This is a genomic window from Streptomyces sp. NPDC001070, from assembly GCF_053598835.1.
In genome coordinates this window covers 226,290-282,160 of sequence record NZ_JBSFLB010000005.1, presented here as the reverse complement: position 1 = coordinate 282,160, position 55,871 = coordinate 226,290, and the positions used below count along the sequence as shown (strand labels likewise).

The following is a 55,871-nucleotide window of genomic DNA, read 5'->3' as shown; positions in this document are numbered from 1 at the left end:
TCCGCCGATCTTGTTCTGGTCGTAGCCGGAGCCGACCAGCCAGCCGCCGGGGGGCAGTGAGCGGGCCCGCTCGGCGACCGCGTCGTACAGCTCCTCGAGCGTGCGCAGGGGCGGGCTGGACAGGTCCAGCTCGGAGCGGGACAGGCCGTACAGGGCCATGTGGTTGTGGGCGTCGTTGAAACCGGGGACGACGCAGGCGCCGCCGAGGTCCACGGTGCGGTGCGCCCGCACGCCCTCCAGCTCCTCGTCGAGGGCCACGATCCGCCCGTGGTGCAGGCCGATGCGCCCTGCGCGGGGGCGGTCCGGGTCGAGGGTGAGGGCGGTGAGATTGGTCAGGACGGTGTCGATGCGCATCCGGTCACCCCCAGGCCCGTTCGACGCGGTCGTACGTCCGCGCGCCCGCCGGGCCGGCGAGCAGCTCGCCCTTGGCCACCCGCTCGGAGGCGGTGAGCGGCAGGGCGTCGCGGAACTCCCAGAAACGCGGCACCTTGAAGGCGGCCAGTCGTTCCAGACAGTGCTCCGCCAGCTCCTCGGGGGCCTTGTCCTCGCCCCCCAGCAGGTCGTGGTCGGCCACCAGGTACGCCTTGACCTCCTCGCCCCGCAGCTCGTCGGGCACCGCCACCACCGCGGCGGTGTGCACCGCCGGGTGCAGCAGCAGCACCTCCTCCACCTCGGCGGCCGAGACGTTCTCGCCGCTGCGGCGGATCATGTCCTTGGTGCGGCCCAGGTGGTAGACCCGGCCCTCCTCGTCCATCCGGCCCAGGTCACCGGTGTGGAACCAGCCGTCGCGGAAGGCCTCGGCGGTGGCCTCGGGCCGGCCGAGGTAGCCGTCCATCAGGCCGATCCCGCGCAGCACGATCTCCCCGGTGCGGCCGCGCGGCACCGGGCGGTCCTGATCGTCCACGATCCGCACATCGCGCCGGGCGGTCGGTCTGCCGACGCATCCGCTGCCGACGGCGGCGTCGTGATCCGCCTCGCCCACCCTCAGGTCGGCGCCGGTCTCGGTCATCCCGAAGGCCTCGTACCAGGGCACCCCCCAGCGCTCCTCCAGGGCCCGGTGCAGCTGATGGGGGATGGCGGAGCACTGCACGGCGCGCACCCGGTGGTAGCGGTCCAGCGGGTTGGCCGGCATGCGCAGCAGCAGCGCGGGCATCAGGCCGAGGCAGTAGAAGTAGGTGACCTCGTATTCGCGGACCTTGGCCCAGAAGGTCGAGGGGTGGAAGCGGTCGAGCACCACCAGGCGGGCGCCGCTGAGCAGGGCGGCGGCGACGTTCCACTGCGGATCGATGTAGTGGAACGGCTGGGACGTGAGCATCACGTCGTCGTCCCGCAGCCGGGGGAACTCGTCCACCATGCTGCCGGCCAGCACCGTCCAGTAGCGGTGGGGGAGCAGGCAGCCCTTGGGCTTGCCGGTGGTGCCCGAGGTGTACTGGACGTTGGCGAGGTCCTCGGGGGCGGGTGAGTCGCTGTCCGGGAGCCCGGCCCCCGGCGTCCAGGGGCTGTCGATGTCCAGTACCCGGGCCAGCGTCGGCACGGAGTCCTTCAGCGCCGAGGCCAGGCCCAGGAACTCGTGGTCCGTCACGAGCAGCCGGGCCCCGGAGTCGGTGAGCAGGTGCCCGGCGTCATGCCAGCGGTAGCCGGTGTTGACCGGCACCATCGCCGCGCCCAGCCGGGCCAGCGCCAGCCAGGTCAGCGGGAACTCCGGGCGGTTGCGCAGCAGCAGGGCGACCCGGTCGCCGCGCCCGACCCCGAGGGCGGCCAGCCGCTCGGCGATCTGCGCCACCCGCTGTTCGATCTGGCGGAAGGTCAGCTCCTCGCCGGTGGCGTCGAAGGTCCAGGCGCGGCGGCCGCCCCACCGGGCGGCGGCCCTGCGTACCAGGGTGTCCAGGTCCTCGACCTGTTCGGGGAGCAGTCGGGACAGCGGCCGGGTGGTGGTCACAGTCTCCCCTCCCCGTGGCCGGACAGGACCGCGTCCGTGCCGTCGCTCTCGCCGCTGGCCAGGGTGAGCAGCGCGTCCGCGGTCTCCCGGTCGAAGGCGGCCTCGATCGTACCGTCCAGTCCCGCGTCCAGCGCGCGTTTGGCCAGCGCCAGGGCGAACGGCGGCTTGGCGGCCAGCGTGCGGGCCAGCTCCAGCGCCTCCTCCTCATGGGTGCCGGCCTTGACCAGCCGGGTCACCAGGCCCAGCCGGGCCGCCTCGGCGGCGTCGAAGCGCTCGCCGAGCAGTACCAGTTCCTTCGCCTTGAGCGGACCGACGGTGGCGGTGAGCAGCCGGGAGATGCCGCCGGTCACGCTGAGCCCCACGGAGGTCTCCGGGAAGCCGAACCAGGCGTCCTCGCCCGCCACCACCAGATCGCAGCCGAGCGCGAACTCGCAGCCCGCGCCGAGGGCGTAGCCGTGCACCGCGGCGATCACCGGGAAGGGGGAACGCCGGATCTGCCGGGTAATCTCCTGGATCCGGTCGATGCGCGCGCGGGCCGCCTCGATCCCGTCCGAGTGCGGCTCCTCGCGCAGATCGTGTCCGGAGCAGAACGCGCGCCCCCGGCCGGCCAGCACGGCGGCGCGGACCTCCTCCCGCCGGGCTCGCAGCAGCGCTTCCACCAGGGCGTCCACGAGTTCGGGGACGACGGCGTTGAGCCGGTGGCTGCGGTCCAGGCGGATGACGGCGATCTCCCCCGCGCGGTCGTAGCTGACGGGGGGCGGCGGACTGCTCACTGGGCTCCTCGTGCGGAACGGAACTGAGAGGCGGATCGTCTGTCGATCGATCGATCGAGTCTGTAACGTAGGGAACGTCGAAAACCGCCGTCAAGGGTCTCGGTACCGTGTCGGGCAGGGGGTTCACCCTGTCCGTCACCGCCTGAGAGGAGTTCCGCGGATGCCCAGGACACCAGCCGCGCGACCGGCCGCCGGAGACCGGGAGGCCACCCGGGGCCGGGTGTGGCGCGCCGCGGTCGAGCTGTTCGCGGCCAAGGGCTTCCACGGCACCGGCATCCGCGAACTCGCCGACGCGGCCGGGCTGTCCTCCGCCACGCTCTACCACTACATGGGTTCCAAGGACGAGTTGCTCTTCGCCATCATGCGGCAGAGCCTGGAACGGCTGTCCGTCGCCGCCGACCGGGTCGCCGAGGGAACCGCGGCCCCGGCGGAGCGGATCGCCGCGCTGGTGCACGTCCACGTCCTGGCGCACGCGCTGCACCCCAGCGAGACCGCCGTGGTCGACCACGAACTGCGCGCCCTCGGGCCCGAGCAGCGCGAGGCCGCCGTGCGACTGCGCGACCGCTACGAGGACCGCTGGCGCGAGACCATCACCGCCGGGTGCGCCGGCGGTGTCTTCGCCGTACCCGAGCCCTCGGTCGTACGGATCGCGCTGCTGCAGATGTGCTCGGCGGTGGCCGACTGGTACGCGCCCGACGGTCCGTTGGGCCTCGACGAGATCGCCGGGACCCACGCCCGGATCGCCCTGGCCGCACTCGGCGCCGCCGCCGGCGTCCAGTCGGCCGGCTTCGTCACCGACATCGGTCCCGGGCGGAAGCTGGTCGAGGAGATCTGGCAGCTGGACCTGCCGCCCACGCGTTCCTGAACCGCCGAACCCGAAAGGTCCTCCGTGTCCATCCGCGAAGCCGTCCCCGCCGACGTCAAGGAGATCCACGCCCTGATGGTCGAGCACGCCGCTCACGAGGGCGCCGCCGATCAGATCGCGCTGACCCCCCAGGGACTGGAAGAGCACATGTTCGGCCCCCAGCCGACCGTCAGGGCGCTGATCGCCGAGCCGCCCACGACGCCCGGGACGGTCGCCGGGGCAGCCCTGTGGTACCCGACCTTCTCCACCTGGGCGGGCCGCAGCGGCATCTGGCTGGAGGACCTCTACATCCGCCGCGAGCACCGCCGTCACGGCCTCGGCCGCGCCCTGCTCGCCGAACTGCGTGCCCGCACCGGCGGCCGGGTGGAATGGGACGTGATGCGCGGCAACGACGACGCGGCCGCCTTCTACCGCAGCATCGGCGCCTTTCCCGCCGACCAGTGGACCCGCTACCGCTGGCTGCCGTCGGCGGACTGAGGGCGCCCGCCCGGGATGCGGACCGGCGGTCGGGCGGCCGGACCCACGGCCTCCGGCCGCCGGTCCGCCCTGGAGAGGGAGATCAGCGGCGCCCGCTGCCCGGGGCGGGGCGGTCACGCCCGGCGAGGAAGCGGTCCAGCACGCGCACGCCGAACTCCAGCGCCGCCACCGGCACCCGCTCGTCGACGCCGTGGAAGAGGCCCCAGTAGTCCAGCTCCGGCGGCAGCAGCAGCGGGGCGAACCCGTAACTGCGGATGCCGAGCCCGGCGAAGGCCTTGGCGTCCGTGCCGCCGCTCATCACATAGGGCACCGGGCGGGCCGCGGGGTCCTCGGCGGCCAGCGCGGCGCACATCGCGGAGAAGGTCTCCCCGGTCGGCCCGGTGTCGGCGGCGTCCTCGAAGTTGAGGAACTCCCGGGTCACCCCGGGCCCCAGCAGCCGGTCGACGGTCTCCAGGAACTCGTCCCGGAAGCCGGGCAGGAACCTTCCGTCGACCTGCGCGGACGCCGTCCCCGGGATGACGTTGACCTTGTAGCCCGCGGACAGCACCGTCGGGTTGGCCGAGTTGCGCAGCGCGTGCGCGAACAGACCGCCGGCCTGGCCGAGTCGCGCCGCCTCGGCGTCCAGCCTGTCGTGGTCGAGCGTGGTGCCCAGTGCCTCGGCCAGCCCGTCCAGCAGCGCCCGTACGGCAGGGGTGAGCCGCACCGGCCAGGGGTGGGCGGCCAGCCGCGACAGGGCGTGGCACAGTTCGGCGACGGCGTTGTCGGCCGTCTGCCGGGAGCCGTGCCCGGCGGTGCCCTGCGCGGTCAGCCGCATCCAGGCGATGCCGCGCTCGCCGGTGGCCACCGGGTAGATCCGCACCGGTTCGCCGTCCGCGCCGGCGGCGGTGACGCTGAAGCCGCCGGACTCGCTGATCGCCTCGGTGCAGCCCTCGAACAACTCCCGGTGTTCGCGGGCGAGGAAGTACGCGCCGTACTCGCCGGTCGCCTCCTCGTCGGCGGTGAAGGCCAGCACGATGTCGCGCGCCGGCCGTACCCCGCGTTCGGCCCAGGCGCGGACCAGGGCCAGCGTCATCGCGCAGGTGCCCTTCATGTCCACCGCGCCCCGGCCGTGCACCTGGCCGTCCCGGATCTCACCGGAGAGCGGGTGGACCGCCCAGTCGGCGGGGTCGGCGGGCACCACGTCCAGGTGGCCGTGGACCAGCAGCGCCTCCCGGCCCGGATCCCGGCCGGGGATCCGGGCCACCACATTGGTCCGCCCCGGGGCCGCCTCCAGCAGCAGGGGCTCGACACCGGCCGCCTCCAGCAGCCCGGCGACGTATTCGGCAGCCTTGCGCTCGCCGGGTCCGCGGCCGTCGCCGTGGTTGGTGGTGTCGATCCGGATCAGCTCCGAGCAGATCCGGGCGACGTCGCTCATGACCCGCCCCCGGCGGCGGAGGGCAGGAAGCACGCGGTCCGGTGGGCCCCGTCGGCCGGCAGCACCGGGAGCTCGCCCCCGAGGCAGCGGTCCGCGACGCCCGCGCGTTCCGCCTCGCCCGAGGCGTAGGCGGGACAGCGCGGCCGGAAGCGGCAGCCGGCGGGAATCCGAGCGGGGTCGGGCGTCTCCCCGGTGAGCACGGTCGGCTCGGACCCGGACACCTCGGGCACCACCGAGAGCAGCGCCTTGGTGTACGGGTGCCGGGGGCGCAACAGCACCTCGGCGGCGGGTCCGCTCTCCACGATCCGGCCCAGGTACATCACCGCGACCCGGTCGGCGATGTTCCACGCCAGGCCCAGGTCATGGGTGACCACCAGCACCGACAGGCCCAGCTCCTGACGCAGCCGCAGGAGCAGGGCGAGGATCTCGCCGCGCACCGACGCGTCCAGCGAGGAGACCGGCTCGTCGGCGACCAGCACCGACGGCTGGAGCACCAACGCGCCGGCGATCACCACCCGCTGCCGCTGCCCGCCGGAGAGCTCGTGCGGATAGCGCAGGAAGAAGCGCTCGGCGGGGCGCAGCCCGGCCCGCGACAGCGCCTCCGCGACCAGTTCCTGCTCGTCCCCCTCGACGCCGTGGATCCGCAGTCCCTCCGCCACCGCGTCGTACACGGTGTGCCGGGGGTTGAGCGAGCCGCTGGGGTCCTGCAGCACCAGCTGCACCTCGCGGCGGAACGCCCGCAGCGCCCTGCGGCCGTAGCCGAGCGGCTCGCCGCCGACGCTGATCTGCCCGCCGGAGGGGCGCACCAGCCCCAGCAGCGTCCGGGCCAGGGAGGTCTTGCCGCAGCCGGACTCCCCGACCAGGGCCACGATCTCTCCGCGGCCGACGGCCAGGTCCACCCCGTCGACCGCGCGGGCCCTGCCGAAACTGACCCGCAGCCCCGAAGCGGCCAACGCGGCGGCCTGCTGCCCCGGGCCGGCGGACTCCGCGGCCGGCTCGGTCATGGTCTTCTCGCTCATCGCGCACCTCGCAGGTCAAGTCCCGGCTCGTCCGCGCGCAGACAGGCCGACAGGCGCCCGTCGCCGACCGGGGACAGGGCTGTCTCGGTGCCGGCGCACGCCGGAAGTGCCACCGGGCAGCGCGGATGGAAGGCACAGCCACCGGGGAGGTCCGCCGGGAAGGGCGGATCGCCCGGCAGCCCGCTCGGCGCGAAGCGGAACCGCTCGTCGCCGATGCGCGGGAAGGCGCCGGCGAGAGCCGCGCTGTAGGGGTGCCGCGCGGTGTCGAAGACCTCGGCGGCCGGACCGCTCTCCACCACCTGCCCGGCGTACATCACCGCCGCCCGGTCGCAGACACTGCCGAGCACCGACAGATCGTGACTGATCAGCACCAGTCCCAGTCCGAGGTCGCGGACCAGTTCCGACAGCAGCCGCAGCACCTGCGCCTGCACCATGACGTCCAGCGCCGTGGTCGGTTCGTCGGCGATCACCAGGCGGGGCCGGCAGGCCAGTGCCAGGGCGATCATCACCCGCTGGCGCTGGCCGCCGGAGAGCTGATGGGGGTGGGCTGCCGCGCGCCGCGCGGGCAGTCCCACCTGCTCCAGCAGTTCGCCGACCCGCCGTTCGGCGTCGCGCCGGGTGGCGGTGGGCTCGTGCAGCAGGATCGGTTCGGCGATCTGCCGACCGATGCTGTGCACCGCGTTCAGCGAGTGCAGCGCTCCCTGGAAGACGATGGACGTCTCCGCCCAGCGCACCGCCCTCAGCCGGCCGAAGGACATCCCCAGGACGTCCTCACCGTCCAGCAGCACCTGCCCGCCCACCCGGGCGTTCTTCGGCAGCAGCCGCAGCACCGCGTGACTGAGCGTGGATTTGCCGCAGCCGGACTCCCCGGCCACCCCGAGGACCTCGCCCGCGTCCACGGACAGGTCCACACCCCGCACCGCGGGTACCTCGCCCTCGGCCGCGTCATAGGTGACGCGGAGGTCTTTCAGTTCCAGCAGGGCCATGGCTACCGCGCCTCCCGCAGCCGGGGGTTGAGCACGCTCTCCAGGGTCCGCCCGATCAGCGTGAAGGACAGGACGACCAGGACCACGCAGATGCCGGGCGGCAGCACGAACCACCACTCGCCGCTGGACATCGCCCCGGTGCCGTCGGCGTGGTCGAGGATGGAGCCCCAGGAGACCTGGGTCGGGTCGCCGAGGCCCAGGAAGGACAGCGTGGTCTCGGACAGGATCGCGATGGACACCGTCAGCACCGTGTTGGCCAGCACGAGCGGCATGACGTTGGGCAGCACATGACGGGACATCTGGTGCCAGTCGCCGGCCCCCAGCGCCTTGGCCCGCTCCAGGTAGGGGCGGGAGCGTACCGACAGCGTCTGTGCGCACACCAGCCGCGCGGTGCCGGGCCAGGAGGTGATGCCGATCACCACGATGATGTTGAACAACGAGGCCCCGAGCACGGTGGCCAGCACGATCGCCAGCGGCAGGAAGGGGATGACCAGGAACCAGTCGGTGAGGCCCATCAGCAGTGACCGGACCGGGCCGCCGTAGAAGCCGGCGGTGATGCCCACCACGGTGCCCGTGGCCATGGAGATCCCGGTCGCTGCCAGGCCGACCAGCAGCGAGATCCGGGTGCCGTGGATCAGCAGGGTGAGGATCGAGCGGCCGTTCTCGTCGGTGCCCAGCGGATGGCTGAGCGACGGCGGCTGGTGGCCGGCCGCGGTCACCTGGGTGATGTCGAGTCCCGAGGGGTCCGCGAGCACCGGCGCGAGCAGCGCGACCAGGACGAACACGCCCAGGATCGCCAGTCCCACCAGGCCGGAGCGATGGCTCCGGTAGTCGCGCCAGAACCGGGCCAGGGCGGCCTTGCGTCGGGTCCGGGCGATCGAGGCGGCAGTGGTCATGACTCACTCACCCGGGGGTCGAGGACCGCGTAGAGGAGGTCGGCGAGCAGGGTGCACACGATCACCCCGATGGAGAACAGCAGGAACACCGCCTGCAGCAGCGGGATGTCCGGGCCGGTCAACGCCTGGTACGACAGCCAGCCGAGCCCCGGCCAGGAGAACACCTTCTCCACGGTGATCGCGCCGCCGATGACGAAGCCGAAGTTCAGGAAGATTAGCGTCATGGTCGGCAGCAGCGCGTTGGGCACCGCGTGGTTCCGGCGTACCAGTGCGTCGCGCAACCCCTTGGCGCGGGCCAGGGTCAGATACTCCTGTCCCAGCTCGTCCACGAGCGAGGCCCGCATGATGCTGGCGTACTCGGCGAGGTAGACCAGCGTCAGCGAGGTCACCGGGAGCGCCATGTGCCAGATCACGTCCAGCCAGCCGGCCGGGCTGGCGGTGTCGGTGCCGTCGGAGGCCATCCCATGGCTGGGGAAGAACGGCAGCGCGATCATCAGGACCATGCCGAGCCAGAACTCCGGCATGGCGTAGAGGGTGAGCGTGCTGCCGGTGGAGACCCGGTCGAACAGCGAACCGCGCTCCCAGCCGCTGCGTATCCCGATCCAGATGCCCGCCACCGAGGCGAGCAGGATGCTGGTGCCGACCAGCAGCACGGTCGGCCACACCCGCTCGCCGACCAGCTGCCACACCGGCTGGTTGAAACGCACCGAGTTGATGGCGGAGGAGAAGGGGTTGGACAGGTAGTCCAGGAATTGCTGCCCCACCGGCTGGTTGAGCTGCCTGCGCAGCGCGGCGATCTGCTCCCTGGGCATGTTCCGGCCCCGGGTGTACAGGCCGATCGGGTCGCCCGGCAGCAGCCGGAACAGGACGAAGTTGAAGCAGAGGACGAAGAACAGGGTCGCGCCGGCCCAGCCCACCTTGCGCAGGGCGTACCCCGGGTAGCCGCTGAGCAGGCGGCGCCCCGGGGCCCGTTCGGCCACGGTCGTGACGGCGGTCATCGCGGCGCTACTCCCGCTCGTCCGCGGTCTTCTTGTCCCGGCGCCGGGCGACGATCGTCCCGCCGGCGCCCAGCACCAGCACGGCGGCCAGGCCGACGCCGACCATGGTCCCGGCGTTGCCGCCTCCGGTCTCGGCCGCCTGCGCCGAGACCGGGTGGACGTTCCGGTAGGAGTAGGTGCCCATCTGGAAGAGGATGGGTCCGTTCGGCGCGGGCTGCGGCACGAAACCGGTCCAGCGGTCGCTGCGGTACGCGGCGAGGTCGTCGTAGTAGTACGTCATCGCGTAGGCGGCGTCGTCGTAGAGCAGCTTCTGCATCTGCTTGACGATCTTCGCGCGCTCGGCCCGGTCGGTCTCGACGGCCTGCCGCTGGTAGAGCGCGTCGTAGGCGGGGTTGCAGTAGAAGGAGTCGGAGAGGTCCGCGTAGATCTCGCCGCCGTCCTTGTAGCTGCGCTTGTCGCAGGTGAAGACGGACAGTTGGTAGTCGGGGTCGGGTTCGACGCCCCAGCCCCACTCGAACATGTCGAAGTCGCCCTGGCCGACGCGCTCGGTGAGGGCGTCCTCGGAGATCACCGAGACCTTGACCTCGATGCCGATCCGGGCGAGCCACTTCTTCACGAACTCGGCCGTGTTCTGGGACTCCTTGGACTCCTGGCGCGAGAACAGCCGCAGGCTCAGCCGCTTGCCGTCCTTGGCGCGGATACCGTCCGCGCCCTTCGTCCAGCCCGCCTCGTCCAGCAGCCTGCCCGCCGCACCGAGGTCGAAGTCCTGCCGCTCGCCGGCGGCCGGCACGTAGTGCAACTGCTGGTACACGGGCGGGACGACCGTGTCGGCCGGGCTGCCGTGGCCGCCCAGCACCCGCTCCACCAGCGTCTTGCGGTCGATCGCGTGCGAGATCGCCTGCCGGACCCGCTTGTCGCGCAGTGCCGGGTGGCCGTTGCCGATGGGGGTTCCGTCGGCGAGCGCGGCTCCGTTGTTGAAGGAGATCTCGTCGAAGTTGGAGTTGGCGGCCGAGCGTGTGGTGATCCCGGGCTGGCCCTGGAGCGACCGGAAGACGTTGTTCTCCAGGTCGTAGGCGTAGTCGATCTCGCCCCGCTTGAGCGCCTCGGCCATGGCGTCGGCGTTGGTGAAGACGGTGAACGTCAGCTTGCCGATCTTGGGAGGGCCGCCCCAGTAGGACGTGTTGGCCTCGAAGCGGATGTTCTGGCCCTTCTGCCGGCCGACCAGCCGGAACGGCCCGGAGCCGACGACCGGCGCGTCCTTCGGGTCGTTGGCGAAGGACTTGACCTTCTCTTCGCTGATCTTGGACCAGATGTGCTCGGGCAGGATCGGCACCCACAGCTGGTTCATGATCGGGCTGCTCTGCTTGACATGCAGCACCAGGGTGGTGTCGTCCGGCGCCTCGGCCTTGGTGATGTTGGCGACGTAGTTGCCGTAGTTGCTCTGCTCGTAGTCGCCGCCCAGGATCCGGTTGAAGGTGTACGCGGCGTCCTTGGCGGTCAGCGGTACGCCGTCGCTCCACTTGACGCCGGAGCGGATCTTGTACGTCCAGCTCTTGCCGTCCGGTGCCTCCTCCCAGGAGGTGGCGAGCCCCGGTACGGGGGAGAAGTCCTTGTCGCTCCAGCCCATGAGCAGGTCGTAGGTCACCCCCCACATCTCGTAGGACTCCTGGACGACCCCGGTGAACGGGTTGAGCGAGTCGACGTCGGAGAGGATGCCCACGGTGAAGGTCGTGGCATGCGCCGGCTTGGTGGCGGAGTGGGGCGCCGCCGCGACCGAAGCGACCGTCCCGGGGGAGAGGAGCAGTCCGGTGGTCAGTGCGGCGGCGGCGAGCCCTCGCAGGGCGCGGCGGGACAGCGGGGCTGCGGCAAGGGACAAGGGATCCTCCGGGCGGCGGGGATTCGGCGGACCACAGTCTCGGTCGATCGATCGATCGGGTCAAGGGGTAGATCCCTCTGTCCGGCGGACGATCACGGTGCTAGCGTCCGGCCATGTCCCATGCCGACCCGCACATCCACGCCCCCGCGACCGCTCCGGTCCCGCCGCGCGGCACCCTGGTGCGCACCCTGCACGGGGTGCGGCGCCCCGACGAGTACGACTGGATGCGGGACAGTGGCGAGGCCGGCCCCCACCTGGTCCGGGAGCGCGCCCATTACGAGGCGATGACCGCGCACACCGCACCTGTGCGGGACGCGCTCTTCAATGACATGGCGGCCCGGGTGGCGGAGGCCGACCGGTCGGTGGAGTGGCGACTCGGCGGGCATGTCTACCGCACCGAGACACCCCGCGGAAGCGACCACGAGCGTCTTGTGCGGTGGGACAACGGATGTGACACGCAGTCCGCGCCGGATGTACTGCTCGACCTAGAGGAGCTCGCCCAGGGCTCCTCGTACGTGGAGACCGGGCTCCGGGAGGTCAGCCCCTGCGGCAACTTCCTGGCGTACTCCGTGGACACCACCGGCGAGGAGGTCTACGAGCTGCGCTTCCGCGATCTGGCCAGCGGTCGGGACCTGCCCGACCGGATCAGGCGCAGCTACTACACCGGCGCCTGGTCCGCCGACTCCACCGCCTTCCTCTACACCGTCCCCGACGCGCGCTACCGCCCCCACGAGGTCCGGCTGCACCGCCTGGGCACCTCCGAGGCCGACGACCGGCCGGTGCTGCGCGAGGACGACGCCCGCTTCGAACTCACCGTCTCCGCCACCCGCTCCGGCTCCCTGATCATCCTCACCGCGGCCTCCCGCGACACCACCGAGACCTGGCTGCTGGACGCCGCCGACCCCACCGGCGTGCCCCGTTCCGTGGCGGGCCGCACCCCTGGAACCGAGTACCGGGTCGACCACGACGCCGCCCGCGACCGCCTGGTCGTCACCACCGACCGGGACGCCCCCGAGTCGCAACTCGTCAGTGCCCCGCTGACCGCGCCGGACCGGTGGGCCACCCTGCACCCGGCCCGCCCCGGCGAACGCCTGCTTCGCGCCGACGCCTTCGCCCGCCATCTGGTCCTCACCCTGCGCCGCGACAGCTCCCCGATGCTGCGCGTGGTGCCGCTCGACCCCGCCGCCGAACCGTACGAACTCCACCCCGAACTGCCCGCCGGCCGCATCGCCGCCGTCCACAACCACCTCTACGACACCACCGGGATCGTCGTGGAGACCGGCTCCTGCACCGAGCCCACCCGCTGGTGGTCCGTCGACCTCGACACCGGTGCCCGCACCCTGCTCAAGGCCGCCGAAGCCCCCGGCCACCGGCCGGGCGACTACGCCACCGAACGCCGCTGGGCCCCCGCCCCCGACGGCACCCTCGTCCCGGTCACCCTCGCCCGGCGCGCCGACACCCCGCTCGACGGCACCGCCCCCTGCCTGCTCTACGCCTACGGCGCCTACGAGGCCGTGGACGAACCCGCGTACGACCCGGCCCTGACAGCCCTGCTCGACCGCGGCGTGGTGTTCGCCCACGCCCATGTCCGCGGCGGCGGCGAACTCGGCCGCGCCTGGTGGCAGGACGGACGCCTGGCCCGCAAGGTGAACACCTTCACCGACCATCTGGCCGTGGCCGATTGGCTGGACGGCGAGGGCCTGGTCGACGGGCGCCGCATCGCCACCCGCGGCCTGTCCGCCGGGGGACTGCTGCAGGGCGCCGTGTTCAGCATGCGGCCACAGCGCTGGGCCTGCGTCGTCGCCGAGGTGCCCTTCGTCGACGTGGTCACCACCATGCTCGACGCGGACATCCCGCTCACCGTCAACGAGTGGGAGGAGTGGGGTGATCCGCGCCGCCCCGAGGACTTCGCCTGGATGCTCGCCTACTCCCCGTACGACAATCCGCCGCCCCCGGCGGGCCGCCCCCCGCTGCTGGTCACCGGCGCCGTCCACGATCCCCGGGTGATGGTGCACGAACCGGCGAAATGGGTGGCCCGGCTGCGCGCCACCGCCGACCCCGACCGCAGCGCCCCGGTGCTGTTCCGCGTCGAGACCGGCGAAGGCGCCCACGCGGGCCCGGCCGGCCGCTACTCCCGGCTCCGCTACGAGGCGGAGGTCTACGCCTACGTCCTGGACGCCTTCGCCCGCGCGGGCGACCGGTAGCCGGCCGAGCCCGGGAACCGGTCACGAACGCGGCGGGCCAGGGCGTTGTGCCGCCGAGGGTGTTGGGCCAGGGCGGTCGAGCGGCACCTGCGAGGGCTGTACCCGCCCGAGCAGACCGCGACGGGGCTGTCCTCGCTCACGCCCCGGCGCGGCGCGCCGGCGGGCCCGTGTTCAGCCGGCAGTTCCCCGGCCGGTTCCCGAACCGCCGCGCCGGGTGTCCCGCAGTGGACCAGGGTGCGGAGCAGCGGCCGCTGCCCCGGGTCGAACCACGCGGCCGGCGAGGCGCTGCCGCGTCAGCGGCTCCGCCCAGGCCGGGGCCATGCGCCGCCGGCGCGGCGGCGGGGCTGCACCGGGGCCGCACCGACGCTAGGGCAGCCGTCCGGCGGCCCGCAGCAGCTCCAGCGTCGGCCCGACCGGCAGCGCCTCCATGGCGCGACCCTCCCGGCCGGTCACCGTGCGCGCCTGGAAGAGAGAGTTGAGCACCGCCTCCTCGGTGGCCTCCACCGCCCCCGCGAAGTACGGGTCCAGATCACGTCCCGACGCCGGAGTCCCGGCCGGGGACTCCCCGCGAGCGGTCCGCAGCCCGGTGGCGAAGGCGAAGAAGATCTCGCCGCTGCCGTGGTGGGCCGTGGAGCCCGTCCTGGCCAGGCCCAGTCCCGCCCGCCGGGCGAGGCGTTCGCAGGCCGCGGAGTCCAGCGGGCCGTCCGTGGCGACCACCACGATGCACGAGCCCGCCGGACCGGGCAGCTCCCGCTCCGGCGGCGCCGGCGGCAGCAGTCGCCCGACCGGGACGCCGTCCACGGTGAGCCGCTCCCGCTCCCCGAAGTTGGTCATCGCCAGCACGCCCACCACATGACCGTCCGGCAGCACCCGGGAGGCCGTACCGATGCCGCCCTTGAAGCCCAGGCAGCACATTCCCGTGCCGGCGCCCACCGCCCCCTCCGGCGGGGCCGTCCGCCGCCCGCCCACGGCCGCGCCCGAGGCCCGCGCCGCCCGCAGCGCCCCGGCGACATCCTCACGGCTCACCTGCATACGACGGGCGTCGTTGAGGAAGGAGTCGTCGCACTCGGCCACCACCGGGATCACCACGTCGTCGCCGATGCCCTCGTCCTCCTCCAGCAGCAGCTCGCAGGCGGCGTCGTACACCCGGCCCAGCTGCATGGTGGAGGTGAGGAACACCGGGGACTCCAGCAGCCCCCACTCCCGCGCGGCCAGCAGCCCGGTGCACTCACCGGCGCCGTTGAGCACCGCCGCACCGGCCGGCAGCGGACGGCGCGGGGCGCTGCCGCCCGGGTCGATGACGGTCACTCCGGTGCGGGCGGTGCCGCGTCCCACCGGCGGGGCGGGCTCGTCCCGTACCACCGTGGCATGTCCGACCCCCACGCCGGGCACATCCACGATCGAGGCCGTGGGGCCGCTCGGCAGCAGTCCGATGGTGATTCCCAGTTCCTGTACGCGACTCATGGCTGCCATCATGCACGCCATGAATGCGCAGCTCACAGCGGTGTGGTCGGATGAATGCGCCCAACACGACCCGGGTGCGGAGATATGGGTGGGCGTACGGACCCCGGCCGCCGAGGTACCGGAGCGGGTGGCGGTGATCCGCGCCGCACTGGAGGGGGCCGGCGTCCGGCTGGTGCGGGCCGCCCCGCACGGCGACGAGCCGCTGACCGCCGTCCACGACCCCGGCCTGCTGGCCCACCTGCGCGAGGTGCACCGGCAGTGGGTGGCGGCCGGGTTGCCGGAACTCGCCGGCCAGGACCGGGTGGTCCCGTATGTCTTCCCCACCGCCGCGATGCTCGCGGGCATGTCCCCGACCCCGGCCGACGGAGTGCACGGCCGCGTCGGGCAGTGGTGCTACGACACCATGACCCTGGTCGGCCCCGGCACCTGGCCGGCGGTACGGGCCGCCGCCGACGCCGCGCTGACCGCGGTGCACCTGCTCGGGCCGGATACCCCGCTGACCTACGCGCTGTCCCGTCCCCCCGGCCACCACGCCACCCCCGGCGGGTACGGGGGCTCCTGCTACCTCAACAACGCCGCCATCGCCGCCGAGGCGCTGCGTGCCCGTGGCTTCGAGAGGGTGGCGGTGATCGACGTCGACGCCCACCACGGCAACGGAACCCAGGCCGTCTTCTGGGAGCGCGGCGACGTCCACTACGGCTCGGTCCACGTCGACCCGGCCGCCGGATGGTTCCCGCACTACCTGGGCCACGCCGGCGAACGCGGGGCGGGCCCGGGCGCCGGCGCCAACCGCAACCTGCCGCTGGCCCCCGGCACCGGCGACCAGGGCTGGCTGGAGGCCGTCGCCCGGCTGTGCGAGGAGGCCCGGGCCCATGGGGCCCAGGCGCTGGTGGTCTCCCTCGGCGTCGACGCGGCCGCCGACGATCCGGAAAGCCCGCTGCGGGTCACCGAGGACGGCTACCACCGCACCGGCCGCCTGCTGGGCTCCCTCGGCCTGCCCACGGTCGCGGTCCAGGAGGGCGGCTACCATCTGCCGTCCCTCGGGCCCCTGGTGACGGCCGCTCTCCGCGGCCTGGCGGGTGCCTGAGCCATGGCCTGACAAGCTCCCACCGCTCCACCTCAGGCAGCGCCCGGCCGCGGACGGCAGGACGCTCGGTCCGCTTCGCCGGAGCTCAGCTGCTCCTCCTCCACCGGCAGTTCGGCGACCACCCGGAACCCGCCCCGCGGCCCCGGGCCGGTACCGAGGGAGCCGCCGGCCGCGGCCAGCCGCTCCGTGAGCCCCTTCAGGCCGGAACCCGACCCGGGGGCCGAGCCTGCGCCGCGGCCGTCGTCGGTGATCTGCAGCCGTACGTGCCCGTCGGTGCCCGCGAGTTCGATCCGGCAGGTCGTGGCCCCGCTGTGCCGTACGACGTTGGTGACCCCTTCCCGTACCACCCAGCCGAGCAGGGCCTCGGTCTGCGGGGGCAGCGGCGGGCCGGACTCCTTGACGACGACCTCGATCCCGGTTGCCGCCAGGGCCGAGCGGGCGCGGTCCAGTTCGGTGGAGAGGCTGCCCTCGCGGTAGCCGGTGACCGCCTCGCGGATCTCGGTGAGGGCCTGGCGGCCGACCGCCTCGATGTCGGCGATCTGGGCGAGGGCCGCGTCCAGGTCGCGCGGGGCGAGCCGGCGGGCGGCCTCGGACTTGACGACGACCACCGAGAGGGTGTGCCCGAGCAGGTCGTGCAGGTCGCGGGAGAAGCGCAGCCGCTCCTCGGCCACGGCGTTGCGGGCCAGCTCCTGGCGGGTGGCGCGCAGCTGGGTCACCGCGTCGAAGAGGGTGAGCATGGCCGCGGTCACCAGGCCCGAGATGAGGCTGCCGTACCCGATGGACACGCCGTCCCAGATGTCGCCGCTGCGCAGCCCGGAGACGATCCCGGCGGACACCGCGAGGGCGACGAGCACGGGCCCCATCCGCCGGCCGCGCACCACGATCCCCACGGCCAGCGACAGCAGCGGGAAGAACACCAGCCAGCTGCCGCCGTAGCCGATGGCGAGGGCGTAGGTGACGGCGGCCAGCGCGAGCAGGTACAGCCGGGGCGCCTTCCCGGCCGCGGCACGCGGGTTGAAGGCGGTGAAGACGACCCCGATGTAGAGGGAGTTGAAGGCCAGCAGGCCGAGGCCGCCGAGCCAGGGGTTGGCGGCCTTGCCCTGCAGGAGGTGGGACAGGGCGCCCACGCCCATCAGCAGCCAGGGCAGGAAGGTGAAGCGGTTCGGGGGCTTGAGGTCCTCGATCTCCTCGGAGAAGGTCCGGGTCACCCGCAGGTGCCGCCACTCGTGCCAGATCCGTGCCGGCAGCGGGCGCCGGGGCTCCGTCGTGATCGCCATGACCGTTCCCTGCTCTCGTTCGCGGTGCGGTTCGGTTCCGGTGTGCTTCACGTCGTGCGTGCCGAGCGGCGGTAGGCGTACACCGCGTACGCGCCGAAGACTGCCGTCCACGCGGCGAGCACGGCGATCGTGCCGGTCTGCGGGATCGCGCCGTCCGCGACGCTCCAGCCGAGCTGCCCGAAGCGGTGGGACGGGGTCCACTCGGAGACCGCCTTCAGCCACCCGGGGAAGACGGAGGCGGGGATCCACAGGCCGCCGACGACGGACAGGCCCAGGTTGCACGCCAGGTTCACCACGCCCGTGGTCTGGCCGGACAGCCGGTAGCCGTTGCCGAGACCGAGCAGGGTGAAGGGGGCGGTGCCGACCCAGAGCAGGCCGCCGATGGCAGCCCACTGCCAGGGCTCCAGTTCCACGCCGTTGACGAGCCCGCCGGCCAGCAGGACGGCCAGGATCGAGGGCAGTACGGTGATCGAGCCGCTGATGCAGCGGCCGGTGACGACCAGCAGCGGCGACATCGGGGTGATCCGCAGCTGGCGCAGCCAGCCGAGGCCCTTGTCCTCGGCGACGCTCGATCCGGTGCTCACCGCCGAGCCCAGCGCGCCGTAGGCGGCCATGCCGATCATGGCGGCCAGCGCGGCGGCCTTGTCCTCCTCCGAGCCGCTGACCCCGAGGTTGGTGAAGAGCAGGTACATCATGACCGGCATGCCGACGCCGAAGACCACGAACGCGGCGTCGCGCAGGGTGCGGCGGATCTCCAGCTTGACGTAGGCGAGCAGCATCAGACGGTCTCCTCGGCGAGGGCGGCGGTGTCCGCGACGGTGACGGGGGCGGTGTCCTCGTCGGAGGACTGCGAGGTCAGGGAGAGGAACGCGTCCTCCAGGCTGGCCGCGGTCACCTCCAGGCCGCGGATCATGCCGCGGTCGGCGAGCGCGACGACGGTCGCGTCGGAGTCGGCGGACCGCAGCAGGGCCCGGTCGCCGCGGACCTCGACGGAGACGACCCCGGGCAGTTGCCGCAGGCCCTCGGTGGCGGCCCCGGCCAGGTCGAAGGAGACGAGGTTGCCGCCGACCGCGCGCTTGATGCGCTCGCCGCTGTCGTCGGCGACGACGCGACCGTGGTCGATCACCACGATGCGGTCGGCGTTCTCGTCCGCCTCCTCCAGGTAGTGGGTGGAGAACAGCACGGTGTTGCCGCGGGCCGCGTACGCGCGCATCGAGTCCCAGAAGGCGCGCCGGGCCTCGACGTCGAGGGCGGCGGTGGGCTCGTCCAGCACGATGAGTTCGGGATTGCCGGCCAGCGCCACGGCGAAGCGGACGCGCTGCGCCTGGCCGCCGGAGAGCCGGTCGGCCCGGCGGCCGGCGACCTCGGTGAGGCCGGCCAGTTCCAGGGCCTCGGCGACGGGCATCGGGGCGGGGTAGGTGCGCGCAACGAAGGTGATCAGTTCGCGCACGGTCACGCGGGGGATCGGCCGGCCGTCCTGCAGCATCGCGCCGACCCGGCCGGCCCGCACGGCCGCGTGCGGGGTGGTGCCGAAGAGCCGGATCTCGCCGTCGTCGGGCTCGTTGAGCCCGAGCAGCAGGCTGATCGCGGTGGACTTGCCCGCGCCGTTGCGGCCGAGCAGTGCGACGGACTCCCCCCGCAGGATCTCCAGGTCGACGCCGTCCACCGCGCGTACCGCGCCGAACGTCTTGACCACCCTGGTGAAACTCACTGTCGTCGTCATGGCACCGACACTACGGCGCGCGCCCCGGGCCGGGTCAGTGGGGAATGTACGGAACCGGGCAGGACAAATGTCACGGCCGCCAAGCTACTCTGACGATGCGTCAGCTATTCCCAGCGCCCGGACGATGCGTTATACATGGGCTGGCTAGAACGCGTTCTAGTGCACGCCCTGGCGGGGCCGACGGTGCGGACGGCCGCGCCAGGGCCCACCGCGCAGCGAAGGAGCCGCCGGACATGCCGATCGACGTAGCCGCCGCCACCTCGGCCGAACCCCGCAGCGCCGAACTCGTCTGGGACCACAGGGACGTCATCCTCTACCACCTCGGCCTCGGCGCGAACGCCCTCAACTACGCCCTGGAAGGGCCCGGTCTGCAGGTCCTGCCCAGCTTCGCCACCGTCGCCGGCGGCTCCGTCGCCGCCGGGGAGGCGCGGGGCGGGCTGTCCCTGCCCGGCATCGAGATCGACCTCGCCGCCGTACTGCACGGCGGGCAGCGCATCGAGGTGCACCGCCCGCTCCCCGTCAGCGGCCGGGCCGTGCAGACCTCGCGCGTCGCCGACGTGTACGACAAGGGCAAGGCCGCCGTCATCGTGCTGCGCCGTGAGGTCGCCGACGACCAGGGCCCGCTGTGGACCTCCGACGCGCAGATCTTCGTCCGCGGCGAGGGCGGCTTCGGCGGCGACCGCGGCCCCTCCGCCCGTACCGCGAGCCCCGAGCGGGCCCCCGATCGCACCGTCGAGCGAGCCACCCGCGAGGACCAGGCACTGCTCTACCGGCTCTCCGGCGACTGGAACCCCCTGCACGCCGACCCCGAGTTCGCCAAGCACGCGGGCTTCGACCGGCCGATCCTGCACGGCCTGTGCTCCTACGGCATCACGCTCAAGGCCGTCGTCGACACCCTGCTCGGCGACGACGCCGGCCGCGTACGCGCCTGCTCCACCCGCTTCGCCGGGGTCTTCTTCCCCGGCGAGACCCTGCGCATCCGGATGTGGTCCGAGGAGGGCCGCGTCCAGGTGTCGGCGACCGCCGTCGAACGGGACGACGCACCGGTCCTCGCCGACACCGTCGTCGAGCACACGTAGTCCGAGGGGAGAGGGGACAACCCATGCGCGCAGCGCTCCTGCAGGAGATAGGCCAGGACAAGCTCGAGGTCGTCGACGACATCGAGGCGGTGGGCTTCGGCCCGGGCAAGGTGCGCATCCGGCTGCGGGCGACCGGGCTGTGCCACTCCGACCTGTCCGCCATGAGCGGCGTCCTGCCGCAGCCCGCGCCCTTCGTCCCCGGCCACGAGGGCGCCGGGGAGATCATCGAGACCGGCGAGGGCGTCGAGGGCCTCAAGGCCGGCGACCGCGTCCTGGTCTGCTGGCTCCCGGCCTGCGGCGCCTGCCCGGCCTGCCGGCGCGGCCAGTCCCACCTGTGCCTGGCCGGCTTCATGAACGCCGGCACACCCAACTTCCGCCGCCCCGCCGGGGACGTCTTCGGCTTCGCCGGCACCGGCACCTTCGCCGAGGAGGTGGTGGTCGCCGCCCCCTGCGCCGTGCCCATTCCCGACGACCTCCCGTACGAGATCGCCGCCCTCATCGGCTGCGGCGTCACGACCGGGATCGGCGCCGCCCTCAACACCGCCCGGGTCACGCCCGGTTCCTCGGTCGCGGTCATCGGCTGCGGCGGCGTCGGCATCAGCGTCATCCAGGGCGCCCGTGCCTCCGGCGCCGCCGAGATCATCGCCGTCGACCCCGTGGAGTCCCGCCGCGACGCGGCCCTGCGCTTCGGGGCGACCGACGCCGTCGCGCCGGAGGAACTGGGCGAAGCGAAAGCCCGCGTCACCGGGGGCGAGGGCTTCGACTGCGTCTTCGAGGTCGTCGGCCGCAGCGCGACGGCCCGTACCGCCTACGAGACCACCCGCCGCGGCGGGACGCTCTGCGTGGTCGGCGCCGGGGCGATGGACGACCTCCTGCAGATCAACATGTTCGAGCTGTTCTTCGACGAGAAGCGCATCCTGCCCTCCCTCTACGGCGGCGGCGACGTCCTGCGGTCCTACGACCGCGTCATCCGCCTCTGGCGCGCGGGGCGCGTGGACCTGGAGGGGCTCATCACCCACCGCGTACGACTCGACCAGATCAACGAGGCCATCGACCAGATGCGCAGCGGCGAGGCCCTGCGCACCTGCATCGCGGTCTGACACCGGGACTGGAGAAGGCATGGGCGTGCTGGACGGCAGGACGGCGGTCGTCACCGGGGCCGGGCGCGGCCTGGGCCGTGCCGAGGCGCTGGAACTGGCGCGGCTGGGCGCCAACGTGGTCGTCAACGACTACGGGCAGCCCGGCCGTGACGGCTCCGGCGAGGCGTCGGCGACCCCCGCGGACGAGGTCGTCGCCGAGATCACCGCGGCCGGCGGCCATGCCGTCCCGCACCACGGCGACGTCGCCGACTTCGCGCAGGCCGAACAACTCGTCCGGCTCGCGGCCGAGACGTACGGGGCCCTCGACATCCTGGTCAACAACGCCGGCATCCTCCGGGACCGGATGGTCTTCTCGATGACCGAGGAGGAGTGGGACTCCGTGGTCCGGGTCCACCTCAAGGGTCACTTCAACACCATCCGGTTCGCCGCCGCCCACTGGCGCGAGCGCGCCAAGGCAGCCGGCGCCCCGGTCTACGGCCGCGTCGTCAACACCTCGTCGGAGGCGTTCCTCGCCGGTTCGGCCGGCCAGCCCAACTACGCGGCCGCCAAGGGCGGCATCGTCGGGCTGACCTCGTCGACGGCGGCCGCCCTCGGCAGGTACGGAGTACGCGCCAACGCCATCTGCCCCCGCGCGCGGACGCGGATGACCGAGGACGTCTTCGCGGGCCTGCGGCGGCCCGAGGAGGGGCCGGACCCGCTGGCGGTGGAGCATGTCGCCCCGCTCGTCGGCTACTTGGCGTCACCGGCGGCCGACCGGATCACCGGTCAGCTCTTCGTCGTGCACGGCGGGATGGTGGCGGTGATGGACCGCCCCCGCGTCGCGGCGAAATTCGACACCGCCAAGGAGGCTTTCACCTACGACGAACTGGACGACGTGCTCACCCCGTACTGGTCGGACCGTGACCCGGGCGACACCTTCGCCGCCACCGACGTCCTGGCCCTGCGCCACGAGGGCTGAAACGGGCGCGGGGCCCGTCAGACCTCCATGGCGGGCGGCCCGGAGGGGCGGCGGTGGCGGCCGTGCGGCGCCTCGACCACCTGGGCGTTGTCGTCTTGGGCGGAAGCCGTACCGCGGTGGCGGCCGGCGTGCTGGCCCTCGGCGGAACCGCCCTCGAGGTGGGCCTCGGCGGCGGTGTCGTGTCGGGCATCGGACATGAGGAGACTCTCCGTCGAATAGCTTGCAGGGTGCGCGGAACGCCGGAAGAGTTTACCGATTCAAGATCCCGTGGCCAGCGGCGCCTTCTGCAACGGCAGCACGGGACTGGTCCTGGCCGCGTCGTGGACGTCCCAGGGACTTCCCTCCGCCACGCCCGCGCCCACCGCCGCGGACGGGACGGGCAGCGCGGGCGGCGCCTCGTACTCCACCGTCCCGCACGGGCAGTGCGCGCACGCGTACGGCAGGCGCAGCACCCCCCGCGCCGACCACAGACCGGCCCCGGCCAGCCACCCCTCCGGGGCCGCCAGCCAGGTGGCGCGGCGCTCCCCGGGCCGCCACACCGCCAGCGACGTGCCGTGCGGGCCGTCCGCGCGGAGCGCGACCGCGCACGCCTCGGGCATCAGCACCTGGCCCGGCTGCGCGGCGAACGGGGTGAGCACCGCGTCCGGGACGCGCAGGCACTCGGCGAACCGCATGGGCTGCCGGCTGCCCAGCACGCCCCAGCCGATGCGGTCCTCACCCGTGGCGTCGCTGCGCACTATCAGCAGCCCGCTGTCCGGCTCCGCGAGCAGCAGTCGGTCGTTGCTGTCGTCGGTGATCTGCAGCAGCGGGCTGACCGCCCCGGCCCGTTCCAGATCGACGGCGACCGTCTTGACCGTCCCCTCCACCTCCCGGTCGAGCGCGAGCAGCCGGCCCGCCCGGTCCAGCCAGGCGCCGCCCGCGCACCGGCCCGGGATCTCCACCAGCCGGCGCGGCCGCAGGTCGCGGTCGTCGTGCACGAGCCACACCGCCGACACCTCCCGTGCCGGGTCGTAGGTCAGCGCGTACGCCTCGCCCGACGCGACCGGCGGCAGCAGCCGTGCCTCCGCGTCACCGCCCGGCAGCGAGCCCACGAGCAGCTCGCCGGTGCCGGGCCCGGTCGGGTAGAGCAGGGCGAGGTCGTACCGGTCGGCGACCCGGCGGCGGATGAGCACGCGGCCGTCGGGCAGCGGAAGGACCTCGGAGCACTGTTCCTCGGGCTGGTTGCCGGGCAGCGGCACGGTGTACGGCTCGGGCCCGCCGAGCGTCCAGCGCTCGGGATACCAGCCGTCGTCCCCGTCCGGCGCCTGGGCCAGGCAGGCGGCGTACGAGCCGTCCGCGGCGATCGCGAACCCGGCGCGTCGCACGGTGGTGGTCTCGGTGGCGCAGGCAGTCATGGTGTGGCTCACCTCCGGGCCACGACGCTAGTTTTCGCACGCCCAGCCGTACGACGTGAGTCGGTGCGCTTCACACGTAAGAGTGGCTCTCGTCCCGTTCCGTCGGACTTCGTATGCTCGCTGTGCTCATGACCAGCCCGGGATTCCGGCCGCCCCGCACCGGCGCGGTAACCTCGACCCGTGCCGAAACTGTCCGACGTCATCGCCGCCCTCGAAGCCCTCTGGCCTCCGGCATGGGCCGAGCAGTGGGATGCCGTCGGTCTCGTCTGCGGGGACCCGGACGCGGAGGTCGGCCGGGTCCTGTTCGCCGTCGACCCGGTCCGGGAGGTCGTCGAGGAGGCGATCGCCACCGGCGCCGACCTGCTGGTCACGCACCACCCGCTCTACCTGCGCGGGACGACGACGGTCGCGGCGACCGGCTTCAAGGGCCGCGTCGTGCACACCCTGATCAAGAACGACATCGCGCTGCACGTGGCGCACACCAACGCCGACCGGGCCGACCCCGGGGTCTCCGACGCCCTCGCCGAGGCCGTCGGCCTGCGGGTCACCGGACCCCTCGTGCCCGACCCCGCCGATCCGGCGGGCCGCCGCGGCCTCGGCCGGATCGGCGAGCTGCCCGAGCCCATGACGCTGGCGGAGTTCGCCCGCCGTGCGGCGGCCGGCCTGCCGGCCACCGCGACCGGACTGCGCGTCGCGGGCGACCCCGGGCGGCCGGTGCGCACCGTCGCGGTGTGCGGCGGCTCCGGCGACAGCCTCTTCGACGACGTACGCAGGGCCGGGGTGGACGTCTACCTCACCGCCGACCTGCGCCACCACCCGGCGTCCGAGGCCCAGCAGGCGGGACCGCCGGCGCTCGTCGACGCGGCCCACTGGGCCACCGAGTGGCCCTGGTGCGAGCAGGCCGCGCGCCGGCTCGACGAGGTGTCCGAACGGCACGGCTGGGCGCTGCGTACCTATGTGTCGCGCGCCGTCACCGACCCGTGGACGGCCCACGCCCCGGCCCCCGAACTTTCCCTTGACGAACCCACGACCTCAGGAGCCCCCCGCTGAAAGCCGCGCCCGCAGACCAGATCCGACTGCTTGAGGTCCAGGCCCTCGACTCGCGCCTCGCGCAGCTGGACCACAAGCGCAAGAACCTTCCCGAGCACGCGGAGATCGAGCGCCTGAACTCCGACGTGACCCAGCTGCGCGACCTGCTGGTCGCCGCCCAGACCGAGGAGAGCGACACCGCCCGCGAGCAGACCAAGGCCGAGCAGGACGTGGACCAGGTGCGCAAGCGCGCCGTCCGCGACCAGGAGCGGCTGGACTCCGGCGCGGTCTCCTCCCCGAAGGACCTGGAGAACCTCCAGCGCGAGATCACCTCGCTCGCCAAGCGGCAGAGCGACCTCGAGGACGTCGTCCTGGAGGTCATGGAGCGCCGCGAGGGCCTGCAGGAGCGGGTCCAGGAGCTGACCGGACGCCTGGACTCCGTCCAGGCCAAGGCCGGTGAGGCGGAGGAGCGCCGCGACACCGCGCTGCGGGAGACCGACGCCGAGGGGTCGTCGGTCACCAAGGAACGCGAGATCATCGCCGGTTCCGTCCCCGCCGACCTGCTGAAGCTCTACGACAAGCTGCGCGCCCAGTCCGGCGGCGTCGGCGCCGCCCGGCTCTACCAGAAGCGCTGCGAGGGCTGCCGGCTGGAGCTGAACATCACCGAGCTCAACGAGGTGCGGGCGGCCGCCGCCGACGAGGTCGTGCGCTGCGAGAACTGCCGCCGCATCCTCGTCCGCACCCCCGAGTCGGGCCTGTAATGGCCCGTACGTTGGTGGTGGAGGCCGACGGCGGGTCCCGGGGCAACCCGGGCCCTGCCGGGTACGGCGCCGTCGTCCGCGACGCCGCGACAGGCGAAGTGCTCGCCGAGGCCGCCGAGTTCATCGGCACGCACACCAACAACGTCGCCGAGTACCGGGGCCTGATCGCCGGGCTGCGCGCCGCGCACGCCATCGACCCGGAGGCCCGGGTGCGGGTGCGGATGGACTCCAAGCTGGTCGTCGAGCAGATGTCCGGCCGCTGGAAGATCAAGCACCCCGACATGCGGCCGCTCGCCGCCGAGGCGAAGACGATCCTGCCGCCGGGGCAGGCCACGTACGAGTGGATCCCGCGCGAGCAGAACAAGCACGCCGACCGGCTCGCCAACGAGGCCATGGACGCGGGCAAGCGCGGCAAGCAGTGGGAGCCCGGCCGCTCCGCCGCCGCGCTCGTCACCACCGCCACCGAGCCCGAGCCCGTGGACGCCGCCCCCAAGGCTGCGCCCGTCGGCTGGGCCGCCGCCGCGGACCTCGGCACGCCGACCACCTTCGTCCTGCTGCGGCACGGCGAGACCCCGCTCACCGCGGAGAAGCGCTTCTCCGGCAGCGGGGGAGCCGACCCCGAACTCTCCGAGAAGGGCCGCTGGCAGGCCCAGCGTGTCGCCGACGCCCTCGCCGCCCGCGGCACCGTGCAGGCCGTCGTCACCTCGCCGCTGGCCCGCTGCCGGCAGACCGCCCAGGCCGTCGCCGACCGGCTCGGACTGGACGTACGGGTCGACGAGGGGCTGCGCGAGACCGACTTCGGAGCCTGGGAGGGGCTCACCTTCGCCGAGGTGAAGGAGGGCTACCCGGCCGAACTCGACGCCTGGCTCGGCTCCGCCAAGGCCGCCCCGCCCGGCGGGGAGAGCTTCGCCGCCGTCGCCCGCCGGGTCTCCCTCGCCCGGGACAAGCTCATCGCCCGTCACCCGGGCCGCACGGTCCTGCTGGTCACCCACGTCACCCCGATCAAGACCCTGGTCCGGCTGGCACTGGGCGCCCCACCGGAGTCGCTGTTCCGGATGGAGCTGTCGGCGGCGGCGCTGTCGGCGGTGGCGTACTACGGGGACGGGAACGCGTCGCTGCGGCTGCTCAACGACACGTCACACCTGCGCTGACCGCGCGGACTGGGCTGTCTGCGCGGACTGGGCTGTCCGCGCAGACGCACGCAGCGCGGCCGCCTCGCGGGCGAGCCGCTCCACCCGGTCCCAGTCGCGATCCCGCAGGGCGTCCTGCGGGACCATCCAACTTCCGCCCACGCAGGCCACGTTGGGAAGGGCCAGATAGTCGGGCGCACGGTCCGCGTCGATGCCGCCGGTCGGGCAGAAGCGGACGTGCGGGAGCGGGGCGGCTAGCGCCTTGAGGTACGCCGTTCCGCGGGCCGCCTCCGCGGGGAAGAACTTCAGCTCCGTCAAGCCGCGTTCGGCCAGGGCGACCACGTCGGAGGCGGTCGACACGCCGGGCAGGAACGGCAGCGCGGACGCCGCCATCGCGTCGACCAGCTCCCGCGTCCACCCCGGGCTCACCAGGAACCGCGCCCCGGCCCGCACCGCCGCCCCCACCTGCTCCCCGCGCACCACGGTCCCGGCCCCCACGACCGCCTCGGGTACCTCGCGGGCCGCCGTGGCGATCGCCTCCAGCGCGGCGGGTGTCCGCAGCGTGATCTCCACCGCGGGCAGTCCGCCCCGGGCCAGCGCCCGGGCGAGCGGGGGCGCGTCGGCGGGGTCATCCAGCGTGACCACGGGGATGACGGGGGCGAGGTTCAGCACCATGCGCCGCATCGTGCCGGGGCCGTGCGGTCTCCGCAACGCCCGTTGCAATGCGTGCAACGGTGCCCCTCGCGGGCCGGTGGTTGTGTGCGGGTGCGTTGTGGTTGCTGTTGGGGGTGGGGGTTGTCCGGCGCGGCACCGACCCCACAACAACCGCGCGAGGCGGTCACTGACCGCGCCGGGCAATCGGGAGGGAGGGGCGGGGATGCCGCCGCAGGCGCAAACAATCCGCACACAACGACGCCGCCGCACAACGACCACGGGTCAATGGACGTCCGCCACCAGCACGTCGAGCCGCCCGGGACCAGCCACCTCCACCGTGAAGCCCAGGTCGCGCAGGGCCGCGACCAGCGCGTCGGGGTTCTTGGGGCGCGCCCCGGACTCCAGGAGGGCCCGGACGATCCGCCCCTTGGTCGCCTTGTTGAAGTGGCTGACGACCTTCCGCGTCTCCGCCTGCACCACCCGCACCGTCGCCGTGCGTCCCGCCAGCGCGCTGCGCGGCGCCGGCTTCCAGGCCGCCCCGTACGCCGCCGACCGCAGGTCCAGCAGCAGGCCGCCGCCCCCGGCCTCGGCGGCCTCGGGGAGGACCTCGGCCAGATGGCCCCGCCAGTACGTGGCGAGCGCCCCCAGCGCCGGCAGCTTGACTCCCATCGAGCAGCGGTACGCGGGGATCGCGTCCCGGATGCCGACGGCGCCCCACAGCCCGGAGAAGACCAGCAGCGATCGGGCGGCCCGGCGCCGCGCGGCCGCGCTCAGGGTGTTCAGGCCGAGGGCGTCGTAGAGCACGCCGGTGTAGATCTCCCCGGCCGGCCGGGTCGGCGCCTCGCGCAGCACGGCGTTGCGGGCGATCTCGCCGCGCAGCCCGGGGCTGAGCCCGAGCACCTCGGCGGCCTTGTCCTCGTCGCCGCCCGCGCAGAGCCCGACCAGTTCCTCCAGCACCGTCGCGCGCGCCGCGGTGAGCCCGGGCAGGGACAGGGCGCCCAGGTCGACGGCGGGGCCGGTGCCGTCGGTGGCCTTGCCCTCGGACGGCGGTAGCAGGACGAGCACAGCTGGTCTCCTTCACGTTTCCCGTGTGCAGTGCAGCCTACGGCCGCCCGACTTACGCTCGCTCTATGCCTCGTCGCCCGATGCGCGTGACGGCCGCCGACGGAGTCCTGCTGCGGTCCGCGCTCGACGCGCTGCGCACGGACCTCCACGTCCGGCGCGACTTCCCGGCCGGCGTGCTCGCCGAGGCCGAGGAGGCCGCACGCGCCCCCCGGCTGCCCGAGTACGACGCCACCGACCTGCCGTTCTTCACGGTCGATCCGCCCGGCTCCCTCGACCTGGACCAGGCGATGCACCTCGCCGGGCGGGAGGGCGGCCGCGGCTACCGGGTGTCGTACGCCATCGCCGACGTCGCCGCCTTCGTCACCCCCGGTAGCGCGCTGGACGCCGAGGCGCACCGGCGTGCGCTGACCCTCTACTTCCCCGACCTGCGTGTGCCGCTCCACCCGCCGGTGCTCGGCGAGGGGGCGGCCAGCCTGCTGCCCGGCCAGGAGCGGCCCGCCGTGCTGTGGCGCATCGACCTCGACGCGGACGGCGCGGTCACCGACGTCGACGTACGCCGCGCCCTCGTCCGCAGCCGCGCCCGGCTCGACTACGCGGGCGTGCAGCACGCCGTCGACGCCGGAACGGCCGAGGAGCCCGTGGCCCTGCTCGGCGTCATCGGCCGGCTGCGCGAGGAGCAGGAACGGGCCCGCGGCGGCATCTCCCTCAACGTCCCCGAGCAGGAGGTCGTGGAACGCGACGGGGGGTACGCCCTGCAGTACCGGGCCCCGCTGCCCGCCGACGCCTGGAACGCCCAGGTCTCCCTGCTCACCGGGATGGTCGCCGCCGACATCATGGTGCGCTCCGGCACCGGCATCCTCCGCACCCTCCCGCTCGCCCCGCACGGCGAGGTGGCCCGGCTGCGACGGGTCGCCGCGGCGCTGGGCATCGACTGGCCGCACATGACCTCGTACGCCGAACTGGTCCGCACCCTCGACCCGCGGCGCACCACCCACGCGGCCTTCCTCCACGAGGCGACCGGCCTCTTCCGCGGCGCCGACTACACGCCCTTCTGGCCCGGCCACCCCGCCGAGCCGGCCCTGCACGCCGCCGTCGCCGACGAGTACACCCACTGCACCGCGCCCCTGCGGCGCCTGGTCGACCGCTATGCGGCCGGGTTCTGCGTGGCCGCCGTGGCCGGGCAGGATCCGCCCGAGTGGGTCGAGAAGGCCTTCCGCGACCTGCCCCGGGACATGCGCGGCGGCTCGCAGTTCGCGGGCACCATCGAGAGCGCCTCGCTCGACCTCGTCGAGGCCGTCCTCCTCGAGGACCGCGTCGGCGAGGTCTTCGACGCCTTCGTCATCGACATCAAGGACTCCGACCCGACCTCGGGCACCGTCCACCTCCGCGACCCGGCCGTCATCGCCCACGTCCGCGGCGGCACCGCCCCGCTCCCGCTCGGCGAGCCCCTCCCGGTGCGCCTCACGCGGGCGGACCCCGGCCGCCACACGGTGCTTTTCACCCCGGCGTGATCGCCCGGTAGCATGGTCGGCACGGCAGACGAGCCGAGCGGGCGGCCGCGTCAGGACTTCGGTCCTGCCGAGGAACGTCCGGGCTCCACAGGGCAGGGTGGTGGGTAACGCCCACCCGGGGTGACCCGCGGGACAGTGCCACAGAAAACAGACCGCCGGGGCCGCAAGGCTCCCGGTAAGGGTGAAACGGTGGTGTAAGAGACCACCAGTGCCCAGGGTGACCTGGGCAGCTAGGTAAACCCCACCCGGAGCAAGGTCAAGAGGGGCCGTCGCGAGACGGCCCTGCGCGGACGATCGAGGGCTGCCCGCCCGAGTCCGCGGGTAGACCGCACGAGGCCGGCGGCAACGCCGGCCCTAGATGGATGGCCGTCGCCCGGCCGGCCGCGAGGCCGACCGGACACAGAACCCGGCGTACAGCTCGACTCGTCTGCCTCACTCCCCGCCGATGTCCGCGAGCAGCGCACCGCACTCCTCGGCGAGCCGGGCCATGCCGTACTCCTCCGCCACCGTGCGGGCCGAACGCAGCAGGCGCGGGGCCTCCGCGGCGGCGCCCGGGCGGCTGGAGGCGCGCAGGGCGCGGGCCTGCCACAGGCGCAGCCGGGCGAGCTGCGGGGCGGAGGTACGGGCCGGGGTGGCCGCCAGGCGGAAGTGCGCGAGCGCCGTGTCCGGTTCGCCGGCGGCGAGGGCGAGCACACCGCAGGCGTGGGCCGTGGGCGCGACCAGCACCGTGGGCCAGCCGGCCAGGGCGATGCCGGTGCCGTTGTGCGGGACCAGCCGTTCGCGCAGCCGGGCCACCAGAGGGCGCAGCTCGGCGTGGCCGGCGAGGGCGGCGCAGGCCTCGGCGAGCACGGTGAGCGTGGGCACCGCCCAGCCGTGCGGGGGCAGGGCACGGAAGCCGTCGGTGTCGTCGGCGAAGGCCTGCAGCAGGTCGGCGGCCTGGTCCCGGGCGCCGGTCTCGCACAGGGCGAGGACGAGTCCGGCCCGCCACACCGGGAAGTAGCCGTGTTCCTGCACGTCGTCGGCGAGTCCGTTGGCGAACAGCTCGTGCATCCGGCCCTGCTCGCGCAGCAGCCAGTACGCCTGGCCCATCCGGGTCTGCCGGAGGTTGCCGGCCGGCACGTCCAGGTCGGCAGCGAGCCGGTCGGCGTACTCGGCGGACTCCCGCAGGATCCAGTCGGCCGCGGCCGCGAACCGGCCGCGCCACAGGTCGAGCGTGGTGTCGAGGGTGCGCTGCTGCCAGCGGGCCAGCTCGCTGCGGCTGGCGGCGGCGTGCCTGCGGTACTCCTGGGCCGTGGCCAGCGCGGGATACACCCGGCCCATGCGCAACTGGTCCACGGCCAGCGCCATCAGCGCCTCACCCCGGAAGTACGCCGAGCCCTGGCGCACGGCGGCGTCGCGCAGCCGCTCCGACAGGGTCAGCGAGGCGGCGGCCGGGGAGAAGTCGTACAGGCCCCAGCGGCACTCGGTCAGCACCTCGCAGCGCACCTCCTCGCCGGCGCCGAAGGCGCCCGCGGAGTCGGCGCGTTCGAGACCCCGCAGGGTGTGGCGGGCGAGGGCCGCGCCGCTGTCCGGGCCCGCCTGGACCATCGCGGTGTCCGCGCTCACCGCCATCGAGAGCTTCTTCGCCCGGTGGGCGTTGAGCCGCAGCCGCAGGGCTCCGGCCTCGGGACCGGGGTCGTCGCGCAGGGCGGCGAGGCTGTCGCCGATCAGGTGCAGCAGCTCCCGGTCGACCTGGCCCGGGTCCGACCAGCGGCGGCAGATCCGCACCACGGCCAGGGCCCGGGCCCGCGGCTGCCCCTGGGCCAGCCGGTGCGCCTCCCGGTAGCAGCGGTCCGCCTCGCGCATCCGGCCCGCGGCGTGCCGCAGATCACCGCGCCGGACCAGCCGGTCGAACTCCTCCCCGTACCCGGAGGCCACGGCGGGGGCGCCGGATACGGCGGCCGCGGCCCGGTCGCCCTGCGCGGCGGCGGTACGGGCCGGGCCGCCGGTCCCGCGGGCCGGCCGCGGCAGCGGGGCGAGGCCGAGCAGTTCACCCCCGGCGTCGAGGACCTTGTCGCACTTCTCCGCCAGTTCGTACGTCGGCCGGCGCCGGCCGTTCTCGACCCGGCTCAGGAAGCTGCGGCTGCACGGCACCTGCTCGGCCAGTTCACCGAGCGACTGCCCGGCGGCCTGACGCCTCCGGCGCAACTCCTCGCCGAAGCCGTTCTGTTGCCCCTCCACGTGCTGCCTCCGTGTTCGGTTGCCCGGCCGGTGTTGCCAAATATGCCCTGGCAACACCCGGGGTCTACGGATAACTGCGGAATTGGGCGAGCCTGGGTCGTGCGAGGTGGGGAGGAGCGCGCCGGTGACGGGGGACGTCCGGACCGGATCGGTGGGGGGCCGCACAGGGGACGGCCTCGTACCGATCCGGTCGGGCGCTGGTGGCGCGGCCCGGGCTCAGCAGGTCTTGGAGTCCGCGCGCGTGCTGTTGTAGCTGCAGCTGTCGACCTTGGAGCCGCTCGCCTTGCGCAGCGTCGCCGTGTCCTTGTCGTTGTTCCAGACGTAGGCGCGGCGGTCCTGGTAGCGGGTGGAGGAGGTGTCGTCACCGCTGCCGGTGCGGACCTTGACCGTCTTGCGGGCGCCGAGCGTGTACGCGCCGAAGGTGTACGCGTGGCGGGAGGCGTCGGTGAGGGTCCAGCCCTTGAGGCTGACGGCACGCGAGGTGGAGTTGGTGATGGTGACCCACTCGCCGTTGAGGCTCTTGTTGGAACGGTTGTCGCTGCCGGGGCTGTCGTAGTAGATCGTCGCGATGTGCACGGAGCCGGCGGCCTCGGCGGCGGGGGCCGCGACGAGGGCGGGGGCGGTCGCGGATATCGCCGCGATCAGGCAGGCGACGGCGGTGCGGTGGCGCATGGTGTTCGGTCCCCCCAAGGGATGGTGCGAATACGAGGGGACGAGCGTACACATCTGCCGCACTCCTTCATCGCGGAACCTTCACACTCCCCGGCGGGCCCGCCTGCCGCGCGTCCCGCCGCCCGCCGGCCACAGGCGCGGGCGGCGCCGGGCGGCGAGGTCCTCGGCCCAGCCGACCAGCAGGACGGCGGCGCCGATGAGCGGCCAGACCACCAGGAACTGGAACCAGGTCGCGTCGAGCGGGAGATGGGCCTCGAAGAAGGGGACGTCCCACATCAGGTCGATGAGGGGGACGCTGGCGAACAGGGCGACCTCGTGCCACAGGTAGACGGTGACGGCGCGGGCGTTGAGGAGCCCCACGGCGCCGTCGGCGACCGGCACGCGGCGCATCCGGCGGGGGCGGAAGCGGAGCAGCAGGAGGACGAAGCCGGCCGACCACAGCGCCTGGGCCAGCGGGATCTCACCGAGGTCGATGCCCTCGTCGGTGGGGTGGGTGTACGCGAACCAGGCGCCCGCGGCGAGGCAGAGCGCGGCCGCGACGACCACCGTACGGACCCGCAGCGCGTCCAGCAGGCCGTCGCGGTGCGCGAAGCCGAGCAGCCAGCAGGCCGCGAAGGTGACGAGGTCGGCCATCGGGGTCAGGGCCGGCTCGACGAGCGGCAGCCGGTCGTACTGGGCGAGGACGACCAGCACGCCGCAGGCGGCGAGGCAGGAGCGCGGCGCCGCGCGGAAGGCCTTGAGCAGCCACGGGGAGAGCAGGACGAGCCACAGGTAGGTCCGGATGTACCAGAGCGGCGCGAGCATCTGCTCGGCCCAGGCGGTGCCCGGCGGGTCCGCCAGCGGAAGGATCCACAGCAGCATCCGGTGCCAGGAGCGGGGCCGCCAGCCGTGCAGCACCATCAGGACGGTCACGACCGCGGAGAAGAGCCAGAAGGGTACGAGCAGCCGCCGCAGCCGGCCGCGCAGCACGGACAGCGCGGGCCGCTGGAGCGAGTGCGCGGCCAGGGAACCGGCCAGGGCGAACATGATGCCGATGGACGGGAAGACCAGGGTCAGCCAGGCCCAGCCGAAGGTGTGGTAGAAGACCACCCGTACCAGGGCCAGGGCGCGCAGCAGGTCGAGGTAGCGGTCCCGGCCGCCGCCCCCTCCGCCGCCCTCCGGGGAGGAGGCGGCGGAGGGGGCGGGCCCCCGTGGGCCCGGTATGCGTGTCGTCCCGGCGCCCTCCGCGGGGAGCGGCGGGGCCGCCGCGGGCCCCGCCTCGCGTGCTTCGGGCATGGGGAAACTCCTCTTTTGCATCGGGGGTGTTCAGGTGCGGGTTGCGGTGCCGCTGCCCACGGGCGGACTACCGACCTCGCCGGTGCGCCGCAGCTTGTGCCAGCCCAGCCGGCCGCCGTTGGCGGCGGTCACACAGGACTGCAGCAGCACCAGGTACATCAACTGCCGGTACAGCACCTGCTGGAGCGGCAGCGGCCACAGGTCGCGCAGCGGTTCGCCGTCCAGCCGGAAGGCGTACGCCGCGCACGCGGCCTGCACAGCGAGCACGCCCGCCCAGGCGAGCGCGGTGCGAAACGGGTCCATGAAGACCAGCCCGTAGACCGCGAACACGTCGATGAGCGGGGCCAGCAGCGGAGCCAGCACCTGGAAGAGGACGACGAGCGGCAGTCCGACCCGGCCGAAGCGGCCGGAGTGGCCGCGGTCCAGGACCGCGCCCCGGTGCTTCCACATCGCCTGCATCGTGCCGTAGCTCCAGCGGTAGCGCTGCTTCCACAACTGCCGCACCGAGGACGGCGCCTCGGTCCAGGCACGGGCGCGCTCGGCGTACACCACGTGCCAGCCGGCCCGGTGCAGCGCCATCGTGACGTCGGTGTCCTCGGCGAGGGTCTCGTCGCTCATGCCGCCGACGTCGCGCAGCGCGTCCCGCCGGAAGGCACCGCACGCGCCGGGGATGGTCGGCATGCAGCGCAACAGGTCGTACATCCGCCGGTCGAGGTTGAAGCCCATCACGTACTCGATGTGCTGCCAGCGCCCGATCATCCGGGTGCGGTTGCCGACCTTGGCGTTGCCGGCGACCGCGCCGACCCGAGGGTCGCCGAAGGGCTGCACCAGCTCCCGTACGGTGGCCGGCTCGAAGACCGTGTCGCCGTCCATCATCACGATCAGGTCGTGCCGGGCGTGCGCCACGCCGTTGTTGAGCGCCGCGGGCTTGCCGCTGTTGGGCTGCCGCACGAGGGTCACGCCGGGCAGGTCCAGGGCCTCGACGAGGTCTGCGGTGCCGTCGGTCGAGCCGTCGTCGACGACCACGATCTCCACCGGATGGTCGCCGGCGGCGAGGGAGTTCACCGTCTGGGTGATGCACTCCTTCTCGTTGTACGCGGGCACGATGACGCTCACCGGCTCGATCACCGGCGGCCCCCAGCTGAAGCCGGGCGCTCTGCGCTGCCGCGCGTGCCGACGCGCCAGCACCAGCATGGCGGCGAACCGGGCCAGCACCAGCAGGCCCACTCCGGCCAGGAGGACGGCGAGCGCCGGGACGGAGGTCTCGGAGAACTCGACCGCGGCGACGAAGATCCGTCCCTTCCACAACTCGGAGCCGGTGACCCTGTCGTTGGTGGACGTGGCGCCGACCGCGCCGCCCACGGTGGTGAAGCGGTAGCCGCGCTCCTTGAGCAGCGGAATCAGCCGGTCCAGCGCCGCCACGGTCTGCGAACGGTCGCCACCGGCGTCGTGCATGAGCACGATCGCGCCCTGCCCCGGCTTCGCCGGGACGGAGCCGTCGACGACCGCCTGGACGCCGGGCCGCTGCCAGTCCTCCGCGTCGCGGTCGATGAAGGCGGTGACGTAGCCCTGCCTGCCCACCCGCTGGACGACCGGCCAGGACAGGTCGTCCAGGGCGTCGGAGGTCGAGGAGTACGGCGGGCGGAACAGGGAGGCGTGGATGCCGGCGGCCCCCGCGAGCGCCAGCTGGGTCTGGGACAGCTCCCGGTCGATCCGCCCCGGCGACTGGTACACCAGGTCGGGGTGGGAGAAGGTGTGCACGCCGATCTCGTGGCCCTCGGCGACCATCCGCCGGATCAGGCCGGGGTGCCGGGCGGCCATGCCGCCGGTCACGAAGAAGGTGGCCGGCACATGCTGCCGTTTCAGCACGTCCAGCACCTTCGGCGTCCAGACCGGGTCAGGTCCGTCGTCGAAGGTGAGGGCGATGGTGTGGTCGGGGGTGCGGTACGAGCGGGGCCGGTCGCCGGTGGCGTCGACGACCGGGCCGCCCTTGAGCACCGCCTCCGGCACCTTGTCCGCGGAGACCGGCGGGTGCACCCGGTGGTCGGCTTCGAAGTCGCCGCGCACGTAGCCGCCGAGCAGCAGGACGCACACGAGCATCACGAAGGCCAGCAGGGGAATGACGAGCCGGGGGCGCAGGGGGGTCACTGGCCGCCCTGCGGCTGCTGCTCGACGGGGCCGTCGGAGGCGCCCGGGGCGGCGGAGGCGGAACCGCTGGGCTGTCCCGACGGGGGGCCGGACGGAGCCGGTTCGGTCGCGGTCGCGCCGGCGGTCGGCGTCGGGGCGGCCGGGCTGCCCGCGGTCGCGCGCGGGGTGGCCGGAGCGGCCCCGCCGCTGCCCGAGGCGCGCTTGGACGGGGAGGTGCGGGGGCTCGGGGAGGCGGAGGAGCCGGCCGTCCGGGACGGGGGCGGCGCCGCCGCCCCCGCCCGGAGGAAGCCCGCCGTCACCGGGGGAGCGGCCTGGTCGGCCGGTACGTCGAGTTCTCCTGTCCCCGAGGAGCCCGCGTCGTCCGGCGCTGTGCTCGGCACCCCCGGCAGCGGCAGCAGCGTCTTCGGCGCGATCGGCGTCGCGCCGGAGAGGCTGAGCGCCAGCGCCGCCGTGTAGACGGAGCAAGCCGCGCCGACCAGCCAGCCGGCCCTGCGTACCGCGCGGGCCCGTCTCCCGCTGGCGTCGACGAACACGGGGCCGGGCAGCGATATCAGCTCGGTCTCCGGCTCGGGGGCCCCGGCTTCGGACCCGGCATCGTCTGCGGGCGTTTCTGACCATACGTCGCGGTGGTGCTTGGAGAGCATGCCGCAACGTAACGCGACGCAAGCAGTCCTATGGGGCGTATTTCGGATTTGACTGTTTAGGGCGGTGAAGTGGTCGATTCCGGCCGCGGCTGGCTGTGGCGCCCGCCGGGCCCTGCCGGGCCCTGCCGCGGCCTCAGCCGCGGCCGATGTACGGCATCGACGTGGCCATCACGGTCGCGAACTGCACGTTCGCCTCCAGCGGCAGCGACGCCATGTGGGCGACCGTACGGGCCACGTCGGCGACGTCCATCAGGGGCTCCGTCATCAGCCGGCCGTTCGCCTGCAGCGTCCCGGCCGCCATCCGCTCGGTCATCTCCGTCGCCGCATTGCCGATGTCGATCTGGCCGCAGGCGATCCGGTACGGACGGCCGTCCAGCGACAGCGACTTCGTCAGGCCGGTGACGGCGTGCTTGGTCGCGGTGTACGCGATGCTCAGCGGACGCGGGGCGTGCGCGGAGAGGGAGCCGTTGTTGATGATCCGGCCGCCCTGCGGGTTCTGCGCCCGCATCATCCGGAAGGCGGCCTGCGCGCACAGGAACGCGCCCGTGAGGTTGACGTCCACGACGGCACGCCACTGGTCGTGGGTCAGCTCGTCCAGCGCGACGGCGGGCGCGCCGGTCCCCGCGTTGTTGAACAGCAGGTCGGCCCGCCCGTAGCGGTCGCGTACCGCGGCGAACAGGGCGTCCACCGCCTCCGGCCGGGTGACGTCCGTCGGGATGACGGCGGCCTCACCGGTCATCGCGGCGGCCGTCTCCAGCAGCGCCTCCTCCCGGCGGCCGGCCAGGGCCACCGTCCAGCCCGAGGCGGCCAGTTCGCGCGCCACCGCCCGCCCGATCCCCGACCCGGCACCGGTGACCACCGCGACGCCGGCCGTCCCGCCCGTCTGATTTCCCGCGATCTCAGTCATGGCTCAGCAGGGTATGCGGTGCCACGATGGAACCATGCCGCCCTACGCCGACCCCCTGTCGCACAAGGAGATCGAGGACCGCCTCGCCGAGCTGCCCGGCTGGTCCCTGTCCGACGACGGCGCGAGCCTGCTGCGCACGTACCGGCTGCCGCACATCCCGGCGGCGGTCTTCGCGGTCCACATCGCGCAGATCCAGGACGAACTCAACCACCACAGTGATCTGACGCTGGGTTACAACTCGATCGCCATCTCCATCACCACGCACGCGGCCGGCGGCCGGCTCACCGAGCGGGACTTCGGCCTGGCCCAGCGCATCGAGGCCATCGCCCCGGCGCACGGCGCGGCGTAGCGGCGCGGTTGCCGGGCGCGGCGCCCGGGGTGTCGCCTTCCGGTCACCCCTGCCCCGGGCGGTGTGTGACGGTCCCGGGCCGTGGGCCCGCGGCCCGGAGCGCGACGGCGGGTCCGGCGGTCCGGCGGCGACGGCGCACTCCGGTCGTGTCGCGGTGGCCGGACCCGCCGGTTAGGGTGGCGGTTCCGGGGCACGCCGGTGACATTGCGTCAGGCCCGCTGCAGGCGCGCGGATCGTGATGCGTGGGCTCGCCGCCCGCCGTCCCGTCGAGGGTCCTGTGACGCCGAACGGGGGGTTCAGGGAACTCGCGCGCGCGTCATCGGAGTGTCGTGCGCACGTCAACGTATAGTCCCCCTGGCCACTGGACTGGGGCCACGCAACCCACCGCCAGGGAGGGACACGTGACGCACCCGCAGGGCCATGGCCCCCACGACCGCACGCTGCGCGCCGCCGCCGCGCACTTCGACCGGCGCCGGTTCCTGACCGTCACCGGGGCCGCCGCGGCCCTCGCGTTCAGCACGAACCTGCCCGTCGCCGGGGCCGCCCAGGCGGCGGAGGCGGCGCCGGAGGCGATCACCGAGGACCCGTTCACGCTCGGCGTCGCCTCGGGCGACCCCCTGCCGTCGGGCGTCGTGCTGTGGACCCGGCTCGCGCCGCGCCCGTACGAGCCGGGGCCGGGCAGCGGACTGCCGGACGCCCGGGTGCCGGTCCAGTGGGAGATCGCGCGCGACGAGCGCTTCGCGCGCGTCGTCCGCCGCGGGACCGCCTTCGCGCACCCGGAGTTCAACCACACCGTGCACGTCGACGCCCAGGGCCTCGAGCCGGACCGGGTGTACTACTACCGCTTCCGCGCCGGCACCTGGACCAGCCCCGCGGGCCGTACCCGCACCGCTCCGGCGACGGGCGCGCGCCCGTACGAGATGCGGTTCGCCGCCGTGACGTGCCAGGCGTACCACGACGGGTACTTCACCGCGTTCGGCCACCTCGCGAACGAGGACGTCGACGCCGTCTTCCACCTGGGTGACTACCTCTACGAGTACGCCGTCGGCGCCACCGGCGGCGCCCGCGCCTACACCGACCGCACCCTGCCGGCCTGGTTCGACAAGGAGACCGTCACGCTGGAGGACTACCGCCTGCGGTACGCCCTCTACAAGACCGATCCCGACCTCCAGGCCGCGCACGCCGCCTTCCCCTGGTTCGTCACCTGGGACGACCACGAGACCAAGAACAACTACGCGGGCGGCGGGGACGGGAACGGCGGCCCCGCCGACGAGTTCCTGATCCGCCGCGCCGCCGCCTACCGCGCCTACTGGGAGAACCAGCCGCTGCGCGCCCCCCAGCTCCCCCAGGGCCCGGACATGACCCTCTACCGCCGCTTCCACTACGGCCGGCTCGCGCAGTTCGACATCCTCGACACCCGCCAGTACCGCTCCGACCAGGCGTACGGGGACGGCTGGCAGCTCCCCGGCCCGGAGTCGGAGGACCCGGCGCGCACCATCACCGGCGCGGCCCAGGAGCGCTGGCTGCTGGACGGCTTCCGCAGCTCGCACGCCACCTGGAACGTGGTCCCGCAGCAGGTCGTGCTGTCCCGGCGGAAGAACACCACCGCCGCCGTCTCCCCGCTCAGCATGGACGCCTGGGACGGCTACCCGGCCTCCCGCGACCGCGTGCTGGCCGGGGCGCGCGCCGCCGGAATCGAGAACCTGCTGGTGCTCACCGGCGACGTGCACGTCCACTGCGCCCTGGACGTGAAGGCCGACTGGGACGACCCCACCTCGCGCACCATCGGAACCGAGCTGGTCACCAGCTCGATCTCCAGCGGCCGCGACGGCTCCCCGCGCCCCGCCAACTGGGGGACGCTCATGGCGGCCAATCCGCACCTGCGCTTCTACGACGGGCGCCGCGGCTATGTGACGGTCCGTCTGGACGCCGAGGAGGCGCGTGCCGACTTCAAGACGGTCGACTCCGTGACCGCCCCCGGCGCGGCCCTGACCACCGCGGCGTCCTTCGTGACCGAAGTCGGGGACCCCGGCCTGCGGGAGGCCTGACGGGCTCAGTCCTCGCCGGGGTAGCGGACGCCGATGCGGTCCCGGACCGTGTCCAGCGTCCGCATCACGGCCAGGCTGCCCTCGAGCGGCACGAGCGGGGACTCCCGTTCGCCCGCGCGCAGGCAGCGCATGACCTCGGCCGCCTCGTACTGCAGCCCGCGCAGGCCGTTCTCCGGGGCGCCGAACTCCTCCGGCTCGCGCCCCTCGCGGTGCAGGACGAAGCGGTCCGGGTGGAAGAAGCCGCGCGGGATCTCGATCCGCCCCGCAGAGCCGGTCACCACCGCCGTGCACGCGGTGTCGGCGGTGAGGGAGCAGCTGAGCACCGCCATGGCGCCGTTGTCGTACCCGAGGAGCATGCCGGTGTTGCCGTCCACGCCCTCCGGGGTCAGGTGCGCCCAGGCCTGGACCTCGTCGGGCTCACCGAGCAGCAGGTGGGCGAAGGAGACCGGGTAGACGCCCAGGTCCAGCAGGGCGCCGCCGCCGAGGGCCGGGTCGAGCAGCCGGTGGCCGGGCGCGAACGGGCCGGCCAGGCCGAAGTCCGCGTGCACGCTGCGGACCTCGCCGATCGCCCCGTCCGCGACGAGCTCGGTCAGCCGCCGCACCACGGGGTTGCAGTAGGTCCACATCGCCTCCATCAGGAAGCGCCCGTGGGCGCGGGCGAGGTCGGCCAGCTCGCGCGCCTCGACCGCGTTGACGGTGAACGGCTTCTCGCACAGCACCGACTTCCCGGCCCGCAGGCACAGTCCGGCCGCGACGCGGTGCGCCGAGTGCGGGGTCGCGACGTAGACCACGTCCACACCCTCGTCGTCGGCGAGTTCGGTCCAGCTGCCGTACGCGCGCGGGATGCCGAAGCGGTCCGCGAAGGCACGCGCGGCGGAGAGGCTGCGCGAACCGACCGCGACGATCTCGGCGTCGTCCTTCATCTCCCGCAGGTCCTCGGCGAAGGACGCGGCGATGCCACCGGTGGCCAGGATGCCCCAGCGCACCTTTGTCCCGGAATCGACCGATTCGGTCATGAATCTGCCCCCACCTGGCCTCGACCACCTCGTGATTGCTGAGAGCATAGAGAACGATTCACACACCACGGAGAGAGGCCCATGCCGGAAGCCGGCGCGACCCCGCCCGACCAGATATCCACACCGGGGACGTCAACCCCGGTACGACGCGCCGGAGACGGCCAAGGAGCTCGCACCAGCCTGCTGGTGACCGTCCTCCTCGGCGGTCTCACCGCGCTCCCCGCGCTCTCCATGGACATGTACCTGCCGGCTCTTCCGCAGGTCACCGAGGCGCTGCGCAGCCCCGCCGTCACGGTGCAGCTCACACTCACCGCGTGCCTGGCCGGACTGGCCCTGGGCCAGATGATCGTCGGCCCGATGAGCGACCGCTGGGGCCGCCGCCGTCCGCTGCTGGCCGGGTTGGCGCTCTACGTCCTCGCCACCGCCGTCTGCGCCTTCGCGCCCACCACGCAACTGCTGATCGGCTTCCGGCTGCTGCAGGGCCTCACCGGCGCCGCCGGAATCGTGATCGCCCGCGCGATCGTCCGCGACCTGTACGACGGCGTGGCGATGGCCCGCTTCTTCTCCACCCTGATGCTGATCTCCGGGGTCGCGCCGATCGTCGCCCCGCTCATCGGCGGCCAGGTGCTGCGGTTCACCGACTGGCGCGGGGTCTTCGTCGTGCTGACGGTGATCGGCGTGCTGCTCACCCTCGTGGTGTGGCGCTGCCTGCCGGAGACGCTGCGCCCCGAGCACCGGCACGGCGGCGGGTTCGGCGAGACCCTGCGGGCCATGCGCGGGCTGCTCGGGGACCGTGCCTTCACCGGCTACATGCTCACCGGCGGCTTCACATTCGCCGCGCTGTTCGCGTACGTCTCCGCTTCCTCGTTCGTGGTCCAGGAGATCTACGGGGCCTCCCCGCAGACCTACAGCCTGCTCTTCGGCCTCAACTCCGTCGGCCTGGTGGCGCTGGGTCAGGTGAACGGCAAGATCCTGGTCGGGCGGGTCAGCATGGACCGGGTGACGGGGGTGGGGCTGACCGTGATCACGGTGGCCGCGGCCGCGCTGCTGGCCCTGACCTCGGGAGTCTTCGGGCACGTGGGGCTGGTGCCGGTCGCCGCGGGGCTCTTCGTGCTGATGGCGGCGATGAGCCTGGTCCTGCCCAACACCAACGCGCTCGCGCTGATGCGCACCCGGCACGCCGCCGGATCCGCCTCCGCGCTCCTCGGCACGACCTCCTTCCTGGTGGGCGCGATCGCCTCGCCGCTCGTCGGGATCGCGGGCGAGCACACGGCGGTGCCGATGGCGCTGGTGCAGCTGGGCAGTGTGGTGGCGGCCTGGATCTGCTTCGCCGGGCTGTGCCGACCGTGGCGGCGTACTGTGGATGCACGGTGATTCGTGCCGTCATTGCCGCGCCGAGTCAGGAGGCAGCGATGTCCGAGCCGATCGACGAGAGCAAGTGGGCCTGGAAGACCGCAGACAGTTGCCTGCACACCGGGTCCGAACACATGATCGATCCGGAAGACCTGGTCATGGCCTCCGGCCGTGAGCCGACGCCGGCCCTCATCGAGAAGGCCCGCAAGTTGCTGGAGGAGCATGGCCCCGCAGCTGTCGAGAGGTACCTGCCGTGAGGCGGAGCTGCGTGGCGACGAGCTGAGCCTGCTCGTCACGGACATCACCCCATATCTGGAGCCCGCGTCCCCCTCCGTGCATCCCTGGTGCGCGGGTGCGGTGGTCCTCGCGGGGCGCGGCGGCACGGTGGCCCTCCACGAGTCCGTGGGGTGGGCGGTGCGCTACGCCTCGTACGACGAGTCCGCCGACCGCGGTGTGGAGCTGCCGCCGGAGCGGCGGGTGCCGATGCGGCCGGACACGGTCTTCGACCTCGCGTCGCTGACCAAGCTCTTCACGGCCGTGGTCGCGGTGGGCCGGCTGGAGCTGGGGCGTGAGGTCGCCGCCTACGTGCCCGAGTTCGCCACCGCCGGCAAGCAGCGCATCACCGTGGGGCAGCTGCTCGACCACACCTCCGGACTCCGTCCCGAGCTGCCCTTCTACGACCATGCCGACGCCGAGTCGCGGGCCAGGCTGCTCTGGGGCGAGGCCCCGGTCGTCGCCCCGGGCAGCGAGCGGGTCTACTCCGACCTCAACCTCATCGCGCTCCAGCACGTCCTGGAGCGGACCACCGGCGAGGCCCTGGACGCCCTCGTCCGGGAGGACGTCACCGACCCGCTCGGGATGTACGACACCCGCTACAACCCGCCCGCCTCCTGGATCCCGCGCATCGCCGCCACCGAGGACCAGCGCCGGCCCTGGGCGCGCCTGGACCGCGGACCGCTGCGCGGCACCGTCCACGACGAGAACGCCCACGCCATGGGCGGGGTCGCGGGTCACGCGGGGCTGTTCTCCACCGCCTGGGACCTCGCGCTGCTCTGCCGCGCGCTGCTGGACCGCGGCGGCCCCTACCCCGGCTTCGAGGTCGACCGGCCCTGGTTCATGGGCGCCCTCGCGGGGCGCGGCGCCGCCGGGCACACCGGTTTCACCGGCACCAGTCTGGTGATCGACCCCGCCACCGACGCCTTCCTGGTGCTGCTCGCCAACTCCGTGCACCCGTGCCGTACGTGGCGCGACGGGAGCGCGCCCCGGGCGGCCGCGGGCACGCGGTTCGCCAGGGCGCTCGGTGTGGCGTGAGCCGGGCGGGGCCATGGGGGCGGCGGGCACCGCGGATGCGACGTCTTGAATCGGGCATATTGCCGTCAATCGGGTAGTTTGGCTGGCGGATGGGCGGTGACGGTCCGGACCCCGCGAGGCCGGCCGGCCCCCACGGCGGAACGGAGGCACAGGAGGCGATGGTCCCCGAGATCGGCACGCGACCGGCCCCGACAGCGGCCGGGGGACGGTGACGGCATGCCGCCGGACCTCGCCGCCCTCGTCGCCGCGGACCCCGGTCCGGCGCTGCTGGACTCCCCGCTGAGCCAGGTGGTGCGCGACACGGGGGCCTCGATGGGGCTGGTCTACCTGATGACGCCCGAGCAGGACATGCTGCGGCTGGCGGTGGTGGTCGGCGTCTCGCGCAAGATCGACTCGATCTGGGGGCGGGTGGTGCCTGGAGCCGCCAGCCCGGTGGCCGACGCGGTGCGGGAGCGGCGCATGGTGTGGCTCTGCGGACACGAGGACACCGCCCGGACGTATCCCCGGCTCGCCCTGGTGCTGCCCTACGACTTCCCGCTGGCCGCGGCCCCGATCACCAGCGGCTCCACCACCTGGGGCGCGCTGTGCCTGCTGTGGCCCGGCGGGCACTCGGGCCGGATCACCCAGCGGACCCGCGAGGCGTACCGCGGGGCGTGCGACCGGATGGGCCGCCTCCTGCGCCGGGCCGCCGAGGACGGCAGGCCGGTGCTGCCCCCGGCCGAGCCGCGGGCCCTGCCCGCTCTCCGTACCCGCACCCACGGCCCGGACGAGGCCATGGCCGCCGCCGACCTCGCCGAACGCCTCCCCGAGGGCTCCCTCGCCCTGGACCTGGACGGCAGGATCACCTTCGTCACGGAGACGGCCGGTTCCCTGCTCGGGGCGGAGGTGTCCGACCTCCTGGGGGCCGAACCCTGGGAGCTGCTGCCCTGGCTGGACGACCCGGTCTTCGAGGACCGCTTCCGCAGCGCGATGATCAGCCGCCGTCCCGGCTCGGCCACCGCGCTGCGGCCGCCGGACCGCTGGCTCTCCTTCGAGTTCTACCCGGACGGCACCGGCGTCAGCGTCCGCGTCACGCCCGTCCCCATGCCCGAGGCCGCGGACACGCCCGTGGCGCCGCTCCCCGCGGGGCCCACGCCCGACCGGGCCATCGCCCTGTACCACCTGCTGCACATGTCCGCCACGCTCACCGAGGCCGTCGGCACACAGGACGTCATCGACCTGGTCGTCGAGCAGATGCTGTCCGTCTTCGGCGTGCAGGCGGTGGCACTGCTGACGGCCGAGGAGGGGCGGCTGCGGATCATCGGGCACCGGGGCTACCACGAGGACTTCATGGAGTCCATCGACAACATGCCCATGGACTCCGACAACCCCGCCGTGCGCGTGCTCAAGACCGGGGTCCCGAGCTTCTTCGCCAATGTCGAGGAGCTTCTGCGGATCTTCCCCGAGACGGCCGTCCGGGACCGCAAGGCCGCCTGGGCGTTCCTGCCCCTGATCACCTCGGGCCGGCCCGTCGGCTCCATGGCCCTCGCCTACGACCGGCCGCACCCCTTCACGTCGGGCGAGCGCAGCGTCCTCATCTCGATCGCCGGACTGGTCGCCCAGGCGCTGGACCGCGCCCGCCTGTACGACGCCGAGCACAACCTCGCCATCAGCCTGCAGGCCCGGCTGCTGCCCCGCGCCCTGCCCGACATCCCCGGCCTGGAGGTGGCCGCGCGCTACATGCCCGCCACGCGCGGCATCGACATCGGCGGCGACTTCTACGACGTGATCCGTCTCGACACCACCACGTGCGGGGTGGCCATCGGCGACGTCCAGGGGCACAACGTGAACGCCGCCGCCCTCATGGGGGAGGTCCGCACCGCCGTCCGCGCCACCGCGGGCGCGTCGCCCAGCGAGGTGCTCGCCCGCTCCAACCGGCTGCTCGTCGACCTCGACCCGGGCCTGCTCGCCAGCTGCCTCTACGCCCAGCTGGACCTGGAGCGCCACACCGCCTGCGTGGCCACCGCGGGCCACCCGCCGCCGGTCCTGCGGCATCCCGACGGCACCACCGAGGTGCTGCCGCTGCCCCCCGGCCCGCTGCTGGGCATCGACCCCGACGCCTGCTATCCGACGACGGAGATCGCCCTGCCGCCGGGCGCGGTGCTCGTGCTCTACACCGACGGCCTGGTGGAGATCCCGGGCGTCGACCTGGACGCGTCCGCCGCCGACCTGGCGGCGCACCTGGAGCGGGCCGGCAAGGGCGCCACGATGGACGCCCTGGCCGACAGCCTCCTCGGCCACGCCCAGCGGTCCGGTCCGCGCAACGACGACATCGCCCTCCTCCTCACCCATGTGACCGGGTGACAGCGCGGGGCCGGGAGCGGAGTGCGGGCCTAGCGGAAGATCCCGGTGTGCCCCAGCGAGTACCGTCCCGGCTGCGGGTAGACGGCCAGGCCGTGCGGGCCCGAGCCCACGGGGATGCGGGCGAGGAGGCGGCCGTCACGGGTGTCGATGGCGTACACCTCGGAGTCGTACCGGCCGGACAGCCACAGCACCTTGCCGTCGGCGGAGACCCCGCCCATGTCGGGCGAACCGCCGCCCGGCAGGCGCCACTTGCCGACGAGCCGGCCCTTGGCGAAGTCCAGCAGCGAGACGGAGCCCTCCCCGCGGTTGGTGATGTAGAGGGTGCGGGAGTCGCGGCTGACGTAGAGCCCGTGGGTGCCCCGGCCCGTGGGGAGCAGGCGCGGGGTGGTGAAGCGGTCGCCGTCGAGCACCCAGACGCCGTTGGCGGTCATGTCGGCGACGTACCAGGTGCGGCCGTCGGGCGAGAGCTTGACGTCCTGGGGCATGGCGTGGTGGAGCGGCAGCTGCTGCCGGGCCAGGATCCGCATCCCCGCGGTGTCCACCTTCAGCAGTTCGCCGGAGAACTCGCAGGAGACGATGAAGTAGCGCCCGTCGGCGGAGAAGTCGGCGTGGTTGACACCCCAGCAGGGGACGGGCACCGACTTGACGACGGCCATGGTGCGGGGGTCGCGGAAGACCAGTTGCCGGTCGGCGGAGGCCATGACGACGGCATAGCGGCCGTTGGGGGTGAAGTACAGGTTGTACGGGTCGTGGACCGCGACCGGTCTGCCGGCCCTTCCGGTGGCGGGGTCGATCGGGGTGAGCGTGTTGCCCAGGTCGTCGTTGACCCACAGGGTCCTCAGGTCCCATGAGGGGACGACGTGCTGGGGCTGGCGGCCGACCCGGACGGTGTCGACGACCTTGTACGTCCTGGGGTCGATGACGGAGACCGTGTCGGAGTTGGTGTTCGGCACGTAGACCCGGGACGGGAAGCCCTTGACCGCGGGCGAGAAGGCCCCGGGCCGGTCGGCCGAGTAGATGTCCCGGGAGTCGAGCACCGGGGGCATGCCGGCCAGTCCGGAGGGCTGCGCGGCGCGGGAGGCCGCGGGGGACCGCCCCGCGGCGGGGCGCTCGGCCGGGCCCGCGCCACCGGGCGAGCAGGCGCCGGCGAAAAGGGCGCCCGACAGCGCGGCGGCGAGGGCGAGACGGAGCGCGAGGGCGCGGGGGTTCCGGGACACGGCGTCCACTTTATGGGCTTATATGATGGCGGCCACCGTGCGGAGGCAGTCGGGTGACGCCCCTTCAGGGGCGCGTCGCTGTACGCGCCATGCGAACCGCCCGGCCCCCTCCCGGCCGCCGGCCCTCGCCGTGCAACCGGGGCCGGCCGGCGTCTTCTGCCTGGCCTTCCTCACCCCCCGGGGCGTGGCACGCGCTCTTCCTCGTCGCCTTCCTGGCGAAATGGCTCCGCGAACCGAGCGTCCCGGCTGCTAGCATCGAGGCATGATCGCGAACGTCTCGCACCGGCAGATGATGGCCCCCGCCCGGGGCCGCTGACACCGGACGCGTCCGCGTCTTCCGAGGCCCCCCACCGGGGCCTCGATCCTTTTGCGCGTCGGAGCCCCGCCACCGTCCTTCCCGGAGGTTCCGATGACCGTGCCCCAGGCTTCCCGTTTCTACGTCACGACCACCATCCCGTACGTCAACGCCCGCCCCCATCTGGGCTTCGCGCTCGAACTGGTGCAGGCCGACGTGCTGGCCCGGCACCACCGCCGCCGCGGCGAGCCGGTGCGCTTCCTCAGCGGCACGGACGACAACTCGCTGAAGAACGTGCTCGCCGCCGAGGCCGAGGGCATCCCCGTCCAGGACCTCGTGGACCGCAACGCGGCCGCCTTCGCCGCGCTGGACGCCCCGCTCGCGCTCTCCCTGGACGACTTCATCCGCACCAGCCGCGACCCCCGCCACCGTGCCGGCGTGGAGCGCCTCTGGCGCCGCTGCGCCGCCGCGGGCGACCTGTACCGCGAGCACTACGAAGGCCTGTACTGCGTGGGCTGCGAGCAGTTCTACACCCCCGACGACCTGGTCGACGGCCGCTGCGCCGAGCACGGCACCGAGCCGCAGACGGTCGCCGAGGAGAACTGGTTCTTCCGGCTGTCCCGCTACACCGCGCAGTTGCGCGGGCTGATCGAGGACGGACGGCTGCGCATCGAGCCGGCCGCGCGCCGCAACGAGGTGCTCGCCCTGCTCGCGCGCGGCCTGCGCGACTTCTCCGTCTCCCGCTCGCAGACCCGGGCCCGCGGCTGGGGAATCCCGGTGCCCGGCGACCCCGGGCAGGTGATCTACGTCTGGTGGGACGCCCTCGGCAACTACGTCACCAGCCTCGGTTACGGCGGCCCCGACGGGGAGCGCGGCGCCGCGTACGACCAGTGGTGGGCGGGCGACGGGCGGCGCGTGCACCTGGTGGGCAAGGGCGTGGTGCGCTTCCACGCCGTCTACTGGCCCGCGATGCTGCTGTCGGCCGGGCTGCCGCTGCCGACGGACATCCTCGTCCACGACTACCTGACGGTGGAGGGCCGCAAGATCAGCAAGTCGGCGGGCACGACCGTCGACCCGGAGGAACTGGCCGCCGAGCACGGCACCGACGCCGTGCGCTGGTGGCTGCTGCGCGAGGTGCCCCGGGTCGGCGACGCCGACTTCACCCGCGAGCGGCTGGTCGCCCGCGCCGACGCGGACCTGGCCGGGGGCCTGGGCAACCTCGTCCACCGGGTGGTGACGATGGTCCACCGGTTCCGCGACGGCGTCGTCCCGGAGGAGGGCCGGGCGGAGGAACCCGGCGAGCCCGGTACGGAGGCGCTGCTGACGGCCTGTCGCGAGGCACCGGAGCGGATCGCGGAGGCCCTGCACGACGTGGACTTCCGGCGGGCCACGGCCGCACTGTGGCGGATCGTCGACGAGGCCAACCGCTGCATCGACGAGACCCGCCCCTGGGAGCTGGCCCGCGCCGAACGCAGGCACCGCAACGCCTCCGCCGGCCGCCGCCTGGAGGCGGTGCTGGCCGCCCTGGTGCACGCCTGCCGTGCACTCGCCGGAGAACTGGAGCCCTTCCTGCCGGGTGCCGCGGCCCTGATCGCGCAGCGCTGCGCGGCCGGAGACGACGGCCGCCTTCCGCCCCCCGCACCGCTGTTCCCCCAGTCCGGCACGGCGAAAGCCGCCCCGGCCCCGGCAGCACGGCCGACGGGCTGACCGCGGGGTTGTCGCCGTCAACCCCCGGGTGATGGCGGCGCCCGCGACCGCCGACAGCGCGGCGAGGAGGGAGACCTGGAAGGTGGAGACGTCCAGGACCAGGACGGCCACCAGGGGCAGGGCCCCGGCACCGATCGCGCTGCCCGCCGTGCTCACCGCGTAGGCGCCCCACAGGCGGCCGAAGTCACGTCGTGCGTCCGTCACTTGCTCATCCGGCGAGGCCATGACGGCGGAGCCTGGCGCCGGTGTCAGTCGCGGACGATCACCTGGGCGTGGTCACTTGCGCCGAGTTCCCGGAGCGTGCGGTAAATCCTGCGCAAAGCGCCGTCCCTGTCCACATCGTCGTCGATCTCCAGGTCGAGGTGGCAGCTGCCCATGCCGGTCCCGGCGCCCGTGATCTCGCCGTCGGCCTCGAACGCGGCCTCCAGCGCCTCCTCGACCTCGTCGCGGTCGAGGGGCAGGGCCGTGAGCACGATCTCCACGAACACCGCGAGACCTCCTGTGAACCGGGTGCCGGTGCACCCTACCGGCGACCGCGCCGGCCCACTCCCGGCGGCCCTTACCCTTGACCCTTGTGTCCTCTCTGCAAGCCGCCCTCGCCGACCTCCTCGACGGGCTCCCGCCCGGCCGTGCCGCCCAGGCCGTCGAGCGGCTGATCGCCACCTACCGGGGGCGTACGCCCAGCAGCACCCCCATCCTCCGCGACCGTTCCGATGTCGCCGCGTACGCCGCGTACCGCATGCCGGCCACCCACGCCGCGGTCGGCGCGGCGCTGGCGGAGTTCCGGGCCAGGGCGGGGGAGTGGGCGCCGGCGAGCCACCTGGACGTGGGCGGCGGGACCGGTGCCGCGACCTGGGCGGTCGCCGACGCCTGGGAGGGCGGTACGCACACCAGCACCGTCCTGGACTGGTCCGACGCGGCCCTCTCACTCGGCCGCGAGCTGGCCGCCGGGGCGGAGCACGCCCCCGTGCGGGACGCGCGCTGGCACAAGGCGCCGCTCGGCACCGGGGCACGGCTGCCCGAGGCGGACCTGATCACGCTGTCGTACGTCATCGGCGAGCTCACGGAGGCCGATCGCGACGCGGTCGTCGCCGAGGCGGCGCGCGCCGCGGCCGGCGCCGTGATCGTCGTCGAACCGGGCACGCCCGACGGCTACGCACGCGTCCTTGCGGCGCGCGAGCGGCTCATCGCGGCCGGCTTCCACGTCCTCGCCCCCTGCCCCCACGACGGTGCCTGCCCGGTGCAGGCCCCGGACTGGTGCCACTTCGCGGCGCGGGTCGCCCGGACGTCGCTGCACCGGCAGGTCAAGGGGGGCTCCCTGCCGTACGAGGACGAGAAGTTCAGCTATGTCGCGGCCGCACGCTTCCCCGCGGCGGGCGACGGCTCGCCGGACCGCGTGGTGCGGCATCCGCAGATCCGCAAGGGCCAGGTCCTCATCGACCTGTGCACGGTCGAGGACGGCCTGCGCCGGGACACGGTGAGCAAGCGGCACGGGCCGCTGTACCGTGCGGCCCGTGACGTCGCGTGGGGCGACGCGTGGCCGCCTCCTCCGGCGGAGCCGGAGTAGCCCCGGGTCGGGCTCGGGCTACCGGGGCACGGCCCGCGTCCCGGGCTCGCGGAGCGACCGCCTCTCCGTTGGCGGGCGGCGGCCTGCGGTTCGCCGGACCGCGTGGTGCGGCGCCCGCAGTGGTGTGAGGGGTACGACGACGTGCGGCCCGCGCCCCGGGTTCGCGGAGCGACCGCCTGCCGCCGACGACGTGCGGCATTGGGCAGGGCGCATCCTGCCGCGCGCTCACCGGCCGCCGAGCACCGCCATGGCCGCGTTGTGGCCCGGGATGCCGCTGACGCCGCCGCCGCGCACCGCGCCCGCCCCGCAGAGCAGCACGTTCGGGTGCGCGGTCTCGACGCCCCAGGTGCCGCCGCCCGACTCCGCGTACGGGAAGGCGAGGTCGCGGTGGAAGATGTGCCCGCCGGGGAGGCCCACCTCCCGCTCCAGGTCGAGCGGGGACTTCGCCTCGATGCACGGCCGCCCGTCCCCGTCCACCGCCAGGCAGTCCGCCAAGGGCTCCGCGAGCACCGCGTCCAGCTGCGCCAGCGTCGCCTTGACCAGGGTCTCCTTCGCCTGCGCCGGGTCGTCCGCGAAGAGCCGCGCCGGGGCGTGCAGCCCGAAGAGCGTGAGGGTGTGCATGCCCTGCGCGGCCAGTTCCGGGGCGAGGATCGAGGGGTCGGTCAGGGAGTGGCAGTAGATCTCGGACGGGGGCGCGGTCGGGACCGCGCCCTCCGCCGCCTCGCGGTAGGCCCGGTCCAGCTGGGCGTACGACTCGGCGATGTGGAAGGTGCCGGCGAAGGCGTCGCGCGGGTCGACCGAGGTGTCGCGGAGCCGCGGCAGCCGCCGCAGCAGCATGTTGACCTTGAGCTGGGCACCCTCCGGCTTCTCCGGGGCGGCTTCGCCCAGCAGGCCGGCCAGGGCGTACGGCGAGGCGTTGACCAGCACGTGCCCCGCCCCCACCAGGCCGCCCTCGAAGGCGACCTCGGCCCGGGTGCCGTCCGTCTCGACGGACGTGACCTCGGTGCCGGTCACGATCTCCGCCCCGGCCGCCCGCGCCGCGTCCGCCAGGGCGTCGGTGAGGGCGCCCATGCCGCCCACGGGCACGTCCCAGTCGCCCGTGCCGCCGCCGACGACGTGGTAGAGGAAGCAGCGGTTCTGCAGCAGGGACGGGTCATGGGCGTGCGTGAAGGTGCCGATCAGGCCGTCGGTCAGCACGACGCCCCGCACCACGTCGTCCTCGAAGGCGGCCTCGACGGTCTCGCCCAGCGGCCGTTCGAACAGCGCCGACCAGGCCTCCGGGTCGTCGACGATCCGCTCCAGCTCGGCGCGCGAGGGCAGCGGCCCGGTCAGGGTGGGGAAGACGCGCTCGGCGACCCGCTGGGTCATGCCGTAGAAGCGCTGCCACGCCTCGAAGTCGCGGTCGGAGCCGGTCAGCCGGACGAAGCTCTCGCGGGTCCGCGACGGCGACTCGGCGTCGACGAGGAGCCCCCCGTCCCCGTGCGGGGTGTACGACGAGATGCGCCGCCGCCGGACCGCGAAGCGCAGCCCCAGGTCGTCGACGATCTTCCGGGGCAGCAGGCTGACCAGGTACGAGTACCGGGACAGCCGTGCGTCCAGGCCGGTGAAGGCGCGGGTCGACACGGCGGCGCCGCCGGTGCCGGGGAGCCGCTCCAGCAGCAGCACGGAGCGGCCCGCGCGGGCGAGGTACGTGGCGGCGACCAGGCCGTTGTGGCCGCCGCCGACGATCACGGCGTCGTACGAGGTGCGAAGAGGCAGCTGCTGCGACATGCGCCCTTTCGTATCACGCTCAGTCGCGCAGCTCCATGGTGCAGCACTTCACGCTGCCGCCGGCCTTGTGCAGTTCGGACATGTCCACCGGGACCGGCTCGAAGCCGCGGTCGCGCAGCGGCCGCAGCAGCCCGGTGGCCCCGGCGGGGATCAGGACGTGCAGGCCGTCGCTGACGCAGTTGAGCCCGAAGGCCGCCGCGTCCTGGCGGGTGGCGGTCAGCGCGTCGGGGAAGAGCCGGCGCAGCACCGCGCGGCTGCCGGGGGAGAAGGCGTCGGGGTAGTACATGATCTCGTCGCCGGAGAGCACGCACAGCGCGGTGTCGAGGTGGTAGAAGTGCGGGTCGGTCAGTTCCAGGCCGATGACGGGGCGGCCGAAGAACTCCTGGAGCTCGGCGTGCGACAGCGGGCTGCTGCGGAAGCCCTTCCCGGCCAGCAGCCAGCTCTCGGTGACGGCGAAGTCCCCCTCGCCCTCGTTGATGTGGTGCGGATCGTGCACCTCGCCGTAGCCGCGGTTGAGGAACCACTCGCGGTGCGCGGGTGCCTCCGCGGCCCGCTCGGTGTTGGCGAAGCGGGCACCGAAGACCCGGCCGTCGACCACGGTTGCGCCGTTGGCGGCGAAGACCATGTCCGGCAGGCCCGGCAGCGGCTGCAGGATGTCGACGGTGTGCCCCAGCGAGCGGTAGCGGTCGCGGAGGTCCTCCCACTGGAGCAGGGCGAGCGCGGGGTCGACCGGCTTCGTGGGATCCATCCAGGGGTTGATGGAGTACGTGACGCGGAAGTACGTGGGAGGACACATCAGATACCGGCGGTACGAGGCGGTTCGCGCTGCGCTCAATGAAGGCTCCTCGCGGTGTGGTTGAGGCCGTAGTCACATGGTGGACCCGCGGCGGACACCGCGCACCGGATTGCGGACGCAAACACCCCCCGGCACGGCGGTCCCAGAAGCACCAGCGGGCCCATGCCGGGTTGTCCCAAGTTCCTCTTATGATTCGGGGGTGTTCGATTCCAGGCACATCAAGACGTTCCACACCGTGGTCACTGCCGGCTCCTACTCGGCAGCGGCCGTGGCGCTGGGGTATACGCAGCCCGCGGTCACCCAGCAGATGAAGGCGCTGGAGCGCTCGGTGGGCACCGCGCTCTTCGTCCGCGTCGGGCGGCGCATGCGGCTGACCGAGGCGGGTGAGGCGCTGGCCCGGCACGCCGAGACCATCCTCGACAGCATGTCCGTGGCCTGGGAGCAGATAGGGGCGGTGACCCGGCTGGAGACCGGACGGGTGAGGCTGTGCGCCTTCCCCAGCGCCAACGCCACCCTGATCCCCGAGGCGCTGGCCCTGCTCGCGGCCGAGCACCCCGGCATACGGGTCGAGCTGCTGGGGGACGAACCGCCCGACTCGCTGGAGCGGGTCACCCGCGGCGAGTGCGACATCACCCTCGCCTTCACGTACCCGGGACTCCACGAGGCCGTGCCGGACGACCTGGTCGAGATCCCGCTGGTGGAGGACCAGCTCATGGTCCTGATGCCGGCCGGGCACCGGCTGGCCAGGTCACGCTCGGTCAGGCTCGGCGACCTGGCGGACGAGCGCTGGATCGCCGGCTGCATGCGCTGCCGGGTCAACTTCCTCCACGAGTGCGCCGAGCTGGGCTTCGCCCCCGACATCGCCTTCGCCACCGACGACAACCTCGTGGTGCAGTCGCTGGTCGCCGAGGGGCTGGGGGTCGCGATGATGCCCGGGCTGGTGCTGTCCTTCATGCGGCTGGACCGGGTCACCGGACGGCCGCTGGACCCGGTGTCCCGCCGCCGGGTCGCGGCGTACGTGCCGCGCGACCACCTGCGGATCCCGGCGGCGGCCCTGGTGCTCGACGCGCTCAAGGCGGTCGCCGAGCGGCGCAGCGGCTGCTGACCCGCACCCCATCCATAAGGAGGGGCAAAGCGGGGTGAAGGAACTGTCAGTGGACGCGCGGGCCCGTGCGCACGGACGCTGCGACCATGACCTCCGCGACCGTTCCGGCGCTCTCCGCGCCCACCGCCCGGTTGGCCCGCCTCGTCGACGAGGTGCGCGAGACGGTCGGCCGTGGCCTGCCGCCCGGCCCGACGGCCCACCTGGTGGGCGAACGGCTCGCGCCGCACCTCGGCGCCGCCGACCTGCTGGCCGACCGGCACACCGAGGGCGACCCGGACCGCTACCGCCAGCACATCCTGCACGCCGAGGAGGACGGCAGCTTCTCGATCGTCGCCCTGGTCTGGCTGCCGGGACAGCGGACGTCCATCCACGACCACGTCTCCTGGTGCGTCACGGGCGTCCACCAGGGCCGGGAGCACGAGCGCCGCTACCGGCTGGTCCCCGACGGCGCCGGCTCCCGCCTCGTCCCCACCCAGGACGTCGTCAACGCCCAGGGCGAGGTCTGCGGTTTCGCGCCGCCCGGCGACATCCACGAGGTGTGGAACGGCGGCACCGGCAAGGCGATATCGCTGCACATCTACGGGGCCGACATCTCCCGCCTGGGTTCCAGCGTGCGACGCGTCTACCGGCTGCCGGTCGGCGAACGGTGAACCTCCGCACCGCGACGCGCACCCCCGCGACCGCCCCTCGCGGGGCGACGCCGGCCGTCCGCCCGCCCGCGCCGCCCGCCGCGTCCCCCGCCGGAGGCGGTGCGGGGCGCCGCCGGGCCGCCGCGGCCGTGCTGCCCGGCCTGCTGGTCGCCGCCCTCGGCGCCGTCCTGGCGACCGCGCTGCACCGGCTGCTGCCCGCCGTGCCGGTGCCCACCACCGCCGTCGTCCTCGGCATCGCCGCGGCCAACCTGCCGGGGCTGCGCGCGACCCTGCGCGGCCGGGCCCGGCCCGGGCTGACCTTCGCCGGCAAACGGCTGATGCGGGTCGGCGTCGTCGTCCTCGGGCTGCAACTCAGCCTCGACGACGTGCTCGGCCTCGGCTGGGCCACGGCCGGCATGGTCGTCTGCGTCGTGGCCGCCACCTTCTGGGGCACCGTATGGCTCGGCCGCCGCATGGGCCTGCGCGGCGACCAGCCCCTGCTCATCGCCACCGGCTACTCCATCTGCGGCGCCTCCGCCATCGGCGCGGTGAGCCAGGTCACCGGCAGCGACGAGGAGGACGTGGCCGCGTCCGTCGCCCTGGTCACGCTCTGCGGCACCCTCGCCATCGGCGTGCTGCCGCTGCTGCACCACCCGCTCGGCCTGGACGACGTGCAGTTCGGGCGCTGGGCCGGGGCCGGCGTGCACGACGTCGGACAGGTCGTCGCGACGGCCCAGACCGCGGGTCCGGCGGCGCTCGGTGAGGCGGTGCTCGTCAAGCTGATGCGCGTCGCGCTCCTGGCGCCCCTGGTCGCCGCGGT

49 protein-coding genes, 1 other RNA gene and 1 pseudogene (2 of these 51 cut by a window edge) are annotated in these 55,871 nt (G+C 73.8%); 23 read left to right on the top strand and 28 right to left on the bottom strand.

Annotated features, from left to right (window positions below; genetic code table 11):
* The 3 genes in view from ACWDAS_RS08915 to ACWDAS_RS08905 are tightly spaced (at most 4 nt apart) and all read right to left on the bottom strand, a layout consistent with a single transcriptional unit that may run on beyond the window.
* Positions 1–354, bottom strand: the 5' portion of a protein-coding gene (locus ACWDAS_RS08915; RefSeq protein WP_450388170.1) for an amidohydrolase. It extends 1,278 nt beyond the left edge of the window; only the first 354 of its 1,632 coding nucleotides appear in the window; the start codon lies at positions 352–354; the stop codon falls past the left edge of the window.
* A 4-nt stretch (positions 355–358) separates the two neighbouring features.
* Positions 359–1,939 carry an AMP-binding protein gene (locus ACWDAS_RS08910; RefSeq protein ID WP_450388169.1) on the bottom strand — a complete coding sequence of 527 codons (1,581 nt, stop codon included), beginning with the start codon at positions 1,937–1,939 and terminating at the stop codon, positions 359–361.
* Positions 1,936–2,712 (bottom strand): enoyl-CoA hydratase/isomerase family protein, encoded by a 777-nt coding sequence (locus ACWDAS_RS08905; protein ID WP_450388168.1) that lies wholly within the window; start codon positions 2,710–2,712, stop codon positions 1,936–1,938. Before ACWDAS_RS08905 ends, ACWDAS_RS08910 begins: the two co-directional genes overlap by 4 nt.
* A gap of 160 nt (positions 2,713–2,872) precedes the next feature.
* Here ACWDAS_RS08905 and ACWDAS_RS08900 point away from each other — a divergent pair, with 160 nt between their 5' ends.
* Together ACWDAS_RS08900 and ACWDAS_RS08895 are read left to right on the top strand one after the other, a co-directional pair.
* Positions 2,873–3,577 carry a TetR/AcrR family transcriptional regulator gene (locus tag ACWDAS_RS08900; RefSeq protein ID WP_450388167.1) on the top strand — a complete coding sequence of 235 codons (705 nt, stop codon included), beginning with the start codon at positions 2,873–2,875 and terminating at the stop codon, positions 3,575–3,577.
* Between the two features lie 24 nt (positions 3,578–3,601).
* Entirely contained in the window at positions 3,602–4,054 is a 453-nt protein-coding gene (locus tag ACWDAS_RS08895) for an N-acetyltransferase family protein (protein WP_450388166.1), read from the top strand.
* 82 nt (positions 4,055–4,136) lie between these two features.
* Here the strand turns inward: ACWDAS_RS08895 and ACWDAS_RS08890 are convergent, their stop codons facing one another.
* The 6 genes from ACWDAS_RS08890 to ACWDAS_RS08865 are packed head-to-tail and all read right to left on the bottom strand — an operon-like array spanning position 4,137 to position 11,243.
* Positions 4,137–5,468, bottom strand: coding sequence for a M20/M25/M40 family metallo-hydrolase (locus ACWDAS_RS08890; protein ID WP_450388165.1), 1,332 nt, complete (start codon positions 5,466–5,468; stop codon positions 4,137–4,139).
* Complete coding sequence (locus ACWDAS_RS08885) at positions 5,465–6,472, bottom strand: ABC transporter ATP-binding protein (protein ID WP_450388225.1); 1,008 nt, start codon at positions 6,470–6,472, stop codon at positions 5,465–5,467. The genes ACWDAS_RS08890 and ACWDAS_RS08885 overlap by 4 nt, the downstream gene beginning before the upstream one ends.
* Positions 6,473–6,483: 11 nt before the next feature.
* On the bottom strand, positions 6,484–7,473 hold the full coding sequence (locus ACWDAS_RS08880) for an ABC transporter ATP-binding protein (RefSeq protein ID WP_450388164.1): 990 nt from the start codon (positions 7,471–7,473) through the stop codon (positions 6,484–6,486).
* A gap of 2 nt (positions 7,474–7,475) precedes the next feature.
* Positions 7,476–8,369, bottom strand: coding sequence for an ABC transporter permease (locus ACWDAS_RS08875; protein ID WP_450388163.1), 894 nt, complete (start codon positions 8,367–8,369; stop codon positions 7,476–7,478).
* Entirely contained in the window at positions 8,366–9,367 is a 1,002-nt protein-coding gene (locus ACWDAS_RS08870) for an ABC transporter permease (RefSeq protein ID WP_450388162.1), read from the bottom strand. The genes ACWDAS_RS08875 and ACWDAS_RS08870 overlap by 4 nt, the downstream gene beginning before the upstream one ends.
* A 7-nt stretch (positions 9,368–9,374) precedes the next feature.
* Complete coding sequence (locus ACWDAS_RS08865; RefSeq protein WP_450388161.1) at positions 9,375–11,243, bottom strand: ABC transporter substrate-binding protein; 1,869 nt, start codon at positions 11,241–11,243, stop codon at positions 9,375–9,377.
* A 113-nt stretch (positions 11,244–11,356) separates the two neighbouring features.
* Here ACWDAS_RS08865 and ACWDAS_RS08860 point away from each other — a divergent pair, with 113 nt between their 5' ends.
* Positions 11,357–13,447, top strand: coding sequence for a S9 family peptidase (locus tag ACWDAS_RS08860; protein ID WP_450388160.1), 2,091 nt, complete (start codon positions 11,357–11,359; stop codon positions 13,445–13,447).
* Positions 13,448–13,813: 366 nt separating this feature from the next.
* On the opposite strand, the gene ACWDAS_RS08855 is transcribed toward ACWDAS_RS08860, so the two are convergent.
* Positions 13,814–14,911 (bottom strand): P1 family peptidase, encoded by a 1,098-nt coding sequence (locus ACWDAS_RS08855; RefSeq protein ID WP_450388159.1) that lies wholly within the window; start codon positions 14,909–14,911, stop codon positions 13,814–13,816.
* A gap of 19 nt (positions 14,912–14,930) precedes the next feature.
* Between ACWDAS_RS08855 and ACWDAS_RS08850 the strand changes: the two genes are divergently transcribed.
* The gene (locus tag ACWDAS_RS08850) at positions 14,931–15,998 is read left to right on the top strand and encodes a hypothetical protein (RefSeq protein ID WP_450388158.1); all 1,068 of its coding nucleotides are present in this window, start codon (positions 14,931–14,933) and stop codon (positions 15,996–15,998) included.
* A gap of 32 nt (positions 15,999–16,030) precedes the next feature.
* Here the strand turns inward: ACWDAS_RS08850 and ACWDAS_RS08845 are convergent, their stop codons facing one another.
* Genes ACWDAS_RS08845 through ACWDAS_RS08835 form a run of 3 tightly spaced genes read right to left on the bottom strand, consistent with a single transcriptional unit; the run spans position 16,031 to position 18,986 of the window.
* Positions 16,031–17,275: a sensor histidine kinase gene (locus ACWDAS_RS08845; RefSeq protein WP_450388157.1), complete on the bottom strand. Its 1,245-nt coding sequence runs from the start codon at positions 17,273–17,275 to the stop codon at positions 16,031–16,033.
* A gap of 47 nt (positions 17,276–17,322) precedes the next feature.
* Entirely contained in the window at positions 17,323–18,054 is a 732-nt protein-coding gene (locus ACWDAS_RS08840; RefSeq protein ID WP_450388156.1) for an ABC transporter permease, read from the bottom strand.
* Complete coding sequence (locus ACWDAS_RS08835; RefSeq protein ID WP_450388224.1) at positions 18,054–18,986, bottom strand: ABC transporter ATP-binding protein; 933 nt, start codon at positions 18,984–18,986, stop codon at positions 18,054–18,056. The genes ACWDAS_RS08840 and ACWDAS_RS08835 overlap by 1 nt, the downstream gene beginning before the upstream one ends.
* Before the next feature lie 245 nt (positions 18,987–19,231).
* Here ACWDAS_RS08835 and ACWDAS_RS08830 point away from each other — a divergent pair, with 245 nt between their 5' ends.
* Genes ACWDAS_RS08830 through ACWDAS_RS08820 form a run of 3 tightly spaced genes read left to right on the top strand, consistent with a single transcriptional unit; the run spans position 19,232 to position 22,135 of the window.
* On the top strand, positions 19,232–20,077 hold the full coding sequence (locus tag ACWDAS_RS08830; protein WP_450388155.1) for a MaoC/PaaZ C-terminal domain-containing protein: 846 nt from the start codon (positions 19,232–19,234) through the stop codon (positions 20,075–20,077).
* Between the two features lie 23 nt (positions 20,078–20,100).
* On the top strand, positions 20,101–21,177 hold the full coding sequence (locus tag ACWDAS_RS08825; protein WP_450388154.1) for a Zn-dependent alcohol dehydrogenase: 1,077 nt from the start codon (positions 20,101–20,103) through the stop codon (positions 21,175–21,177).
* Between the two features lie 19 nt (positions 21,178–21,196).
* On the top strand, positions 21,197–22,135 hold the full coding sequence (locus ACWDAS_RS08820; protein WP_450388153.1) for a 3-oxoacyl-ACP reductase: 939 nt from the start codon (positions 21,197–21,199) through the stop codon (positions 22,133–22,135).
* A 17-nt stretch (positions 22,136–22,152) separates the two neighbouring features.
* Here the strand turns inward: ACWDAS_RS08820 and ACWDAS_RS08815 are convergent, their stop codons facing one another.
* Both ACWDAS_RS08815 and ACWDAS_RS08810 read right to left on the bottom strand, forming a co-directional pair.
* Positions 22,153–22,332, bottom strand: a complete 180-nt coding sequence (locus tag ACWDAS_RS08815; protein WP_450388152.1) for a hypothetical protein — start codon at positions 22,330–22,332, stop codon at positions 22,153–22,155.
* Positions 22,333–22,392: 60 nt separating this feature from the next.
* Positions 22,393–23,529, bottom strand: coding sequence for a hypothetical protein (locus ACWDAS_RS08810; RefSeq protein ID WP_450388151.1), 1,137 nt, complete (start codon positions 23,527–23,529; stop codon positions 22,393–22,395).
* Between the two features lie 180 nt (positions 23,530–23,709).
* Between ACWDAS_RS08810 and ACWDAS_RS08805 the strand changes: the two genes are divergently transcribed.
* The 3 genes from ACWDAS_RS08805 to ACWDAS_RS08795 are packed head-to-tail and all read left to right on the top strand — an operon-like array spanning position 23,710 to position 26,470.
* Positions 23,710–24,579, top strand: a complete 870-nt coding sequence (locus tag ACWDAS_RS08805; protein WP_450388150.1) for a Nif3-like dinuclear metal center hexameric protein — start codon at positions 23,710–23,712, stop codon at positions 24,577–24,579.
* A complete protein-coding gene (locus tag ACWDAS_RS08800) occupies positions 24,576–25,319 on the top strand; it encodes a zinc ribbon domain-containing protein (protein ID WP_450388223.1) in 744 nt (247 codons plus the stop codon). The genes ACWDAS_RS08805 and ACWDAS_RS08800 overlap by 4 nt, the downstream gene beginning before the upstream one ends.
* On the top strand, positions 25,319–26,470 hold the full coding sequence (locus tag ACWDAS_RS08795; RefSeq protein WP_450388149.1) for a bifunctional RNase H/acid phosphatase: 1,152 nt from the start codon (positions 25,319–25,321) through the stop codon (positions 26,468–26,470). Before ACWDAS_RS08800 ends, ACWDAS_RS08795 begins: the two co-directional genes overlap by 1 nt.
* On the opposite strand, the gene eda is transcribed toward ACWDAS_RS08795, so the two are convergent.
* On the bottom strand, positions 26,456–27,133 hold the full coding sequence (gene eda, locus ACWDAS_RS08790; RefSeq protein WP_450388222.1) for a bifunctional 4-hydroxy-2-oxoglutarate aldolase/2-dehydro-3-deoxy-phosphogluconate aldolase: 678 nt from the start codon (positions 27,131–27,133) through the stop codon (positions 26,456–26,458). The two genes, ACWDAS_RS08795 and eda, sit on opposite strands and share 15 nt — an antisense overlap.
* Positions 27,134–27,385: 252 nt before the next feature.
* Positions 27,386–28,168 (bottom strand): peroxide stress protein YaaA, encoded by a 783-nt coding sequence (gene yaaA / locus ACWDAS_RS08785; protein ID WP_450388148.1) that lies wholly within the window; start codon positions 28,166–28,168, stop codon positions 27,386–27,388.
* Positions 28,169–28,233: 65 nt separating this feature from the next.
* Here yaaA and ACWDAS_RS08780 point away from each other — a divergent pair, with 65 nt between their 5' ends.
* Entirely contained in the window at positions 28,234–29,679 is a 1,446-nt protein-coding gene (locus ACWDAS_RS08780) for an RNB domain-containing ribonuclease (RefSeq protein WP_450388147.1), read from the top strand.
* 29 nt (positions 29,680–29,708) lie between these two features.
* Positions 29,709–30,109: RNase P RNA component class A (gene rnpB / locus ACWDAS_RS08775), an RNA gene on the top strand.
* A 2-nt stretch (positions 30,110–30,111) separates the two neighbouring features.
* Here the strand turns inward: rnpB and ACWDAS_RS08770 are convergent.
* The 6 genes from ACWDAS_RS08770 to ACWDAS_RS08745 form a co-directional block, all read right to left on the bottom strand.
* A complete protein-coding gene (locus ACWDAS_RS08770; protein ID WP_450388146.1) occupies positions 30,112–31,899 on the bottom strand; it encodes a helix-turn-helix domain-containing protein in 1,788 nt (595 codons plus the stop codon).
* 216 nt (positions 31,900–32,115) lie between these two features.
* Complete coding sequence (locus ACWDAS_RS08765; protein ID WP_450388145.1) at positions 32,116–32,571, bottom strand: lamin tail domain-containing protein; 456 nt, start codon at positions 32,569–32,571, stop codon at positions 32,116–32,118.
* 81 nt (positions 32,572–32,652) lie between these two features.
* Positions 32,653–33,846 carry an acyltransferase family protein gene (locus tag ACWDAS_RS08760; protein WP_450388144.1) on the bottom strand — a complete coding sequence of 398 codons (1,194 nt, stop codon included), beginning with the start codon at positions 33,844–33,846 and terminating at the stop codon, positions 32,653–32,655.
* Between the two features lie 30 nt (positions 33,847–33,876).
* Complete coding sequence (locus ACWDAS_RS08755; protein WP_450388143.1) at positions 33,877–35,994, bottom strand: bifunctional polysaccharide deacetylase/glycosyltransferase family 2 protein; 2,118 nt, start codon at positions 35,992–35,994, stop codon at positions 33,877–33,879.
* Positions 35,991–36,638 (bottom strand): hypothetical protein, encoded by a 648-nt coding sequence (locus tag ACWDAS_RS08750; protein ID WP_450388142.1) that lies wholly within the window; start codon positions 36,636–36,638, stop codon positions 35,991–35,993. The genes ACWDAS_RS08755 and ACWDAS_RS08750 overlap by 4 nt, the downstream gene beginning before the upstream one ends.
* Positions 36,639–36,771: 133 nt before the next feature.
* Entirely contained in the window at positions 36,772–37,545 is a 774-nt protein-coding gene (locus ACWDAS_RS08745; RefSeq protein WP_450388141.1) for an SDR family oxidoreductase, read from the bottom strand.
* Between the two features lie 34 nt (positions 37,546–37,579).
* Here ACWDAS_RS08745 and ACWDAS_RS08740 point away from each other — a divergent pair, with 34 nt between their 5' ends.
* Together ACWDAS_RS08740 and ACWDAS_RS08735 are read left to right on the top strand one after the other, a co-directional pair.
* The gene (locus ACWDAS_RS08740; protein ID WP_450388140.1) at positions 37,580–37,894 is read left to right on the top strand and encodes a 4a-hydroxytetrahydrobiopterin dehydratase; all 315 of its coding nucleotides are present in this window, start codon (positions 37,580–37,582) and stop codon (positions 37,892–37,894) included.
* Between the two features lie 401 nt (positions 37,895–38,295).
* Entirely contained in the window at positions 38,296–39,942 is a 1,647-nt protein-coding gene (locus tag ACWDAS_RS08735) for an alkaline phosphatase D family protein (protein WP_450388139.1), read from the top strand.
* 5 nt (positions 39,943–39,947) lie between these two features.
* Here the strand turns inward: ACWDAS_RS08735 and ACWDAS_RS08730 are convergent, their stop codons facing one another.
* The gene (locus tag ACWDAS_RS08730) at positions 39,948–40,958 is read right to left on the bottom strand and encodes a Gfo/Idh/MocA family protein (RefSeq protein ID WP_450388138.1); all 1,011 of its coding nucleotides are present in this window, start codon (positions 40,956–40,958) and stop codon (positions 39,948–39,950) included.
* An 81-nt stretch (positions 40,959–41,039) separates the two neighbouring features.
* On the opposite strand from ACWDAS_RS08730, the gene ACWDAS_RS08725 reads away from it, so the two are divergent.
* The 4 genes and pseudogenes from ACWDAS_RS08725 (at position 41,040) to ACWDAS_RS08710 (ending at position 45,965) form a co-directional block, all read left to right on the top strand.
* Positions 41,040–42,332, top strand: a complete 1,293-nt coding sequence (locus tag ACWDAS_RS08725; RefSeq protein ID WP_450388137.1) for a multidrug effflux MFS transporter — start codon at positions 41,040–41,042, stop codon at positions 42,330–42,332.
* Positions 42,333–42,370: 38 nt separating this feature from the next.
* The gene (locus ACWDAS_RS08720) at positions 42,371–42,568 is read left to right on the top strand and encodes a hypothetical protein (protein ID WP_018556880.1); all 198 of its coding nucleotides are present in this window, start codon (positions 42,371–42,373) and stop codon (positions 42,566–42,568) included.
* A pseudogene (locus ACWDAS_RS08715) lies at positions 42,534–43,616 on the top strand (serine hydrolase domain-containing protein); the annotation flags it as partial. The gene ACWDAS_RS08720 and the pseudogene ACWDAS_RS08715, both read left to right, overlap by 35 nt.
* A 222-nt stretch (positions 43,617–43,838) precedes the next feature.
* Positions 43,839–45,965, top strand: a complete 2,127-nt coding sequence (locus ACWDAS_RS08710) for a SpoIIE family protein phosphatase (RefSeq protein ID WP_450388136.1) — start codon at positions 43,839–43,841, stop codon at positions 45,963–45,965.
* Positions 45,966–45,994: 29 nt separating this feature from the next.
* Here ACWDAS_RS08710 and ACWDAS_RS08705 read toward each other — a convergent pair whose 3' ends face one another.
* Positions 45,995–47,182: a YVTN family beta-propeller repeat protein gene (locus tag ACWDAS_RS08705; RefSeq protein WP_450388135.1), complete on the bottom strand. Its 1,188-nt coding sequence runs from the start codon at positions 47,180–47,182 to the stop codon at positions 45,995–45,997.
* A gap of 409 nt (positions 47,183–47,591) precedes the next feature.
* Between ACWDAS_RS08705 and metG the strand changes: the two genes are divergently transcribed.
* Entirely contained in the window at positions 47,592–49,184 is a 1,593-nt protein-coding gene (gene metG, locus ACWDAS_RS08700; RefSeq protein WP_450388134.1) for a methionine--tRNA ligase, read from the top strand.
* A 248-nt stretch (positions 49,185–49,432) separates the two neighbouring features.
* On the opposite strand, the gene ACWDAS_RS08695 is transcribed toward metG, so the two are convergent.
* A complete protein-coding gene (locus tag ACWDAS_RS08695) occupies positions 49,433–49,672 on the bottom strand; it encodes a hypothetical protein (protein ID WP_450388133.1) in 240 nt (79 codons plus the stop codon).
* Between the two features lie 86 nt (positions 49,673–49,758).
* Here ACWDAS_RS08695 and ACWDAS_RS08690 point away from each other — a divergent pair, with 86 nt between their 5' ends.
* A complete protein-coding gene (locus tag ACWDAS_RS08690) occupies positions 49,759–50,751 on the top strand; it encodes a small ribosomal subunit Rsm22 family protein (protein WP_450388132.1) in 993 nt (330 codons plus the stop codon).
* A gap of 225 nt (positions 50,752–50,976) precedes the next feature.
* Here ACWDAS_RS08690 and ACWDAS_RS08685 read toward each other — a convergent pair whose 3' ends face one another.
* Both ACWDAS_RS08685 and ddaH read right to left on the bottom strand, forming a co-directional pair.
* Positions 50,977–52,521, bottom strand: a complete 1,545-nt coding sequence (locus tag ACWDAS_RS08685; protein ID WP_450388131.1) for a phytoene desaturase family protein — start codon at positions 52,519–52,521, stop codon at positions 50,977–50,979.
* A gap of 19 nt (positions 52,522–52,540) precedes the next feature.
* On the bottom strand, positions 52,541–53,356 hold the full coding sequence (ddaH, locus tag ACWDAS_RS08680; RefSeq protein WP_450388130.1) for a dimethylargininase: 816 nt from the start codon (positions 53,354–53,356) through the stop codon (positions 52,541–52,543).
* Positions 53,357–53,516: 160 nt separating this feature from the next.
* On the opposite strand from ddaH, the gene ACWDAS_RS08675 reads away from it, so the two are divergent.
* From ACWDAS_RS08675 to ACWDAS_RS08665, 3 genes are all read left to right on the top strand, one after another.
* Positions 53,517–54,422 carry a LysR family transcriptional regulator gene (locus tag ACWDAS_RS08675; protein ID WP_450388129.1) on the top strand — a complete coding sequence of 302 codons (906 nt, stop codon included), beginning with the start codon at positions 53,517–53,519 and terminating at the stop codon, positions 54,420–54,422.
* An 86-nt stretch (positions 54,423–54,508) separates the two neighbouring features.
* Positions 54,509–55,072: a cysteine dioxygenase gene (locus ACWDAS_RS08670; RefSeq protein WP_450388128.1), complete on the top strand. Its 564-nt coding sequence runs from the start codon at positions 54,509–54,511 to the stop codon at positions 55,070–55,072.
* A protein-coding gene (locus tag ACWDAS_RS08665) for a YeiH family protein (protein WP_450388127.1) crosses the window boundary here: on the top strand, positions 55,069–55,871 show its 5' portion. 331 nt of this gene lie beyond the right edge of the window; only the first 803 of its 1,134 coding nucleotides appear in the window; its start codon is at positions 55,069–55,071; its stop codon lies off the right edge, out of view. The genes ACWDAS_RS08670 and ACWDAS_RS08665 overlap by 4 nt, the downstream gene beginning before the upstream one ends.

What these genes read in the sequence shown, in the direction of transcription:
- ACWDAS_RS08780 (WP_450388147.1), top strand. Translation starts at nt 28,234, where the DNA reads ATGCCTCGTCGCCCGATGCGCGTGACGGCCGCCGACGGAGTCCTGCTG.
- ACWDAS_RS08845 (WP_450388157.1), bottom strand. Translation starts at nt 17,275, where the DNA reads ATGGCGATCACGACGGAGCCCCGGCGCCCGCTGCCGGCACGGATCTGG.
- ACWDAS_RS08885 (WP_450388225.1), bottom strand. Translation starts at nt 6,472, where the DNA reads ATGACCGAGCCGGCCGCGGAGTCCGCCGGCCCGGGGCAGCAGGCCGCC.
- ACWDAS_RS08730 (WP_450388138.1), bottom strand. Translation starts at nt 40,958, where the DNA reads ATGACCGAATCGGTCGATTCCGGGACAAAGGTGCGCTGGGGCATCCTG.
- ACWDAS_RS08750 (WP_450388142.1), bottom strand. Translation starts at nt 36,638, where the DNA reads ATGCTCTCCAAGCACCACCGCGACGTATGGTCAGAAACGCCCGCAGAC.
- ACWDAS_RS08725 (WP_450388137.1), top strand. Translation starts at nt 41,040, where the DNA reads ATGCCGGAAGCCGGCGCGACCCCGCCCGACCAGATATCCACACCGGGG.
- ACWDAS_RS08875 (WP_450388163.1), bottom strand. Translation starts at nt 8,369, where the DNA reads ATGACCACTGCCGCCTCGATCGCCCGGACCCGACGCAAGGCCGCCCTG.
- ACWDAS_RS08860 (WP_450388160.1), top strand. Translation starts at nt 11,357, where the DNA reads ATGTCCCATGCCGACCCGCACATCCACGCCCCCGCGACCGCTCCGGTC.
- ACWDAS_RS08720 (WP_018556880.1), top strand. Translation starts at nt 42,371, where the DNA reads ATGTCCGAGCCGATCGACGAGAGCAAGTGGGCCTGGAAGACCGCAGAC.
- ACWDAS_RS08710 (WP_450388136.1), top strand. Translation starts at nt 43,839, where the DNA reads ATGCCGCCGGACCTCGCCGCCCTCGTCGCCGCGGACCCCGGTCCGGCG.
- ACWDAS_RS08815 (WP_450388152.1), bottom strand. Translation starts at nt 22,332, where the DNA reads ATGTCCGATGCCCGACACGACACCGCCGCCGAGGCCCACCTCGAGGGC.
- ACWDAS_RS08820 (WP_450388153.1), top strand. Translation starts at nt 21,197, where the DNA reads ATGGGCGTGCTGGACGGCAGGACGGCGGTCGTCACCGGGGCCGGGCGC.
- ACWDAS_RS08840 (WP_450388156.1), bottom strand. Translation starts at nt 18,054, where the DNA reads ATGCTGCTCGCCTACGTCAAGCTGGAGATCCGCCGCACCCTGCGCGAC.
- ACWDAS_RS08830 (WP_450388155.1), top strand. Translation starts at nt 19,232, where the DNA reads ATGCCGATCGACGTAGCCGCCGCCACCTCGGCCGAACCCCGCAGCGCC.
- metG (WP_450388134.1), top strand. Translation starts at nt 47,592, where the DNA reads ATGACCGTGCCCCAGGCTTCCCGTTTCTACGTCACGACCACCATCCCG.
- ACWDAS_RS08685 (WP_450388131.1), bottom strand. Translation starts at nt 52,521, where the DNA reads ATGTCGCAGCAGCTGCCTCTTCGCACCTCGTACGACGCCGTGATCGTC.
- ACWDAS_RS08870 (WP_450388162.1), bottom strand. Translation starts at nt 9,367, where the DNA reads ATGACCGCCGTCACGACCGTGGCCGAACGGGCCCCGGGGCGCCGCCTG.
- ACWDAS_RS08795 (WP_450388149.1), top strand. Translation starts at nt 25,319, where the DNA reads ATGGCCCGTACGTTGGTGGTGGAGGCCGACGGCGGGTCCCGGGGCAAC.
- ACWDAS_RS08850 (WP_450388158.1), top strand. Translation starts at nt 14,931, where the DNA reads ATGAATGCGCAGCTCACAGCGGTGTGGTCGGATGAATGCGCCCAACAC.
- eda (WP_450388222.1), bottom strand. Translation starts at nt 27,133, where the DNA reads ATGCGGCGCATGGTGCTGAACCTCGCCCCCGTCATCCCCGTGGTCACG.
- ACWDAS_RS08670 (WP_450388128.1), top strand. Translation starts at nt 54,509, where the DNA reads ATGACCTCCGCGACCGTTCCGGCGCTCTCCGCGCCCACCGCCCGGTTG.
- ACWDAS_RS08825 (WP_450388154.1), top strand. Translation starts at nt 20,101, where the DNA reads ATGCGCGCAGCGCTCCTGCAGGAGATAGGCCAGGACAAGCTCGAGGTC.
- ACWDAS_RS08765 (WP_450388145.1), bottom strand. Translation starts at nt 32,571, where the DNA reads ATGCGCCACCGCACCGCCGTCGCCTGCCTGATCGCGGCGATATCCGCG.
- ACWDAS_RS08740 (WP_450388140.1), top strand. Translation starts at nt 37,580, where the DNA reads ATGCCGCCCTACGCCGACCCCCTGTCGCACAAGGAGATCGAGGACCGC.
- ACWDAS_RS08890 (WP_450388165.1), bottom strand. Translation starts at nt 5,468, where the DNA reads ATGAGCGACGTCGCCCGGATCTGCTCGGAGCTGATCCGGATCGACACC.
- ACWDAS_RS08880 (WP_450388164.1), bottom strand. Translation starts at nt 7,473, where the DNA reads ATGGCCCTGCTGGAACTGAAAGACCTCCGCGTCACCTATGACGCGGCC.
- ACWDAS_RS08810 (WP_450388151.1), bottom strand. Translation starts at nt 23,529, where the DNA reads ATGACTGCCTGCGCCACCGAGACCACCACCGTGCGACGCGCCGGGTTC.
- ACWDAS_RS08900 (WP_450388167.1), top strand. Translation starts at nt 2,873, where the DNA reads ATGCCCAGGACACCAGCCGCGCGACCGGCCGCCGGAGACCGGGAGGCC.
- ACWDAS_RS08855 (WP_450388159.1), bottom strand. Translation starts at nt 14,911, where the DNA reads ATGAGTCGCGTACAGGAACTGGGAATCACCATCGGACTGCTGCCGAGC.
- ACWDAS_RS08760 (WP_450388144.1), bottom strand. Translation starts at nt 33,846, where the DNA reads ATGCCCGAAGCACGCGAGGCGGGGCCCGCGGCGGCCCCGCCGCTCCCC.
- ACWDAS_RS08745 (WP_450388141.1), bottom strand. Translation starts at nt 37,545, where the DNA reads ATGACTGAGATCGCGGGAAATCAGACGGGCGGGACGGCCGGCGTCGCG.